Raw genomic sequence first — 55386 nt, forward strand, 5'->3', positions numbered from 1 at the left:
TCTCTCCCCGATCATGGTGGACAAGATCTTCGAGGTGGTGCAGACCATCCACGCGCAGGGCACGACGATGCTGCTGGTCGAGCAGAACGCCAGCCGGGCGCTGGCCCTGGCCGACCGGGGCTATGTGCTGGACTCTGGCGAGGTCAGCATGACCGGCCCGGCGCAGGAGCTGCTGAGCGACCCCAAGGTGCGCGCCGCTTATCTGGGCGAGTGAGCGGTACCCCGCGATTTTTTTCCTGCAGGCCGTGTTCCCAGCGGAGAAGCGGTGTCCGCCTGCACACCCTGGCTGCCATCCCGGCGGCTTCCCGCGTGCCTTTCTCAACCCTCGGAGAACTGAGTTCATGAAGATTCAAATGAATCTGGTCGCGGCCGCTGCGGTGGCTCTGCTGGCGGGTGCTGTGCACGCTGAAGACCTGGTGGTCAAGATTGGTCACGTCGGGCCGACCAGCGGCGGCATTGCGCACCTGGGCAAGGACAACGAGAACGGTGCGCGCATGGCCATCGACGAGTTGAACGCCAAGGGCGTGATGATCGGCGGCAAGAAGGCCAAGTTTGAACTGCTGGCCGAAGACGACGCGGCGGACCCCAAGCAAGGCACGGCGGCGGCGCAGAAGCTGGTGGACGAGAAGGTCAACGGCGTGATCGGGCACCTGAACTCGGGCACGACGATTCCGGCCTCGAAGATCTACTCGGACGCGGGCATCCCGCAGATCTCGCCGTCGGCGACCAACCCGAAGTACACCCGTCAGGGCTTCAAGACCACCTTCCGCGTGGTGGCTGACGACGTGCACCTGGGCGGCACGCTGGGCAAGTACGCGGTGACCACGCTCAAGGGCAAGACCATTGCCGTGATCGACGACCGCACGGCCTATGGCCAGGGCGTGGCCGACGAGTTCGAGAAGGGCGTGAAGGCCGCGGGCGGCAAGGTGGTCAAGCGCGAATTCACCAACGACAAGGCCACGGACTTCACCGCTATCCTGACCTCCATCAAGGGCACGAAGCCGGACCTGGTCTTCTACGGCGGCATGGACGCGGTGGCCGGCCCGATGCTGCGCCAGATGAAGCAACTGGGCCTGAGCGCCAAGTTCATGGGCGGCGACGGCATCTGCACGGGCGAGCTGCCCAAGCTGGCCGCGGGCACGATGGCCGACGACCAAGTGGTGTGCGCCGAGGCCGGTGGTATCGACGACAAGGACAAGGCCGCGGTCAAGGCGATGGAAGACTTCCGCGCCAAGTTCAAGAAGAAGTTCGGCGCGGACGTGCAGATCTACGCACCGTACGTGTACGACGCGACCAACGTGATGGTGGCGGCGATGGAGAAGGCGGGCTCGGCGGATCCGGCCAAGTACCTGCCGGTGCTGGCCAAGACCACGGGCTACAAGGGCGTGACGGGTGTGATCAGCTTCGACGAGAAGGGTGACATCAAGAATGGCGCCCTGACGCTGTACACCTACAAGGCCGGTCAGAAGACTGCCCTGGGCGTGGTGCACTGACCCACCGCCCTGCGCCAGAGACCTGGCGTCGACAGACCCTTTCCCAAGGGCCGCCTTCGGGCGGCCCTTTTTCATGGCCGAGCTTCACCTCGATCAGGGTGAATCCTTTGGCGAGGCGTTAAGCTTTTGGCCCGCTCTGTGATCTGAGAACACCAAGATGAAAACTCCATTGACTTGCCTGGCCGCGGCTGCAGCGGCTGCCCTGTGGGCTGGCAATGCCCAAGCCGAAGACCTGCTGATCAAGATCGGCACCGTCAACGCCACCAGCGGTGGCGCCGCCCACCTGGGCAAGGACAACGAGAACGGTGCCCGCCTGGCCGTGGAAGAGCTCAACGCCAAGGGGCTGACCATCGGTGGCAAGAAGGCCAAGTTCGAACTGCTGGCCGAAGACGACGCTGGTGACCCCAAGCAGGGCACGACCGCCGCGCAGAAGTTCGCCGACGACAAGGTCAATGGCGTGATCGGCCACCTGAACTCGGGCACCTCCATCCCGGCCTCGCGCATCTACGCCGGTGCTGGCATTCCGCAGATCGCGGCCAGCGTCACCAACCCCAAGTACACCCGCCAGGGCTTCAAGACCACCTTCCGCGTGGTGGCCGATGACGTGCACCTCGGGGCCACGCTGGGCAAGTATGCGGTGCAGACCCTGCATGCCCAGAGCATTGTCGTGATCGACGACCGCACCGCCTACGGCCAGGGCGTGGCCGACGAGTTCGACAAGGGCGTGAAGGCCGCGGGCGGCAAGGTGGTCAAGCGCGAATTCACCAGCGACAAGGCCACCGATCTGATGGGCATCCTGACCGCGGCCAAGGCGGCCAAGCCGGACGTGATCTTCTACGGCGGCATGGACGCCGTGGGCGGTCCGCTGGCCCGCCAGATGAAGCAACTGGGTATCCAGGCCAAGCTGATGGGCGGCGACGGCCTGTGCACCAGCGAGATGCCCAAGCTGGCCGCGGGCGCCCTGGCCGATGGCCAGCTCATCTGCGCCGAGGCCGGTGGCATCGACCCCAACGACAAGGCCGCCGTCAAGGGCATGGACGACTTCAAGGCGCGCTTCAAGAAGCGCTTCGGCACCGAGGTTCAGCTGTATTCGCCCTACACCTACGACGCCACGATGGTGATGGCCCAGGCCATGGTTAAGGCCAACTCGGCCGACCCGGCCAAGTACCTGCCCGTGCTGGCCAAGACCAGCGGCTACAAGGGCGTGACCGGCGCCATCAGCTTCGACGACAAGGGCGACATCCAGAACGGTGCCCTGACCCTGTCCACGTTCAAGGCAGGCCAGAAGGCCACGATCGGCGTGGTGCGCTGATCCCGGGCCGAAGCGCCAGAAGCGAGAAAGCCGCCCGAGGGCGGCTTTTTTTCAGCACTCCACGATGTTGACCGCCAGGCCGCCGCGGGCGGTTTCCTTGTACTTGGTCTTCATGTCGGCGCCGGTCTCGCGCATGGTCTTGATGACCTTGTCCAGACTGACATGGTGGGTGCCGTCGCCGCGCAGGGCCATGCGGGCGGCGTTGAGGGCCTTGACCGAGGCGATGGCGTTGCGCTCGATGCAGGGGATCTGCACCAGCCCGCCCACCGGGTCACAGGTCAGGCCCAGGTGATGCTCCATGCCGATCTCGGCGGCGTTCTCCACCTGCTCTGGCGTGCCGCCCAGCACGGCGGCCAGGGCACCGGCGGCCATGGAGCAGGCCACGCCCACTTCACCCTGGCAGCCCACCTCGGCGCCGCTGATGCTGGCGTTCTCCTTGTAGAGGATGCCGATGGCCGCGGCGGTGAGCAGAAAGTCCATCACCCCCTGCGTGCTCGCTCCGGGCACGAAGCGGTGGTAGTAGTGCAGCACCGCCGGCACAATGCCGGCCGCGCCGTTGGTCGGCGCGGTCACGACGCGGCCGCCCGCGGCGTTCTCCTCGTTGACGGCCAGGGCGTAGAGGTTCACCCAGTCCAGCACCTGCAGGGGGTCCTTCAGCGCCGCTTCGGGGTGTTCCGTCAGCGCGCGATAGAGTGCGGCGGCGCGGCGCTTGACCTTGAAGCCGCCGGGCAGGGTGCCTTCGGTCTGGCAGCCGCGGCGCACGCAGGCCTGCATCACCTGCCAGATGTTCTGCAGGCCGGCGTCGATCTCGGCATCGCTGCGCCAGTGGCGCTCGTTGGCGCGCATCACCTGAGCGATGCTCAGGCCCTGTGCGCGGCACTGGGCCAGCAGCTGGGCGCCGGTGGTGAAGGGCAGGGGCAGCACGGTGGCATCGGGCGCGATGACCTTCTGCCGGCTGCCGTCGGCCGCCACCTCGTCGCTGACCACGAAGCCGCCACCCACCGAGTAGTAGACGCGGCTGCACAGCTCGGCGCCCGCGGCATCGAAGGCCGTCAGCCGCATGCCGTTGGCATGGAAAGGCAGGGTCTCGCGCTTGAGGAACTGCAGGTCCTCGGCCTCGACGAAGTGCAGGGGCTGTTCGCCCAGCAGGGGCAGTTCCTGGCGGGTGCGCCAGTCCAGCAACAGGGCAGGGACCTGGTCCACGTCCACCGTGTCGGGCTCAAGCCCGGCCAGGCCCAGCAGCACGGCCTTGTCGCTGCCGTGGCCCTTGCCGGTGGCGCCCAATGAGCCGTAGAGCCCGCAGTGGATGCGTGCCACCTGCGGCAGCAGGCTCTCGCTGCGCAGGCGCAGGCCGAAGAGGCGCGCCGCGCGCATCGGCCCCACGGTGTGGGAGCTGCTGGGGCCGATGCCGACCTTGAACAGGTCGAAGACGGAGACCGCCACGGTGGCGCTGCCTCAGGCCGGGGTGTCGCCGTAGGCGCTCACCGGCAGGCAGCTGCAGAACAGGTTGCGGTCGCCGTAGACGTTGTCCACGCGGCCCACCGGCGACCAGTACTTCACCTGCTTGAGGCTGGCCACCGGGTAGGCGGCCACCTCGCGGCTGTACGGGTGCGTCCACTCGCCGCTGAGCAGGCTGGCGGCGGTGTGCGGCGCGTTGTGCAGCGGGTTGTCCTCGCGGGGCCAGACCCCGGCCTCGACCTGGCGGATCTCTTCTCGGATGGCGATCATCGCGTCGCAGAAGCGGTCCAGCTCAAACAGGGGCTCGCTTTCGGTGGGTTCCACCATCAGCGTGCCGGCCACCGGGAAGCTCAGCGTCGGGGCGTGGAAGCCATAGTCCACCAGCCGCTTGGCCACGTCCTCGGCACTCACGCCGCTGCTGTCCTTCAGCGGGCGCAGGTCCAGGATGCACTCGTGGGCCACGCCGCCGCCCTTCACGCCGGCCACGTTGCCGCTGAAGTGGATGTCGTAGTGGTCGGCCAGGCGGGCGGCCACGTAGTTGGCGTTCAGGATGGCGGTCTCGGTGGCGGCGGTCAGGCCGGCCGTACCCATCATGCGCACATACATCCAACTGATCGGCAGCACGGCAGCATTGCCGTAGGGCGCGGCGCTGACCGCACCAACGCCGCCCGCGCGTACCTGGCCCGCCGTGGCATGGCCGGGCAGGAAGGGCACCAGGTCCTCCACCACGCAGACGGGGCCGACGCCCGGGCCACCACCGCCGTGCGGGATGCAGAAGGTCTTGTGCAGGTTCAGGTGGCTCACGTCACCACCGAACTGGCCAGGGGCGGCAATGCCGACCAGGGCGTTCATGTTGGCGCCGTCCACGTAGACCCGGCCACCGTACTGATGGACCATGGCGCAGAGTTCCTTCACCTGCAGGTCGTAGACACCGTAGGTGGAGGGGTAGGTGATCATGATGCAGGCCAGGTTGGCGGCATGTTGCTCGCACTTGGCCTTCAGGTCGCCCAGGTCCACGCTGCCGTTGGCATCGCACTTGACGACGACGACCTGCAAGCCGGCCATCATCGCGCTGGCCGGGTTGGTGCCGTGGGCGCTTTCCGGGATCAGGCAGATGTTGCGATGGCCCTCGCCGCGGCTGGCGTGCCAGGCGCAGATGGCCAGCAGGCCAGAGTACTCGCCCTGCGAGCCGGCGTTGGGCTGCAGGCTGACGCCGGCGTAGCCGGTGGCCTGCTCCAGCCAGCCGCAGAGCTGGTCGTTGAGTTCGGCATAGCCGGCCAGCTGATCGGCGGGTGCGAAGGGGTGCACCTCGGCAAACTCGGGCCAGGTGATGGGGATCATCTCGCTGGTCGCGTTGAGCTTCATGGTGCAGGAACCCAGCGGGATCATGCTGCGGTCCAGCGCCAGGTCCTTGTCCGAGAGCTTGCGGATGTAGCGCAGCATCTCGGTTTCGCTGTGGTGGCTGTTGAAGACCGGGTGGGTCAGGAAGGCGCTGGTGCGGCGCAGGGCCGGCGGGATCAGGTCGCCGGTCAGGCTCAGCTCGTCCACGCTGGGCAGGGCCTGGTCTTCGGCCGCGAAGATGCGCCACAGCAGGGCCAGGTCCTCGCGGGTGGTGGTCTCGTCCAGCGTGATGCTGAGGTAGCCAGGCCAGGGGCTGCGCAGGTTGGCGCCCAGGCTGACGGCGCGGGCCATCAGGCCAGCGGTGCGCTCGCCGGTGTGCAGGCAGACGGTGTCGAAGGCGCCGGCGTCCAGGTGGTGGGTCTGGCTGAGGTCCACGCCCAACTGCTTCAGGCCGGCCACCAGGATGCCCAGGTAGCGCGCCACGCGCAGGGCGATGCGGGCGAGGCCCTGCGGGCCGTGGTAGACGGCGTACATGCTGGCCACGACGGCCGGTAGCACCTGGGCCGTGCAGATGTTGGAGGTGGCCTTCTCGCGGCGGATGTGCTGCTCGCGGGTCTGCAGGGCCAGGCGGTAGGCCGGGTTGCCGTGGCTGTCCACGCTGACACCCACCAGGCGGCCGGGCAGGCTGCGCTTGAACTCGTCGCGGCAGGCCATGTAGGCAGCGTGCGGGCCGCCAGCGCCCATGGGCATGCCGAAGCGCTGGGTGCTGCCCAGCACGATGTCGGCGCCCATCTCACCGGGGGTCTTCAGCACGGTCAGGGCCAGCAGGTCGGCGGCCAGGATGAAGGCGGCCTGCTTGCCCTTGACGGTGGCGGCGTCGGCCGACCAATCGTGCAGCCAGCCGCTGCTGGCCGGGTACTGGGCCAGGGCGGCGAAGTAGTCGTCGCCGGCCAGGGCGGCGGTCCATTCCTCGGCCGAGTTGGCCAGCTGGATCGTCAGGCCCAGCGGCTTGGCGCGGGTCTGCAGCACCTCGATGATCTGCGGATGCGTGTCACCCGAGACGATCAGGGTGTGGCCCTTGGCCTTGACGCTGCGGCGCGCCAGGGTCATGGCTTCGGCCGCGGCGGTGGCCTCGTCCAGCATGGAGGCGTTGGCGATGGCCATGCCGGTGAGGTCGGTCACCATGGTCTGGAAGTTGACCAGCGCTTCCATGCGGCCCTGCGAGATCTCGGCCTGGTAGGGCGTGTAGGCGGTGTACCAGGCGGGGTTCTCCAGGATGTTGCGCAGGATGACGCCCGGGATGAAGGTGCCGTGGTAGCCCTGGCCGATGAAGCTGCGCAGCCGCTGGTTCTTGCCGGCGATGGCCTTGAGCTCGGCCAGGGCCTGCTCCTCGGTGACCGGGGCGGGCAGGTCCATCGCCGCGGTGCGGGCGATGGCGGCCGGCACGATGGCCTCGATCAGCGCGCGGCGCGAGGCCGGGCCGATGGCCGCCAGCATGGTGGCTTCGTCGTCGGCCCCCGGCCCGATGTGGCGGGAGGCGAAGGCCGTGGCGTTCTCAAGCTCGGCCAGGGGGGCGTGGGAGGAAGTCAGCATGGTGGCAGTCTCGGCAGGAACGGGATCGGTCAGCGGATCAGAGGGTCTTGAGCAGGGCGTCGTAGGCGGTGGAATCCATCAGGCCGTCCAGCTCGGCCGGGGCGGACAGCTTGACCTTGAAGAACCAGCCGGCGCCCAGCGGGTCGCTGTTGGCCAGGGCGGGGTCATTGCGCAGGTCCTCGTTGACCTCGACGATCTCGCCCGAGACGGGCATGTACACGTCGGCCGCGGCCTTGACCGACTCGACCACGCCGGCGATCTCGCCCTTGGCGATGGTCTTGCCGACTTCGGGCAGGTCCACGAAGACCACGTCACCCAGGGCGTCCTGGGCATGCACGGTGATGCCGACGATGGCGGCGGCGGTGTCGGCGATGTTGATCCACTCGTGGTCGTGGGTGAACTTGACGGTCATGGCAGGCTCCTGCGAAGCGTTGAGGGGCGAGTTGAAGGAAAGGGACAACGGATGGCGGCTGCCTGCGACGGCACCCGCGTGGGCATCAGCCGCGGATCACCCGCGGTAATAGCGGTTGGGGGTGAAGGGCATGGTGGCCACCGTCATCGGCAGGCGCTTGCCACGCACTTCGGCAAAGACTTCGGTGCCCACTGTGGCATGGGTCATCGGCAGATAGGCCATGGCCACCGGGGTGTTGATGGTGGGGCCCAGGGTGCCGCTGGTGACGGTGCCCAGCGGCGTGCCGTCGGCGGCCACCAGCGCGGTGCCCTCACGCACCGGGGCGCGCTCCTTGCCCACCAGGCCCACGCGCTTGCGCACCGGGCCGTTGGCGAACTGGGCGTCGATCACGGTGGCACCGGGGTAGCCACCGGCCCGCGCGCCACCGGCGCGGCGCACCTTCTGGATGGCCCAGGTCAGCGCCGCTTCCACCGGGTTGGTGGTGGTGTCGATGTCGTGGCCGTACAGGCACAGGCCGGCCTCCAGGCGCAGGGTGTCGCGCGCGCCCAGGCCGGCGGGCTTCACTTCGGGTTCGGCCAGCAGGGCGCGGGCCAGGGCCTCGGCCTGGCTTTCATGCACCGAGATCTCGAAGCCGTCCTCGCCGGTGTAGCCGGAGCGGGTGACGAAGCACTCGGCGCCGGCCAGCGTGAACAGGCCGCCGGTCATGAAGGTGAGGGTGGCCACGCGCGGGTTCAGGCGCGACAGGGCGGTGACGGCCTGCGGCCCCTGCAGGGCCAGCAGGGCGCGCTCGGGCAGGGGCTGCACGGTGCAGCGGCTGCCGATGTGGGCCTGCAGGTGGGCGATGTCGGCGGCCTTGCAGCCGGCGTTGACCACCACAAACAGGTCGCCAAACGCGGCCGCAGCGTCACCGGCCGGGCGGGTGATCATCAGGTCGTCGAGCAGCGTGCCTTCGTCGTTGGTGAAGAAGGCATAGCGCTGCTTGCCGGCGGGCAGGTCGATCACGTCGACCGGCACCAGGGTTTCCAGCGCGGCGGCGGCGTCGGCGCCGATCAGGCGCAACTGGCCCATGTGAGAGACGTCGAACAGGGCGGCGGCCTCGCGGCACTGGCGGTGCTCGGCCATCAGGCCGGAGGGGTACTGCACCGGCATGGCGTAGCCGGCAAAGGGCACCATGCGGGCGCCAAGTTCGAGGTGCAGGGCGTGCAGCGGGGTCTGGAGCAGGTCGGCAGCGTCACTCATGGGCAGGAGTCTCTCGTGGGAAAGTGGGCGGGGCGTCTGGCTGAAAAGATCATCCAAGGGCCCCCGCTGTCCGCTTTACCTGAGAGATTGGCAGCGCCGCGTGTTGCGCGGGAGGCTGCTTGCCCCTTCGGTGGGCTGGTTCATGGCACTGTTGCCATCGCCAGCCTCTCTCCAGTGAGGAACGTGTCGGTGTTGCCACCGGCACGGCTGCCAGTCCTTTTGCCTGAGCGTTCGAGGGGAGACCCTCTGCGCCTTCGGCGGCCCCGGGTGGGGCTCTCTCCTGACATCTAGTCAGTGTAACCGCGCGCCGCCGGTTTTGGTCAGTTTGCGTTCATGTCCGCCGCATAGAGTCACCGGTGTACATTTTTGGAACAACCCTATAAGCCAGAGGAGACAGGCCATGAGCGGCAACCCCAGCGTTACCACGCCCGGCATCTACGACCAGCACCTGGACAAGAACCCTGCCAACTACGTGCCCTTGTCGCCCACCAGCTATGTGGAGCGCACGGCCGAAGTGTTCGGTGACCTGCCTGCCGTGATCCATGGCCAGCGTCGCTACACCTGGGCTCAGACGCGTGAGCGCAGTGCCCGTCTGGCGGCGGCCCTGAAGGCGCTGGGCGTGGGGCGCGGCACGACGGTCAGCGTGATGCTGCCCAACACGCCGGAGATGGTGGAAGCCCATTACGGCGTGCCCGCCACCGGCGCGGTGCTCAACACCCTGAATACCCGGCTGGACGCGCCGCTGCTGGCCTGGCAGATGAACCACTGCGAAACGCAGGTCTTGATCACCGACACCGAGTTCGGCCCCCTGATGTTCGAGGCCCTGCGCCGCCTGCGCGAGGACCATGGCCGCGACCCCATCGTGATCGACGTGGCCGACAGCGAATACACCGGCCGCGCCGAACGTGTGGGCACGCATGAATACGAGGCTCTGCTGGCCGCGCATGCACCGGTGGCCCAGCTGGACGGCCCGGCCGACGAATGGGACGCCATCGCGGTGAGCTACACCAGCGGCACCACCGGTGACCCCAAGGGCGTGGTCACCCACCACCGTGGCGCCTACCTGAACGCCGTTTGCAACGCCGCCACCTGGACCATGCCGCAGTTCCCGGTCTACCTGTGGACGCTGCCGATGTTCCACTGCAACGGCTGGTGCTTCCCCTGGACGATCGCGATGCTGGCGGGCACCCATGTGTGCCTGCGCAAGGTCGACGCCAAGTCCATCCTGGAGGCCATGCGCGAGCACAAGGCCGATCACTACTGCGCCGCGCCCATCGTGCACAACCTGCTGATCTCGGCCGATCCGTCGCTGCGCGACGGCATCACCCAGCGGGTGCGCGGCATGGTGGCGGGGGCTGCACCGCCGGCCGCCATGATCGAGGGCATGGCCAAGATGGGCTTCGACATCACCCACGTCTACGGCCTGACCGAGGTCTACGGCCCGGCCGCGGTGGCGGCCAAGCGGACGTCCTGGGCCAGCGAAAGCCTCTCCGAGCAGACCCGCCTGAATGGCCGCCAGGGTGTGCGCCACACCATGGAAGAGGGCATGACGGTGATGGATCCGGAGACCATGACCGAGGTGCCGGCCGACGGTGCCACCATGGGCGAGATCATGTTCCGTGGCAACGTGGCGATGAAGGGCTACCTGAAGAACCCCAGCGCCACCGACAAGGCCTTTGCCGGCGGCTGGTTCCACACCGGGGACCTGGCCGTGCTGGAGCCCGACCGCTACGTCAAGATCAAGGACCGCAGCAAGGACATCATCATCTCCGGCGGCGAGAACATCAGCTCCATCGAGGTGGAAGACGCGCTGTACCGCCACCCCGCGGTGGCGGCTGCGGCCGTGGTGGCCAAGCCCGACCCGAAGTGGGGCGAGACGCCGGTGGCTTTCGTCGAACTGGCCCTGGGCGCCCAGGTGACGGCCGAGGAGCTGATCGCCCACTGCAAGAGCCTGCTGGCGGGCTACAAGGTGCCGCGCGAGATCCGCTTCGAACCCATCCCCAAGACCTCGACCGGCAAGATCCAGAAGTTCATGCTGCGTGAGAAGGCCAAGTCCAACGCGGCCTTCGACTGACACCGGGCGCACCCGGCTTGCCAGCCGCGGCGCGCTGACCTACGCTGAACGGGGGACGCAGGGCGTCCCCCTTTTTTTCGCGGAGAGACCATGCTCACCACCGAGGATCCCCTTCTGCTGCGCAGCCAGGACGCGCGCGGCGTCGTCACGCTGACGCTGAACCGGCCGCAGGCCTTCAACGCGCTGTCCGAAGCCATGCTGGCCGCGCTGCGCACCGAGCTGGCGGCCATCGCCCGCGACGACACCGTCCGCGTGGTGGTGCTGGCCGCGGCCGGCCGGGCCTTCTGCGCCGGCCATGATCTGGTGGAGATGCGGGCCCAGCCCTCGGCCGAGTACTACCGCGCCCTGTTCAGCGAATGCGGCAAGGTGATGATGGCCCTGCAGAAGCTGCCGGTGCCGGTGGTGGCCAAGGTGCAGGGCGTGGCCACGGCCGCGGGTTGCCAGCTGGTGGCCATGTGCGATCTGGCGGTGGCCGCCTCCAGCGCGCGCTTCGCGGTCAGCGGTGTCAACCTGGGCCTGTTCTGTTCCACGCCGGCGGTGGCCCTGTCGCGCAACATCGGCCGCAAGGCGGCTTTCGAGATGCTGGTGACCGGCGAGTTCATCAGCGCCGAGCAGGCCCTGGCCAAGGGCCTCGTCAACCGCGTGGCCACGCCCGAGACGCTGGACGAGGAGGTCGAGCGGGTGGTGGCCAGCATCGTGGCCAAGCCGCGCACCGCGGTGGCCCTGGGCAAGGAGCTGTTCTACCGTCAGCTGGAGTCGGGCATCGAAGCCGCCTACACCGATGCCGCGCAGACCATGGCCTGCAACATGATGGACGAGGCTGCGCTTGAGGGCGTGCAGGCCTTCATCGACAAGCGTCCACCGGCCTGGGCCCGCAAGGACCCGGCATGAGCGGGGGCAGGGTGCGGCGCCGGCTGTTCACCGGCACCCTGCTGGGCTGGGCCATGGGCTGTGCCACCCTGAGCGCGGCGCACGCCAGCGAGTTGCCGCGCGTGATGCTGATGACCACCGAGGGCCCCATCGTCATCGTGCTGGACACCCGCCACGCGCCGCGGTCGGCGGGGGACTTTCTGCAGTACGTTCAGCGCGGCCTGTACGACCAGGGCGCTGGCTTCTACCGCGTGGTGCGGCGCGACAACGACCATGGCACGCCACCCATCGAAGTGATCCAGGGCGGCCTGTTGGACGAGAACGACCCGCGCGCGCTGCCGCCGGTGGCTCATGAAAGCACCCGTCAGACCGGGCTGCGGCACCTGGATGGCACGGTGTCCCTGGCCCGCGGCGCGCCAGGCACCGGCGGTGGCGCGGCCTTCTTCATCTGCGTGGGGCCGCAGCCGGGGCTGGATGCGGGTGCCCTGCGCAACCCCGATGGCCAGGGTTTCGCCGCGCTGGGGCAGGTGGTCTTCGGCATGGACACGGTGCGCCGCATCTACGCTGGCGCGACCGACCCGGCACAGGGCGAGGCCTATGTGCAAGGACAGATGCTCAGGCAGCCGGTGCGGCTGCTGTGGGCCCGGGAGGTGAAATGAGCCAGGCGGCTGTGGTGTTGGTGACCGGTGGCTCGCGTGGCATCGGTGCGGCGGTGGTGCGCCAACTGGCGGCCCAGGGCGTGGCGGTGATGTTCAGTTACCGGCGCGAGGCCGCGGCCGCCCAGGCCCTGGTGGCCGAGGTGCAGGCCGCTGGCGGCCTGGCCCGCGCGGTGCCGGCCGACGTGGCCGACGAGACCCAGGTGCTGGCGATGTTCGCCGCACTGGATGCCTGGTGCGCGGAACTGGGCCGTCCTTTCACCGGCCTGGTCAACAACGCGGGCGTGCTGGAGACCCAGCGCAAGTTGGTGGACATGGACACCGGGCGCTGGGAACGGGTGCTGCGCGCCAATGTCATTGGCAGCTTCCTGTGCGCCCGCGAGGCGGTGCGCCGCATGGCGCGCTCGGCCGGCGGGGCTGGTGGGGCCATCGTCAACCTGTCCTCCCGCGCGGCCAGGCTGGGCGCGGCCTTCGAGTACGTGGACTACGCCGCCTCCAAGGCCGCGGTGGATGCGATGACGCTGGGCCTCTCGCGCGAGGTGGCCGCCGAAGGCATCCGCGTCAACGCGGTGGCGCCGGGCCTGATCCGCACCGACATCCATGCCAGCGGCGGCGAACCCGGCCGGGTGGAACGGCTGTCGTCGGCCGTGCCGATGGGGCGAGGCGGTGAGCCCGAAGAGGTGGCACAGGCGGTGCTGTGGCTGCTGTCCGATGCCTCCTCGTACACCACTGGCACGGTGCTGGACGTGTCCGGCGGGCGCTGAGCCGCTGTGAGCGGTCACCCCTGGCGCCATGGGGTTGGGCCTGGCCGGATAAGCTGGCCGGAGTCTTCAACTCTGGCCGGCCTCGCCGGTTCACCACCATGACCACGTCCGCGATCTACGACATTCCCCTGCAACGCCTGAACGGCACCCCGGCCACGCTGGGCGAATACAAGGGCAAGGTGCTGCTGATCGTGAACGTGGCGTCCAAGTGCGGTCTGACCCCGCAGTACGAGGCGCTGGAAGCCCTCTACGAGGCTCAGAGCGCCAAGGGCCTGGAAGTGCTGGGTTTCCCCTGCAACGACTTCCTGGGACAGGAGCCCGGCACGGCCGAGGAGATCCAGAGCTTCTGCACCGCCAACTTCGGCGTGAAGTTCCCGATGTTCGAGAAGGTCAACATCAACAGCAGCCCGCGCCACCCGCTGTACGCCGCGCTGATCGCGGCCCAGCCCAAGGCCGACGCGGCCAATGGCACCGCCTTCCGCGAGCGCCTGGGCTCCAAGAACCTGCTGCCGGCGAACGACACCGACGTGATGTGGAACTTCGAGAAGTTCCTGGTCGGCCGTGACGGCACCGTGGTGGCCCGCTTCTCGCCGGACGTGACGCCCGATCATCCGGTCCTGAAGGCGGCCATCGAGAAGGCCCTGGGCTGATCGTTCAGGCGAACTCTTCGCCGAACATCAGCCGCCACGCATTGCGGTAGGCCACCTGCTCCTGGACCGGTTTGGGCAGCTGGGCCAGGAAGTGGCGGTGCTTGGTGTCGTAGCTGGCGATGCGGTCGAGCCGGTCGCCACCCAGGTCCAGCGCGGACAGGAAGCGCTGGGGGTGGGCGGCGATCAGATCGCGCCACTCGTCCTTGAGCCCACCCAGGGCCGTCCACACCCGCGCATGGTGCTGGCCGCTGGCCGGGTAGATGGACGAGGCGTCTCCGAAGGCCGTGTCGAAGGACAGCTGCGGAAAACGCTGGATCAGCGAGGCCACGTAGTCCGCGGTGTAGTGCGGTGCGCGCTCCTCATAGCGGATCTGGGCCAGATGGCACCACACCACCCGGGCTTTCGGGTACTGGGCCAGCATCTTCTCCAGCGGCGGGAAGTTGGCGTCCTCCAACTCATAGTGCAACTGGAAGGCCAGGCCCGTGCGACTGGCCAGGCCGAACACCGCGTGGCCGGTCGGACCGTCGATCGGCAGCTTGGCCTCGCGCTCGAACTCGCCACGCTTGACCTGCCGTGGCGAAGGGTAGTGGTGGAACTCGTATTCACCCAGCAGCAGCAACTGCCCCTGGCGGGCCGCTGCCTCCTGCGCCGCGACGAAGCCGGTGGGGTCCTCGTTCAGACAGGGGCCCTGGCCGCCATTGCCCACGGGAATGAAACGGTCCGGGTAGGCAGCGAGCAGCCGCTGGTTGAGCGGGTCGTAGCGCACGCCGCGTTCGTACTGGCCTTTGCCGATGTCGGCCGACAGCGCCATCAGGCCGGTGTGCTGGCTGTCCAGCGCCTTGGCGATGTCGTCCAGATCCAGCTTCTGCGAATGGCAGGAGCTCTCGATGTCGATGTAAGGCAGGTGACCGTCGGCGAGCAGCGCCTTGAGCCGCTTGGCATAGCCCTGGCGCAGGGCAGCCACATCCAGAGCAGGGGGGGCCGGCGACGCGGTCGAGGCGGCTGCCATGGGCTCTGCAGGCGTGGCTTCTGCGGCCGGCGCGATGGCCGGGCAGGCCGCCGCACCCATCCAGCCCAGGATGTGCCGACGCTTCAATGCACAGGGGCGGGCGTTCATCCGCCCAGCATACTGCGCCCCACGGCTTCGGCCACCTCGATGCCATCCACCCCGGCAGACATGATGCCGCCGGCGTAGCCCGCGCCTTCACCGGCCGGGTACAGGCCGCGGGTGTTGAGGCTCTGGTAGTCTTTGCCGCGGTTGACGCGCAGCGGCGAGGAGGTGCGGGTCTCCACGCCGGTCAGCACCGCGTCGCGCATCGAGAAGCCCTTGATCTGGCGCTCGAAGGCGGGCAGGGCTTCGCGGATGGCATCCAGCACGTACTCGGGCAGCACGGTGCGGCCGGGCTGGTCCAGGTGCACCAGCTGCACACCGGGCTTGTACGAGGGTTGCACGCTGCCCAGCGCGCTGCTGCGCTGGCGCTTGAGGAAGTCGCCCACCAGCGAGGCGGGGGCGATGTAGCCGCCGCCGCCCAGTTCGTAGGCGCGTGATTCCCAGAAGCGCTGGAAGGCCATGCCGTCCAGCGGGTTGACCGGGCCGCTGCCGCCCTTGTCCTGCCGGTAGTCGGCGGGGTTGATGCCCACGACGATGCCGGCATTGGCATTGCGCTCGTTGCGCGAGTACTGGCTCATGCCGTTGGTGACGACGCGCTCCACCTCGGAGGTGGCCGCCACCACCGTGCCGCCCGGGCACATGCAGAAACTGTAGACGCCGCGACCGTTGCTGGCGTGGTGCACCAGCTTGTAGTCGGCCGCGCCCAGGATGGCGTTGCCCGCGTTGGGGCCGAAGCGGGCCTGGTCGATCAGGCTCTGCGGGTGCTCGATGCGGAAGCCCACCGAGAAGGGCTTGGCCTCCATCTGCACGCCGCGGCCATGCAGCATCGTGAAGGTGTCGCGTGCGCTGTGGCCCAGGGCCAGCACCACGTGGTCGGTGCGGATCTCCTCACCGGATTCCAGCACCACGCCGCGGACCTGGCGCTCACCGTCGCGGGTCTCCACCAGCAGGTCGGTCACCTTCTGCTGGAAGCGGATCTCGCCGCCCAGCTCGATGATCTCGGCGCGGATCTTCTCGACCATGCTGACCAGGCGGAAGGTGCCGATGTGCGGCTTGGAAACGTAGAGGATCTCCTCCGGCGCACCGGCCTTGACGAACTCGGTCAGCACCTTGCGGGTGAGGTGGCGCGGGTCGCTGATCTGGCTCCAGAGCTTGCCGTCGGAGAAGGTGCCGGCGCCGCCTTCGCCGAACTGCACGTTCGACTCGGGGTTGAGCTGCTTCTGGCGCCACAGGCCCCAGGTGTCCTGGGTGCGCTCGCGCACCGCCTTGCCGCGCTCCAGCACGATGGGCCGCAGGCCCATCTGGGCCAGGATCAGGGCGCTGAAGATGCCGCAGGGCCCGAAGCCGACCACCACCGGCCGCGGCCGCTCGGTGGCATAGAAGTCGGCCGGCGCATGGCCGACGAACTGGTAGCGGGTGTCCGGGGTGGGGCGGATGTGCGGGTCATCGGCCAGGCGACGGGCCACGGCGGCCTCGTCGGCCAGCTCGCAGTCCAGGGTGTAGATCAGCACGATGGCCGCCTTCTTGCGGGCATCGTAGCCGCGGCGGAAGACGCTGAAGCCGCGCAACTCCTCGTCGCGGATGCCCAGCCGCGCCACGATGGCGGGGCGCAGGGCGTCCTCGGGATGGTCCAGCGGCAGGCGCAGTTCGGTGATGCGGAGCATGGGCTGTGGGGGCGGGCAGGGCCCCAAAAGCACAAGACCGCCTGGCAGCCAGGCTGCGGCGGTCTTGAAGAAGAGGGGTGACGAGCCTGGACTCGGCACTGGTCACAACGGTTAGGGCTGCTTGGTTCCCCACCTGACCCGGTTGGCCGTGCTTCCATGCGAGGAGGCCCGTCACCAACCATTGTATGCGAAAGGCGCGAGGCCTTTCGCGCAGCGGTTCAGCGCAGTTGCAGATCCTCGGTGCCGAAGGTCACGCCGATGGGCTCGATGACGACCTGCTTGGGGCCTTCCTCGACCTGGCCGGCCACCCAGGCGTCCACGCCCTGGGCCTTGGAAATCTCCACCACGCGCTGCGCATCGGCGGCGTCGACGAACAGCGCGAAGCCGGCGCCCATGTTCAGCGTGGAGTAGGCCTCGCGGTCGTCCTGCTGGGCATGCTGCTGGATGAACTTCAGCACCGGGGTGACCGGGGGCACGGTGTGGATGCGGTAGGTCTGGGCGCTGGCGTGGCGCAGCAGCTTGCGCCAGCCGTGGCCGGTGATGTTGGCGCTGTAGTTCACCGCGATGCCGGCGGCAGCCAGGGCCTCGGTGACCGGGCTGTAGAGGATGGTCGGGGCCAGCAGGGCCTCGCCGTAGCTCAGGCCGGGGCTCACCTCGGTCAGGTAGCCCTGGGGCAGGCGCTCCACCAGCTTGCGGGCCAGGCTCAGGCCGTTGGCGTGGATGCCGCTGGAGGCCAGCAGCACGATGGCATTGCCCGGGGCCAGGTTGTCGCCCACGCTCAGGCGGCTCTTGGGGTTGATGATGCCGGTGCAGGAGGCGGCCAGGTCGATGCGGCCGGCTTCGACGATGCCAGCCAGCGCCGGGGTTTCGCCGCCACCCCAGGCCACCTTGCAGGTGTCGCAGGCCTTCTTCCAGCCTTCCACCAGGGCCTGGGCGCGCTGGGCGTCGCCGAACCAGTCGCTGCCGCCGGCGGCCCAGTAGGCCTGCACCACCAGGGGCGTCGCGCCCACGGTGATCAGGTCGTTGACCGCCATCGCGATGGTGTCCTGGGCGATGCTGTCGTAGTAGCTCTTGCCGGTCAGGGCCTTCATCTCGTCGGCCACCAGGGCCTTGGAGCCCAGGCACTCGACGATGCTGGCCAGGTAGAACGGGCCCACGTCCACCACATAGGCGGATTCGCCGCGCGAGGCCTTCACCTCGGAGAAGCCATGGCCGGCCAGGTGGCCGGCCGTGGCGGCAGCCGCGCGCTGGGCCGCCACCTTGAGCGGGTCGATCAGGTCGTAGTTGACGCCAGCCTGTTCGTAGCTCAGGGTGGACGGGTTGGAAGAGGCGGAGGAACTCATGGGGCGGGATTATCCGACACCGCCCGGTCTGCAGGCCATGTGCGTGTCGGCGGGTTCCTTAGAATGGCTGGATGAGTTACGTCGTCCTGGCCCGCAAGTACCGGCCCCGCAGCTTCGAGGAAATGGTGGGGCAGGACCATGTCGTGCGTGCGCTCACCCATGCGCTCGAGCAGGGGCGTCTGCACCATGCCTACCTGTTCACCGGCACGCGCGGCATCGGCAAGACGACCGTCTCGCGCATCCTGGCCAAGAGCCTGAACTGCACCGGCCCGGACGGGCAGGGCGGCATCACGGCCCGGCCCTGCGGCGTGTGTTCTGCCTGCCGGGAGATCGATGCCGACCGCTACATCGACTACGTGGAGCTGGACGCGGCCTCCAACCGCAGCATCGACGAGATCCGCGAGCTGATCGAGCGGGCGGCCTACAAGCCCACGGTCGGCCGCTTCAAGGTCTTCATGATCGACGAGGCGCACCAGCTCACCAAGGACGCCTTCAACGCCCTGCTCAAGACGCTGGAGGAGCCGCCCGAGTACCTGAAGTTCGTGCTGGCCACGACCGACCCCGAGAAGATGCTGCCCACGGTGCTGAGCCGCTGCTTGCAGTTCAACCTGCGGCCGATGGCGCCGCAGACCGTGGGCGAGCACCTCACGCGGGTGCTCGAGGCCGAGCAGGTGCCGGTGGAGCCCGGCGCCTTGCGCCTGCTCTCGCGGGCGGCCCGTGGCTCCATGCGCGACGCGCTGTCGCTCACCGATCAGGCCATCGCCTATGGTGGCGGCCAGTTGCAGGAGGCCAGCGTGCGTGCCATGCTGGGCACGGTGGACCGGCGCCACGCCGAGCGTCTGGTGCAGGCCCTGGCGGCCCGCGATGGGCGCTCGGTGCTGGCCGAGGTGGACGGCCTGCGCGACCGTGGCCTGTCCGCCGCCGGTACGCTGGAGGAATTGGCGCGGCTGCTGCAGCAGATGGCGGTGGAACAGGCCGTGCCGGGGGCACTGGACGAGACTGACCCGGACACCGAGGCCGGGCGGCGCCTGGCCGCGGCCCTGGCCTCTGACGAAACCCAGCTGCTCTACAGCATGGCGGTGCACGGCCGGGCCGAGCTGCCCTTGGCGCCGGATGAATACGCCGGTCTGGCCATGGTGCTGCTGCGCTTCCTGGCCTTTCCCTCGACCGAGGGTGGCACCGCACGCAGCGCGGCACCGGCGAGCCGGTCCAGCGCCCCTCTGGTGGCGCCGGCTGCGGCGGCCTCCGTGGCCGTGCCCGTGGCCGCGCCACGCGCGGCACAGCCACTGACACCCACGCCACCTTCTGCTGTCCCTGCCAAGGCTCCTGCGGCTCCGACCTCTCCTGGGGCCTCTGCGCCGGTGCAAGCTGCCGCGCGTCCTGCCGCCGAGGCGGCGACCGCCGCACCCGCGGCTGTGGCTGCCCCCGCGCCGGCAGCGCGGACACCCGTGGTGGCCGCGCCTCAGCCCGTCCCTCAGGCGGCTTCCGTGCCTGCGCGCGCCGCGGCAGTGCGCCCGGTGGCCGCCGACGAGCCTCCGCCCTGGATGGACGAGGCGCCGTTCGAAGGCGAGGTGGTGGCCCGGCCCACGGCCCGCAGCCCCCGCAGCGCGGACCCGGAACCCGAGCCTGCACCAGACGACGTCCCGGACGATCCGCAAGACGCTGCTCCCTGGCCTGAGGAGGTGGCCGCCGCACCGGCGCCCGCCATGCCGGCGCGCCGGGCGCTGCCCGAGGTGGCACGCACGCCGCTGGGAGATCGCTGGGCCGAGGCCGTGGCCGGCATGCAGGCCACTGGCAGCCTGGTGGCCCTGGTGCGTGAGCTGGCCCTGCAGTCCGAGCTGGTGGCCATCGCGCCGGGTGCCGACGGGCAGGGCGAGCAGTGGCAGTTGCGTGTGGAGCGCGAGCCGTTGCGTGCGCCGCCCCTGGTGGACAAGCTGCAGAAGGCTCTGCAGGCCTGGGCTGCACAGCCCATCCGTCTGCAGACCGTGGCCGGGGTGGCCCAGGACTCACCGGCCCTGCGCGAGACCGAGCGCCTGGCCCGCCGCCAGCGCGAGGCCGAAGAAGTGATCCAATCCGATCCCCTGGTGCAGTCGCTGCTGGCCCAGTTCAGCACGGCGCGCATCGTTCCCGGCTCGATCAGGCCGGTCTGATCTGAATACGTTCGAAAGGAAACTCCCCATGATGAAGGGTCAACTCGCCGGCCTGATGAAGCAGGCCCAGGCCATGCAAGACAACCTCAAGAAGGCCCAGGAAGAGCTGGCGCTGATCGAGGTGGAAGGTCAGTCCGGTGCCGGGCTGGTCAAGGTCCTGATGACCTGCAAGAACGACGTCAAGCGCGTGACCATCGACCCCAGCCTGCTGGCCGATGACAAGGACATGCTGGAGGATCTGGTGGCCGCTGCCTTCAACGACGCGGTGCGCCGTGCCGAGCAGACCAGCCAGGAGAAGATGAGCAAGCTGACCGCCGGTATGCCGCTGCCTCCGGGCATGAAGATGCCGTTCTGACCCGGCCCCTGTGTCCCAGACCGCCCTCGAGACCCTGATCGACGCCCTGCACCGGCTGCCGGGCGTTGGCGTGAAGTCGGCGCAGCGCATGGCGTTCCATTTGCTGCAGCATGACCGGCAGGTCGCGGCCGAATTGGCCCGGGCGCTCGACGGCGCGTTGGCCGCGGTGCGCCATTGCGCCCGCTGCTACACCTTCACCGAAGGCGAGATATGCCCGGTGTGCAGCGACGACGCGCGGGATGCGCGGCTGCTGTGCGTGGTGGAGACGCCGGCCGACCAGGCGGCGCTGGAGCGCACCGGCAGCTACAACGGCCTGTACTACGTGCTGATGGGGCGCATGAGCCCGCTGGACGGCGTGGCCTTGTCTGACCTGGGCAGCCAAGGCCTGGTGCAGCGCGCGCTGGACGGCGTGGTGGAGGAGGTGATCCTGGCCACCAGTTTCACGGCCGAGGGCGAGGCCACGGCCCATGTGTTGGCCCAGGGCCTCAAGAGCCGAGGCCTGAAAGTCACCCGGCTGGCCCGGGGCGTGCCGGCCGGCAGTGAGCTGGAGTACGTGGACCTGTCCACGATCGCCCACGCCTTGAACGACCGCCGCTGAGCGCGGTCGGTGTCGGATGGGGCCGCCGGTGGCCGCCCCGTGCCTTCCGTCGATCAGCGCTGGGCGACGCGCACGCCCGACTTGGCCGAAGGCTTGTTGCTGGCCGCGTTGGCCGTCTTGCTCGAGCGCGGCTCCACGGTGCGGCTGGTCTTGCGCGACGACGCCTTGCTGTCCTTCTTGGTCGGGGTGGCGTCGGCCACCACCTTGGTGGCGCGTGCGGCGGTGCGGGAACTGCCCTTGCGTGAGGAACTGGCCGAGGCCTTGCTGCGGCTGGCCTCTTCGCGGTCGTCGTCGGCACGGGCCACGGCCACGGCAGCCGCCTTGGTCGGCAGGTAGACCATGTAGCTGCTGCCCGACTTGAAGCGACCCGAAGCCGAGGTCTTGTTCCACTGGGCCACCTGGCTGGCACTGAGCTTGTAGCGGCGGGCCACATCGGCCACGGAATCACCCTTGCGTCCCGCCTTGAGGGCCACCTTGCGCAGCGGCGGCACGTCCGGGGCCAGGGCGATCATGCCGCCATCGGCCACCTCGGCCGAGACATCGGCGGTGCGGGTGGCAGAGCGGGGCACGAGCAGCGTGGAGCCCGTCTTGACCAGCATCTTGGCGGGGATCCGGTTGACGCGGCGCAGGTCATCCTCGTCCATGCCCACCAGCTTGGCCGCATCGGCCGGACGCAGGGTGCGCGGGGCCACCCAGGCGGTCCAGCTCGCCAGCTGGCCCTGGTATTGCTGGATGCGCGAGACGAACTTGGCGGCGGCGTCATAGGGCAGCAGGACCTGATCCGTGCCGGCCGCCAGCATCACCGGCTTGTTGACCTGGGGGTTGAGCTGGCGGAACTCCTCCATCGACACGCCGGCCAGCTTGGCGGCCAGGTCCACGTCGATGTCGCGGTCCAGCGGCACGCTCAGGAAGTAGGGGTGGTTCTGCAGCGGAGGCAGGGCCACGGCAAACTGCTCGGGATGGGCCACGATGTTCTTGATGGCCTGCAGCTTGGGCACGTAGTTGCGCGTCTCCACGGGCATGCGCAGGCTGTCGTAGTCGGTGGGCAGGCCGGCCGCCTCGTTGCGCTTGATGGCCTTCTGCACACTGCCCTCGCCCCAGTTGTAGGCGGCCAGGGCGAGTTGCCAGTCGTTGAACATGCCGTAGAGCTTCTGCAGGTAGTCCAGCGCGGCACGGGTGGACGCCAGCACATCGCGCCGGTCATCGCGGAACACGTTCTGCTTGAGCGCGAAGGTCTTGCCCGTGGCTGGCACGAACTGCCACATGCCGGAGGCCTGGGCGGTGGAGACGGCGTGCGGGTTGAAGGCGCTTTCGACGAAAGGCAGCAACGCCAGCTCGGTGGGCATGTGGCGCTTCTGGATCTCCGAGACCACGTGGTAGAGGTAGCGGCTGCCGCGGTCCACCATGCGCTGGATGTACTCCGGCTTGCTCGCGTAGAACTGCTCTTGCTTGTGGACCAGGTCGTTGTCCAGGTCGGGCATGCCAAAGCCGGCGCGGATGCGCAACCAGAGGTCTTCCTGAGCGGTGGCGGACTGGGTGTCAACGGGTTGGTCGGCATCCAGCGGGTCCACCGGCACCGGGGCCGATGCCGGCCGGGCGCTGGCCAGTGCCGCCAGCGGGGCGCCCTTGCGGTCCGGCGCGGGGGCCGGGCTGAGGTCAGCCAGCGGTGGCGGCATCCCGGCGCTGCTGTTCACGCCGGCCGATGGGGTGTTGCTCTCGAGGTTCGAGGTCGTTGTCGCGCATCCGGATAGAAGGGCGGCCAGCACGGCCACGAAACTGAGGGCTTGTCTCATCGGTAGGTGTTCTTCCAGCCGCGCAAGGCGGCAAAGACGGAAATCTCGTCGTGGACGGAAGGATCCTGCGAGCGGACGCTCGCAACGACCCCGGGCTGCGTGCAGCGGAGGAAAGGGTTGATCGCCCGTTCCACCGACAGCGAGCCGGGCAGGGTGGGAAGACCCTGCTCGCGCAGCGATTGACAGTGTCTGGCGAAGCGCTGAAGTTCCCCATTGTCCGGCTCGACCTGCAAGGCAAACTTGAGGTTGCTCAGCGTGTACTCGTGAGCACAGCAAACCCGGGTGGCCCCGGGCAGCGCGGCGATGCGGGTGAGGGAATCCAGCATCTGGGCAGGCGTGCCTTCGAAGAGGCGGCCACATCCCGCAGAGAAGAGGGTGTCGCCACAGAAGAGCAGGGGCGCCTCGGCAGGCGTGCCCGGCAGGAAGTAGGCCACGTGGCCTGCGGTGTGGCCCGGAACATCCAGGACCTCGAAACCCAGGCTGTTCCACACCAGCGACTGCCCGCCCGAGCAGGGCGTGACGGCCACGGGCATGGCTTCGCCCGCGGGCCCCCACGCCGGGCCCTGCAGCTGGGGCAGCAAGGCTTGCAGACCACCCACATGATCGGCATGGTGGTGGGTCACTAGAATGCCAGTCAGCGTCAAGTCGCGGGCCGCCAGGGCCTGGCGTACCGGCGTGGCATCACCCGGATCCACCACGAGGGCTTCGCGGCCGTCGTGCAGCATCCAGATGTAGTTGTCGGCAAAGGCGGGAAGTGCGACGAGATCCATGACGACAGGTGAAGCCCCGATTATAGGGTTGGCCCCTTGGCTGGAGACGCCGCCCGGGCAGTACCTGCTGGCATGGGAGCAGGCCCAACTGGACGAGGCGGTGGCCGACCTGTTCGGTTTTCATGCCTTGCAGATGGGGTTGCCCCAGTTGCAGGGCTTGCGGGCCAACCGCATGCCCAACCGCTGGCTGGCCTGCGGTGCCTTTGGTGCCGAGGACGTCGAGGCCGGCGTCGCGCACGCGCTGTGCTGTGAGCCGGAGTACCTGCCCTTTGCCGATCAGAGTCTGGATCTGGTCGTGCTGCCGCACACGCTGGAGCGTGCCGAAGACCCGCACCGCAGTCTGGCCGAGGTGGAGCGGGTGCTGCGACCCGAGGGCCGGGTGGTGATCGCTGGGCTCAATCCGGTGAGTTTGTGGGGCTTGCGCCAGCGCGGTGGCCGGCTGGCCCGCTGGGCGGGGATGTGGCGCCACCAGCCCTGCTATCTGCCGGCCGCTGAGGAATGGATCGGGTACTGGCGCCTGCGGGACTGGCTGCGCCTGCTGAACTTTGAACTGGAGGTGGGGCGCATGGGCTGTTATCGTCCGCCCCTTTCGACGCAACGCTGGTTGGACCGCTGTGCGTGGATGGAGCGGCTGGGTGCCCACTGGTGGCCCGTGCTGGGGGCCGCCTATTTCATCGTGGCGGTCAAGCGGGTGCGCGGCATGCGCCTGGTGGGGCTGAGCCGCAGTCCACGCGCCGCGGGGGCCGTGGCCGCACCGGCCTCGGTCATCGGGCGCTGGCCGCCATCCCGCAGCCGGGAGGCACCGTCCGGCAGCCCGTCGACGCGAACACACACGGAAGACACATGAGCGAGGTCACGATCTACACCGATGGCGCCTGCAAGGGCAACCCGGGCCCGGGCGGCTGGGGCGCCTGGATGCGCTGGGGCGAGCATGAGAAGGAGCTCTGGGGCGGCGAGCCCCAGACCACCAACAACCGCATGGAGCTGACAGCGGTCATCCAGGCGCTCTCGCTGCTCAAGCGGCGCTGCACGGTGGCCATTTACACCGACAGCGAGTATGTGCGCAACGGCATCACGAGCTGGATCCACGGCTGGAAGCGGCGCGGCTGGCGCACGGCCGACAACAAGCCCGTGAAGAACGTGGAGCTGTGGCAGCAGTTGGACAGCCTGGCGGTGCAGCACGACGTGGCGTGGCACTGGGTCAAGGGCCATGCCGGCGACCCGGGCAACGAGCGGGCGGATGCCCTGGCCAACCGGGGGGTCGAGTCCGTGGGCCGGCGCTGAGGCGCCTGGCGGCTCACCCGCCGATGTAGTGCATCTCGACCCGGGGCGCGGCCAAGGTTGGGGCCTGCTGCGTGCCCCGGAGTTCGGAGTAGCGGTCGTCACGGGAGCGCCAGATCTGGCGGATGCGGCGCGCCAGGTCTTCGTCGCGCGCGCCACCGCGGATCAGATCCCGCAGATCGTGTCCCTGGCTACCGAACAGGCAGGTGAACAGCCGGCCTTCGGTGGACAGGCGCATGCGGTTGCAGTCACCGCAGAAGGCGTGGGTCACGCTGGAGATGAAGCCCACCTCGCCGCGCCCGTCGGCATAGCGCCAGCGCTGGGCGGTTTCGCCGGCGGGCCCGTCCTGCAGGGGCTGTAGCGGCCAATGGGCCTGGATGCGCGCCCGTGCCTCGCTTGAAGGCACGACCTCGTCCATGCGCCAGCCGTTGGTGGCACCCACGTCCATGAACTCGATGAAGCGAAGGCGCACCTGGTCACCGTAGCGATCACGCATGTAGCGGGCCATCGGCACGATCTCGTGGTCGTTGGTGCCACGCTTGACCACCATGTTGAGCTTGACGGGCGCCAAGCCCGCGGCCAGCGCGGCGTCAACGCCGGCCAGCACCTCGGCCACCGGGAACCCGACGTCGTTCATGCGTTGGAAGATGGCATCGTCCAAGGCGTCCAGGCTGACCGTGACGCGCCGCAGGCCGCCTGCCCGAAGGGCCTGGGCCTTGCGGGCGAGGATGGAGCCGTTGGTGGTCAACGCAATGTCCACCGGTGCCCCCTCCGGGGTGCGCAGGGCCGACAACTGCGCGATGAGTTGCTCGACTTGGCGGCGCAGCAGGGGCTCGCCACCGGTCAAGCGCAGCTTGCGAACGCCCAGGCGGACGAAGACGGCTGCGGTCCGTGTGATTTCCTCGAAGCTCAGCAGCGAGGCATGGGGCAGGAAGTGGTGCTGGTCATCAAACACCTCTTTGGGCATGCAGTAGCTGCAGCGGAAGTTGCAGCGATCCGTGACCGAGATGCGCAGGTCGCGCAACGGGCGACCTCGCGTGTCCAGCAAAGGCGTGTCGAACAAATCCGCCGATGATTCGGCCGTGCCGGGTGCCTGCTCGGGAAAGGGAGGCTGTGCGGCGGTCGGCAGTGAGGACGCATCGCGCAGCAAGATGACCTTGCGTTTCATGACGCATCTATTGTCAGGCAGGGGGCGCGCCGAGGCGCCGTGGAGCCCCTTCAGGGCGCCGGGTTGTTGTTCAACTCGTTGCCGTTGACCTGCGGCACGCGGCGGGCGCCGGTGAAGCGCTTGACCCAGTAGGACTCCCGCATATCCTCGATGCGCACCTCGCTGCCAGTGCGGGGCGCATGGATGAATTTGCCGTCACCGATGTAGATGCCGACATGGGAGAAAGTGGCGCGCAGGGTGTTGAAGAACACCAAGTCACCCGGGCGCAGGTCCGAGGCGTTGATCTTCAGCAGGCCGGGTGCCTTGGCCTGTTCCTCGGCACGTCGGGGCAGCACCAATCCGATGCTGTTCTCGAATACGTGCCGGGTGAAGCCCGAGCAGTCGAAACCCTCAGTCGCGTCGTTGCCGCCGCGACGGTAGCGCACGCCGATGAAGTTCATCGCGGAGACGACCAAATCGGACGCCGTGCTTCGCACCTGACCCAACAGGGACTTGTCGGTACTGTCCGTGCCCGGCAGGGCCGCGGTGGAGGGGGTGCTGTTGACGGGCAGCAGACCGCGCTGTTCAAGCAGGCGCATCACCGGGTCACCTGCACCGCCCGCATCCGGGGCGGCGTGAGAGGCCACGCCAGCCAGAGCCAGCGCAGACAGGAAGGTGGATCGATGAACCCAGCGACGAGCCTGATGCAGTGCCTTTCGGTGAAGGGATACGGCCAGCGCAGTCGGGTGTTTCTTCATTCGGTGATGCACCTTTTGAGGATAGGCCACAAGCCAGAGGGGTGTCAAGCCTCGAAAAGCTCGAAAAACCAATCCGGACAGGCACTTGTGCCGGATCAAAGCAACAAGCTGAAAACAAAGGCCGCGCATGCGGCGCGGCCTTTGCGATGGGGGAATGGGCTGATCAGAGCACGTCGGAGGCGAAATCCGCCAGGCGTGAGCGCTCTCCACGTGCCAAGGTGACATGCCCGGAATGAGGCCAGCCCTTGAAACGGTCCACCACATAGGTCAGGCCGGAACTGCCTTCGGTCAGGTAGGGCGTGTCGATCTGGGCCAGATTGCCCAGGCAGACGATCTTGGTGCCCGGGCCGGCGCGGGTGATCAGGGTCTTCATCTGCTTGGGGGTGAGGTTCTGGGCCTCGTCAATCAGCACGAACTTGTTCATGAAGGTGCGGCCCCGCATGAAGTTCAGGCTCTTGATCTTGATCTTGCTGCGCACCAGGTCGTTGGTGGCGGCACGGCCCCACTCGCCAGCACTGGTGTCGCTGCGGGCCAGCACCTCCAGGTTGTCATCCAGGGCCCCCATCCAGGGGCTCATCTTCTCTTCCTCGTTGCCGGGCAGGAAACCGATGTCCTCGCCCACGGGCACGGTCACGCGGGTGACGATGACCTCGCTGTAGCGACGGTCCTCCATCACCTGGGACAGGGCGGCCGCCAGGGTCATCAACGTCTTGCCGGTGCCGGCGGTGCCGGTCAAGGTGATGAAGTCCACCTCGGGGTCCATCAGCAGGTTCAGGGCGAAGTTCTGCTCGCGGTTGCGGGCCGTAACCCCCCAGACGGCGTTCTTGGCGCTGGCGTAATCGCGCAGGGTCTTGAGCACGGCGGTCTTGCCGGTGATCTCGGTCACGCGGGCGTACAGCGGCGCTTCGCCAGGCGCTTCCAGGTAGACGAACTGGTTGACCATCAGCGCCGGCACCAGCGGGCCGGTGATGCGGTAGTAGGTGTAGCCCGCCTGGCTCCAGCTTTCCATGGTCTTGCCATGGCGCTCCCAGAAATCGGCGGGCAGTTGCAGCACGCCGGTGTACAGCAGGTCGCCGTCTTCCAGTGTCTTGTCGTTGAAGTAGTCCTCGGCGGCCAGACCCAAGGCGCGGGCCTTGACCCGCATGTTGATGTCCTTGGACACCAGCACGACTTCACGCTTGGGATGTTGTTCGCGCAACGACTGGACCACGCCCAGGATCTGGTTGTCGGCCTTGCCCTGGGGCAGGCCGGCAGGCAGCGAGACGTCGAGGAAGGTGGTCTGGAAGAACAGCTTGCCGCCGGCCTCCTTGTGGCCGGTCTTGGCCAGCGGCACGCCTTCCTGGCTGTCCGGTCCGCCTTCGGATGCCAGCGCATCGAGCTCGCGGCTGACCTGGCGCACGTTGCGCGCCACCTCGCTCATGCCTTTCTTGTGCCCGTCGAGTTCCTCGAGGGTGATCATGGGCAGGTAGATGTCGTGCTCGTCAAAGCGGAAGATCGACATCGGGTCGTGCATCAGCACATTGGTGTCGAGCACGAAGAGCTTGGCCGGCCCGCTGCCGCGGGGCTTGCGCACCTTGGGTTGCGGTGCGGGGGCGGCGGGCGCCGCTTTGGCGCGGCTCGGGGCCTTGACCGGCAAGCCGCCGCTGCCGCGGGCAGCAGGCAGGTCAGCCGATTCGGTGCGCAGTTCCAGCGCGGGATGCGGCTCTTCCGCCTGGGCAGGAGCTGCCTTGGCGGCGGCCCGGCGGGTCTTGGGTGCAGCCTGGGTGTCGTAGGCGGTGGTTGGCAGGATCGCGGCGCGGGTGGCGGGGGGCTTGGGCAGGGGCATGGACGTCGGAACCTGGGCTGAAGCGGGTGGATTCAGAAACAAAAAAGCCGCACAGACGACTGTGCGGCTTTTGGGCGGATGCGCGACGGAGATTGCTCGGGCATGAGCCCATTATGCACAACTCGCGCAGTGTGTCAGGCCCGGTGAATCAGGCGGCCACCTTCAGTTCCTGAACGGCCTTCAGGACTTCATCGACATGGCCTGCGACTTTGATGCCGCGCCACTCGGCGCGCAGCACGCCGCCCGCGTCGATCAGGAAGGTGGAGCGTTCGATGCCCTTGACCTTCTTGCCGTACATGATCTTGTTCTTGACCACGCCGAACATGTGGCAGAGCTTCTCTTCGGTGTCGGCGATCAATTGGAAGGGCAGGCCCAGGTTCTGTTTGAACTTGTCATGCGAGGCCATGTTGTCGCGGGACACGCCGAAGACGACTGCACCGGCCTTCACGAACTCCTCGTGATGATCCCGGAACTGCATCGCCTCGGTCGTGCAACCGGGCGTGTTGTCCTTCGGGTAGAAGTACAGCACCACAGTTTGACCATGAAACGATTGGGGTGTGAACTTCACACCACCCGTCGCTTGCGCTTCAATGTCCGGAAGGGGTTTGTTGAGGGCTGGCGTCATGAGAATGGGGTTCGGCTGGGGCCTGGAAAAGGCTCAGCTGGGCATTATAAGTTGAACCGGCCCGCTTCCCGGGCAACACCCCCAGAACGGGCAATTGTTCCGAAGATCTGTCGGCGTGACGGGCAAAAGCGATCCTGACTCGCCGGTCAGATCAGCAGGGCGGCCACCACCTTGCGGCCTTCGCTGACCAGCACGTTGTAGGTGCGGCAGGCTGCAGCGGTGTCCATGGTCTCGATGCCGATCCGGTGCTCGATCAGGGCGCGATAGAGGGCCGGCGAGACGAAGGTGTGCTTGGCTCCGCTGCCAAAGATGACCAGCTCCGGGGCCAGTTCCACCAGCGGCGCAAAGTGGCTGACGGTCAGATCACCCGGCTGCGAGGCATTCCAGGCCTGCACGGCGCCCTGCCATGGCACCAGCACGCTGTGTTCGTAAGAGGCCTGTCGCACCCACACCCGGCCCGGCTCGATCCGAGCAATGGCATTGAGGCCGTCCAGCGAGTCGGGTTGGAATTTCACGAATGCTCCTGCGCGATAAAGGCCAACAGCCTATGTTTTAATTATAGGTTTCCCCGACCTGTGGGCATGTCGGCTCAGGGCCATTGCAGGAGATTGCGGTTTGAAACCGATTGCGAAGTCCAGCAAGCTTGAAAACGTGGGTTATGACATCCGGGGGCCAGTGCTGGACAAGGCCCGCCAGATGGAGGATGAAGGTCAGAAGATCATCAAGCTGAACATCGGCAATGTCGCCGCGTTCGGCCTGATGCCGCCTGACGAGATCATCCAGGACATGATCCGCAACCTGCCCGAGGCCGCCGGCTACACCGACAGCAAGGGCCTGTTCGCGCCGCGCAAGGCGGTGGTGCACTATTGCCAGGAAAAGGGCATCAAGGGCGTCATGGTGGACGACGTCTACCTGGGCAACGGCGCCTCCGAGCTGATCGCCTTCAGCATGAATGCCTTGCTGGATGCGGGCGACGAAGTGCTCATTCCCTCGCCCGACTACCCGCTCTACACCGCCGTGGTGTCGCTGTCCGGGGGCACGCCGGTGCACTACCGCTGCGATGAGGGCAGTGGCTGGCTGCCCGATCTGGACGATATGCGGGCCAAGATCACGCCCCACACCAAGGCGCTGGTCATCATCAACCCGAACAACCCGACCGGGGCCCTCTACCCGGACGAGGTGTTGCGCGGGATCGTCGAACTCGCACGCGAGCATGGGCTGATCGTCTTTGCCGACGAGATCTACGACAAGACGCTGTACGACGGTGTCACGCACACCAGCATCGCCTCGCTGGCCGAGGACGTGCTGTTCCTGACCTTCAACGGCCTGTCCAAGAACTACCGCTCCTGCGGCTACCGTTCGGGCTGGATGGTGGTGTCGGGCGACAAGAAGCGCGCCAAGGACTACATCGAAGGTCTGAACATGCTGGCCTCGATGCGGCTGTGCGCCAACACGCCGGGGCAGTTGGCCATCCAGACCGCCCTGGGCGGCTACCAGAGCATCAAGGACCTGGTGGCCCCGGGCGGCCGCCTGGCCCGACAGCGCGACCTGGCCCACGACCTGCTGACCCAGATCCCGGGCGTCAGCGTGGTCAAGCCCAAGGCGGCGCTGTACATGTTCCCGCGGCTGGACCCGAAGATGTACCCCATTGCCGATGACCAGCAGTTCGCTTACGACCTGCTGGCCCAGGAGAAGGTGCTGATCGTGCAGGGGACCGGTTTCAACTGGCCCGACCACGACCACTTCCGGGTCGTCTTTCTGCCCAACACCGATGACCTGACCGAGGCCATCGGCCGGATCGCCCGCTTCCTGGACGGCTATCGCAAGCGCCACAGCAGCTGAGCCACCGTCCGCGGACAATCGCCTTTCCCCAGCCTTCACAAGACTGAGCATCCCCATGAAACCCATCCAGGTCGGCCTTCTCGGCATCGGCACCGTCGGTTCCGGCACCTTCCACGTGCTGCAGCGCAACCAGCAGGAAATTCGGCGTCGCGCCGGCCGGGGCATCGAGGTCACCATGGTGGCCGATCTCGATGTCGAGCGTGCCCGCTCGATCGTGGGCGATGGCGTGCGCGTTGTGGGCGACGCCCGCGAGGTGATCGCCAACCCGGACATCGACATCGTCGTCGAGCTGATCGGCGGCTATGGTGTGGCCAAGACCTTGGTGCTGGAGGCCATCGCAGCCGGCAAGCATGTCGTGACCGCCAACAAGGCCCTGCTGGCCGTGCATGGCAGCGAGATCTTCGCCGCCGCGCACGCCAAGGGTGTCACGGTGGCCTTCGAGGCCGCGGTGGCCGGTGGCATTCCCATCATCAAGGCGCTGCGCGAGGGCCTGACCGCCAACCGCATCGAGTGGATCGCCGGCATCATCAACGGCACCACCAATTTCATCCTCTCCGAGATGCGCGAGAAGGGCCTGGACTTCAGCGTCGTGCTGAAGGAAGCCCAGCGCCTGGGCTATGCCGAGGCCGATCCGACCTTCGACATCGAAGGCGTCGATGCCGCCCACAAGGCCACGCTGATGAGCGCGCTGGCCTTCGGCATCCCGGTCCAGTTCGACAAGGCCCACATCGAGGGCATCACCAAGCTGCAGGCGCTGGACATCCGCTACGCCGAGCAACTGGGCTACCGCATCAAGCTGCTGGGCATCACTAAGCGGCGCGAGGAGGGCATCGAGCTGCGGGTGCACCCGACGCTGATCCCGGCCAAGCGCCTGATCGCCAACGTCGAAGGCGCGATGAACGCGGTGGTGGTGCAGGGCGATGCCGTGGGCACCACGTTGTACTACGGCAAGGGCGCGGGTTCCGAGCCCACCGCTTCGGCTGTGATCGCCGACCTGGTGGACATCACCCGCCTGGCCACGGCCGACCCGGACCATCGCGTGCCCTCGCTGGCCTTCCAGCCCGACGCGCTGGCCGACACCCCCATCCTGCCGATCAGCCAGGTGCAGACCTCGTTCTACCTGCGCTTGCAGGTGGCCGACGAGGCCGGCGTGCTGGCCGAGATCACCGGCATCCTGGCCGACAACGGCATCTCGATCGACGCGGTGCTGCAGCGCGAATCCGCCGAGGGCGAGAAACAGACCGACCTGATCATCCTGACCCATGAGACCCAGGAAGGCCGTCTGCGTGCCGCCGAGGCCAAGATGCAGGCCCTGCCCACGGTGCTGGCGCCCATCGTCAGCCTGCGCAAGGAAGAGCTGGCCTGAGGGCCGCGGGAAGCGACCATGAAGTACATCAGCACCCGCGGCGACAAGACCGAGCGCCGCTTCTGCGAGATCCTGCTGGAAGGCCTGGCGCCGGACGGCGGCCTGTACCTGCCCGTGGCCTACCCGCAGGTGGACGGCGCCACGCTGGCCCGCTGGCGTGGTCTGGCCTATGCCGACCTGGCCTTCGAGATCCTCTCGCTCTACATCGACGACATCCCCGCCGCTGACCTGAAGGCGCTGGTCCGCAAGACCTACACCGCCGAGGTCTTCGGCAGCGAGGCCATCGTGCCGGTGCGCCGCCTGGGCGATTCGGGTCTGATGATCGAGGCGCTGTCCAACGGGCCGACCCTGGCCTTCAAGGACATGGCCATGCAGCTGCTGGGCAATCTGTTCGAGTACGAACTGGCCCGGCGCGGGGAGCAGCTCAACATCCTGGGGGCCACCTCGGGCGACACCGGCAGCGCGGCCGAATACGCCATGCGCGGCAAGCAGGGCGTGCGCGTCTTCATGCTCAGCCCGAACGGTCGCATGAGCCCCTTCCAGCAGGCCCAGATGTTCAGCCTGCAGGACGCCAACATCCACAACCTGGCGGTCGAAGGCGTGTTCGACGACGCGCAGGACATCGTCAAGGCTGTGTCCAACGATCTGGCCTTCAAGCGCCAGTACAAGATCGGCACCGTCAACTCGATCAACTGGGCCCGTCTGCTGGCCCAGGTCGTCTATTACTTCGCCGGTTACTTCCAGGCGACGAAGGGCAACAGCGAGCAGGTCAGCTTCTGCGTGCCCTCGGGCAACTTCGGCAACGTCTGCGCTGGCCATGTGGCCCGCCAGATGGGCCTGCCGGTCAAGCATCTGGTGGTGGCCACCAACGAGAACGACGTGCTCGACGAGTTCTTCCGCACCGGCACCTACCGGGTGCGCGGCAGTGCCGAGACGCACGAGACCTCCAGCCCGTCGATGGACATCTCCAAGGCCTCGAACTTCGAGCGCTTCGTCTACGACTTGGTGGGCCGCGACGGCGCCCGCACCAAGGCCCTGTTCGGCGAGGCCATCGCCCGTGACGGTGCCTTCACCGTCACGCCGGCGGAGTTCGCGGCCATCGATCGCTACGGCTTCCAGTCGGGCCGCAGCACCCATGCCGACCGCCTGGCCACCATCCGCAGCACCTTCGACCGCTTCGGCGACCTGATCGACACCCACACCGCCGATGGCGTGAAGGTGGCGGTCGAGCGCGTGGAAGCCGGCGTGCCGATGATCGTGCTGGAAACCGCGCTGCCCGCCAAGTTCGCCGAGACCATCGTCGAGGCCACCGGCCGCCAGCCGGGTCGTCCCGCCAAGCTCGAAGGCATCGAGGCGCTGCCCAAGCGCTTCACCGTGGTGCCGGCCAGCGTGGACGTGATCAAGGCCTTCGTGGCCGAGCACTGCCAGGACTGAGCGCGTCCACGGCATGCGGGTGATCGGTGTCTGCGGCAACTCCGGGGCCGGCAAGACGACGTTCCTGGAGGGCGTGATCGCCGGCCTGCGCGCGGTCGGCCAGACCGTCTCGGTCATCAAGCACGCCCACCACCGCTTCGACATCGACCATCCCGGCAAGGACAGCTGGCGTCACCGGCAGGCCGGTGCCGGCGAGGTGCTGATCGCCAACAGCCACCGTCTGGCGTTGATGCGCGAGTACCCCGAGCCCCGGGAGCTGGACCCGCATGCGCTGATCGCCGAGCTGAGCCCCTGCGACTGGGTGCTGGTGGAGGGCTTCAAGCACGGTGACCTGCCCAAGTTGGAGGTCTGGCGTGCCGCGCCGGACGGCCCGGGCCGGGTGCCGCTGTATCCGCAGGACCCGCGGGTGGTGGCCGTGGCCACCGATGCACCCAACCAGTTGCCCGAATCGCCGACCGTGCCGGTGCTCGACCTGAATGACCCCGCGGCCCTCGTGCAGCATCTCCTCGCCAGCGGCGAGCGCTACCTCTACCATCCGCCTCACCATGGCTGATCCCGTCGCATCCTCCCGCCCTCCGCTGCTGGCCCTTGAAGAGGTACTGGGGCAGCTGGCCGATCTGGCGGCCACCCACCCGCTAACCCTGACCGAGGAGGTGTCCACCTTCGACGGCCTGGGCCGGGTGCTGGCCGCGCCGGTGGTTGCGCGGGTGGACGTGCCGCCGCTGGACAACAGCGCGATGGACGGCTACGCCCTGCGCAGCGCCGACGTGGCCGCGCCGGGCAGCGTGCTGCCGGTCAGCCAACGCATTGCCGCGGGTCACCCCGGCGGTCCGCTGGCCGCGGGCACGGCGGCGCGCATCTTCACCGGCGCGCCGCTGCCGGCCGGCGCCGACACCGTGGTGATGCAGGAAGCCTGCGTGGCCATGCCCGGCGAGGCCGGTGGCCTGGGCCAGGACTTTGGCCTGGTGCGGGTGCAGGAAGCAGTGCCCGCTGGCCAGTGGGTGCGCCGCCAGGGCGAGGATGTGGCCTGCGGCGCCGAGGTGCTGTCCGCGGGCACCCGTTTGACGCCCCAGGCCCTGGGCCTGGCTGCGGCGGTAGGCGCGCCCACGCTGACGGTGCGCCGCCGGCCCCGGGTGGCCCTGCTGTGCAGTGGCGATGAGCTGGCCCTGCCGGGCGAGCCGCTCAAGCCGGGCGCCATCTACAACAGCAACCGCTTCATGCTGCGTGGCCTGCTGCAGCAGCTGGGCTGCGAACTGACCGACCTGGGCGCCGTGGCCGACCGGCGCGAGCTGGTGCAGGCCGCGCTGCGCGAGGCCGCGGCGGCCCACGACCTGATCGTCACCTCCGGCGGGGCTTCGGTGGGCGAGGAAGACCATCTGCGCCCCGCCGTGCAGGCCGAGGGCTGGTTGCACCACTGGCAGCTGTCCGCCAAGCCGGGCAAGCCGCTGGCCGTGGGCGCGGTGCGCCGCCCGGGTGGGGGTGAAACCCTGCTGATGGGCCTGCCGGGCAACCCGGTGTCCAGCTTCGTCACCTTCTGGCTGACCGTGGCGCCCCTGCTGGCCGCCTTGCAGGGCGGGCGTTGTGCCTTGCCGGCGCCGCTGCGGGTGACGGCCGGCTTCGACTGGCCCCGACCGGACCGCCGGCGCGAGTTCCTGCGCGTGCGGGTGGGGGCCGATGGCCGCCTGCAGCCGCACCCCAACCAGGGCTCCGCGATGCTGAGCTCGGCCGTCTGGGCCGATGGCCTGCTGGACAATCCCGCCGGTCAGGCCTTTGCCGCCGGGGACACCGTGAACTACTTTCCGCTGCCGGTGCTGGCCGCGGGCGCTTGATGACCGAGACACCGATGAAGATCCAGCTGCTGTTCTTTGCCTCGCTGCGCGAGACGCTGGGTGGGCCCCGGACCCTGGAACTGCCCGCGGGCGCCACGGTGGCCCAGGTGCGCGCGCTGCTGGCGGCCGAGGGCGAGGCTCCCGCCGAGGCGCTGGCGCCGGCCCGGCCGGTGCGGGCCGCCGTCAACCAGGTGCTGGCCTCGGGCGAGGCGGTGTTGGCCGATGGCGATGAACTCGCCTTCTTCCCGCCGGTGACCGGAGGCTGAACCCGTGTCCGTGACCCTTCCCGCCGTGCCGCCCCGCGTGCGCATCCAGACCGCCGACTTCGACCTCGGTCAGGAGGTGGCCTCCCTGCGCGCCGACGATGGCGGCGTCGGGGCCGTGGTGAGCTTCCTGGGCACGGTGCGCGACCGCCACGGCGCCCAGGCCGGCGAAGTCTCGGCCATGGAACTGGAACACTACCCCGGCATGACCGAGAAGGCCATCGAGGCCATGATCGACGCGGCACACGCCCGCTTCGACATCCGCGCGGCCCGGGTCATCCACCGCGTGGGGCCGCTCAAGCCCTGCGACCAGATCGTGCTGGTGGCGGTCAGTTCGGCCCACCGCGGCGAGGCCTTCCAGGCCTGCGAGTTTCTGATGGACTACCTCAAGACCCAGGCCCCGTTCTGGAAGAAGGAAACCACCGCCGAAGGCGCGCGTTGGGTGGACGCCCGGGTGGCGGACGACCAGGCCCTGGCCCGCTGGGGCATCGCCTCGGCCAATGCCGGCCTGGCCGCGGAAGGCGGCCGATGAGCCTGGACGTCAAGCAGTTGCGGGGCGCGCTGGGGCGCTTTGCCACCGGCATCACCGTGGTCACCTGCCGGGACGCCGCCGGCCAGCGGGTGGGGCTGACGGTCAACTCCTTCAACGCGCTGTCGCTGGATCCGGCGCTCATTCTCTGGTCGCTGCGCAATGCCAGCCCCAGCGTGGCAGCCTTCGAGCGGGCCAGCCATTTCGCGGTCAATGTGCTGGGCCAGGCGCAGATGCCGGTGTCCCAGTCCTTTGCCAGCTCCGTGCCGGACCGCTTTGCGGTGGGCGACTGGGCCGAGGGGGAGGGCGGTGTGCCGGTGCTGCGCGACGCCCTGGCCTGTTTCGAGTGCGCGCTGGACAGCGTGCAGCAGATGGGTGACCACCGCCTGTTCATCGGCCGGGTGCTGGCCGCGCGGCAGGCCGAGGGCGAGCCGCTGATCTACCACGCGGGTTGCTACCGCGCCCTGGGCGACGTGCTCTGAGGGGGCGGCGTTAGCGGCTTGAAGCCGCTTGATGTGAGTCAATGTTTTGGCGGGGCTGGCGGTTCAGTCTCTTGAAAACGCATGGGCAGCGCCCATGTGTCTACGCAATCGGAGGAAACATCCATGCGTCTTGACAAGCTCACCACCGCCTTTCAGCAAGCCCTGGCCGAGGCCCAGAGCCTGGCCGTGGCCCGCGACAACCCCTACATCGAACCCAGCCATGTGCTGGCGGCGATGCTGGCCCAGCCTGAGGGCCCCAAGGCCTTGCTGGACCGCGCCGGCGCCAACACCGCGGCCCTGAAGACCGCGATGGAGACCGCCATGGGCGGCCTGCCGCAGGTGCAGGGCGGCGGCCAGGTGCAGGCCGGGCGCGATCTGGTGCAACTGCTGCAGCAGGCCGACAAGGAGGCCATGCAGCGCGGCGACAGCTTCATTGCCAGCGAGATGTTTTTGCTGGCCCTGGCGGATGCCCGCAGCGACCTGGGTGGCGTGGTCCGTGGCCATGGCCTGACCCGCAAGGCCCTGGAAGCCGCCATCGACGCGGTGCGTGGCGGCCAGAAGGTCGATTCGGCCGAGGCCGAAGGCCAGCGCGAGGCGCTGAAGAAGTACACCCTGGACCTGACCGACCGTGCCCGCCAGGGCAAGCTCGACCCGGTGATCGGCCGTGACGACGAGATCCGCCGTGCCATCCAGGTGCTGCAGCGTCGCAGCAAGAACAACCCGGTGCTGATCGGCGAACCCGGCGTGGGCAAGACCGCCATCGTCGAGGGCCTGGCCCAGCGCATCGTCAACGGCGAGGTGCCCGACACCCTGCGCGACAAGAAGGTGCTGGTGCTGGACATGGCCGGCCTGCTGGCCGGGGCCAAGTACCGCGGCGAGTTCGAGGAACGGCTGAAGGCCGTGCTCAAGGAGGTGGCCCAGGAAGAGGGCCGTGTGATCCTGTTCATTGACGAACTGCACACCATGGTGGGCGCCGGCAAGGCCGAGGGCGCCATGGACGCGGGCAACATGCTCAAGCCGGCGCTGGCCCGCGGCGAGTTGCACTGCATCGGCGCCACCACGTTGGACGAATACCGCAAGTACGTCGAGAAGGACGCTGCGCTGGAGCGCCGTTTCCAGAAGGTGCTGGTGGGCGAGCCCAGCGTGGAGGCGACGATCGCCATCCTGCGTGGTCTGCAGGAGAAGTACGAGGTGCACCACGGCGTGGAGATCACAGACCCGGCCATCGTCGCCGCGGCCGAGCTGAGCCACCGCTATATCACCGACCGCTTCCTGCCGGACAAGGCCATCGACCTGATCGACGAGGCCGCGGCCAAGATCAAGATCGAGATCGACTCCAAGCCGGAGGCGATGGACAAGCTCGACCGCCGGCTGATCCAGCTGAAGATCGAGCGCGAGGCCGTCAAGAAGGAGACCGACGAGGCCTCCCAAAAGCGGCTGGGCCTGATCGAGGAAGAGATCGGCAAGCTCGAGCGCGAATACGCCGACCTCGAAGAGATCTGGAAGGCCGAGAAGGCCACCGCCCAGGGCAGCGCCCAGGTCAAGGAAGAGATCGACAAGATCAAGTTCCAGATCGAGGAGCTCAAGCGCAAGGGCGACTTCAACAAGGTGGCTGAACTGCAATACGGCAAGCTGCCGGAGCTGGACAAGCGCCTGAAGGAAGCCCAGGCCAAGGAAGCGGGCAAGAAGGGCGGCTCCGCGCCGCAGCTGCTGCGCACCATGGTCGGCGCCGAGGAGATCGCCGAGGTGGTCAGCCGCGCCACGGGCATCCCCGTCAGCAAGCTGATGCAGGGCGAGCGCGACAAGCTGCTGCAGATGGAGACCAAGCTGCACGAGCGCGTGGTGGGGCAGGACGAGGCCATCGTGGCCGTGTCCGATGCCATCCGCCGCAGCCGGGCCGGGCTGAGCGACCCGAACCGGCCGCTGGGCAGTTTCCTGTTCCTGGGCCCCACCGGTGTGGGCAAGACCGAGCTGTGCAAGGCACTCGCGGGCTTCCTGTTCGACAGCGAGGACCACATGATCCGCATCGACATGAGCGAGTTCATGGAGAAGCACTCCGTGAGCCGCCTGATCGGTGCGCCTCCGGGCTATGTGGGCTATGACGAGGGCGGCTACCTGACCGAGGCCGTGCGCCGCAAGCCCTACAGCGTGATCCTGCTCGACGAGGTGGAGAAGGCCCACCCGGACGTCTTCAACGTGCTGCTGCAGGTGCTGGACGATGGCCGCCTGACCGATGGCCAGGGCCGCACGGTGGACTTCAAGAACGCCGTGATCGTGATGACCAGCAACCTGGGCTCGCACCTGATCATGTCCATGGCCGGCCAGCCGGGCGAGGCGATCAAGGCCGCGGTGTGGGACGAGGTCAAGCAGCACTTCCGTCCGGAGTTCCTGAACCGGATCGACGAGACGGTGGTCTTCCACGCGCTGGACCAGGCCAACATCGAATCCATCGCCAGGATCCAGCTCAAGGCCCTGGAGGCGCGGCTGGCCAAGATGGACATGCAGCTGGAGGTGTCTCCGGCGGCCCTGGCCGAGATCGCCAAGGCCGGCTTCGACCCGGTGTTCGGGGCGCGTCCGCTCAAACGGGCCATCCAGCACCGCATCGAGAACCCGGTGGCCAAGCTGATCCTGCAAGGCAAGTTCGGTCCGAAGGACGTCATCCCGATCGATGTCGAGGGGGGCGAGTTCTCCTTCGGTCGCGTGGTGCACTGACGCGCCGCATGCCCTTCGGGGTGGCTCGGATGGCGTGCGTCCTTAGAATGGGCGCACGCCATTTTTCTGTCATGTGCGGCCGGCCCTCCGGTCGCCCTGTCCTTGATCATGTCTGAACCGTCGCTGTCCACGGGCGCTCCCGTGTCGTCCTCCTCTCGTTCCGGTGGGGACGATGCCTTGCCGGTGGTCATCATCGGGGCCGGTCTGGGCGGGTTGACCGTGGCCCTGAACCTGGCCGAACAAGGCCAGAAGGTGGTGGTGCTGGCCAAGCGCGACCTGGGCGAGGCGGCCACCGCCTGGGCCCAGGGCGGCATCGTCGGCGTACTGGGCTCGGACGACAGCGTCGAGAGCCATGTGCGTGACACCCAGGAGGCCGGTGCCGGCCTGGTGGACGAACACACTGCCCGCTACATCGCCCAGAACAGCGCCCAGGCCATCGAATGGCTGGTGGCGCAGGGCGTGCCTTTTTCGCCCGATCCGAGCGGCCCGCTGGGCCTGCACCTGACCCGCGAAGGTGGCCATGCGGTGCGACGCATCGCCCATGCGGCCGATGCCACCGGCAAGGCCATCCACGAGGCCCTGCTGGCCCGGGCCCGTGCCCACCCGAAGGTGGAGCTGCGGGCACGCTGGATGGCGGTGGACCTGATCACCAACCGCCACGTCAAGAAGTCCGACGGCAGCCCGCAGTGCCACGGCGTCTATGCGCTGGACATCGACAGCGGCAAGGTGGAGACCCTGCCGGCCCGTGCCGTGGTGCTGGCCACCGGCGGCGTGGGCAAGGTCTACCGCTACACCAGCAACCCCGAGACTTCGACGGGTGACGGCATCGCCATGGCCTGGCGGGCCGGCTGCCGGGTGGCCAACATGGAGTTCATTCAGTTCCACCCGACCTGCCTGTACCACCCGCAGGAGCGTAGCTTCCTGATCACCGAGGCGCTGCGCGGCGAGGGCGGCCTGCTGCGCCTGCCCGGGGTCAAGCTGGAAGGCGACACGGATGACTCGCCGTGGGGTAGCCGCTTCATGCCTGCCCACGACGCCCGCGGCGAGCTGGCGCCGCGCGACATCGTGGCCCGCGCCATCGACTTCGAGATGAAGAAGCACGGCCTGGACCATGTGTGGCTGGACGCCACCCACCTGGGCGAGGCCTTCCTGAAGGAGCACTTCCCGACTATCCACGCCCGCTGCCTGGAGCTGGGCATCGACATCGCGCGCCAGCCCATTCCGGTGGTGCCGGCGGCCCACTACACCTGCGGTGGTGTGGTGACCGACCTGGCCGGCCGCAGCGACCTGCCGGGCCTGTATGCGGTGGGCGAAGCCACCTACACCGGCCTGCACGGCGCCAACCGCCTGGCCAGCAACTCGCTGCTGGAATGCGTGGTGCTGGGCCACAGCTGCGTGGACGCCATCCTGCAGGCGCCGCTGCCGCAGCCGCCCAAGCTGCCGGCCTGGGACGAGAGCCTGGTGGAGAACGCCGACGAGCAGGTGGTGATCGCCCACAACTGGGACGAGCTGCGCCTCTTGATGTGGAACTACGTGGGCATCGTGCGCACCACGCGCCGGCTGGAGCGGGCGCTGCACCGCATCAAGCTGCTCAAGGACGAGATCGACGACTACTACGCCAACTTTCGGGTCAACCGTGACCTGCTGGAGCTGCGCAACCTGGTGGTCTGCGCGGAACTGATCGTGCGCTCGGCCCTGATGCGCCACGAGAGCCGCGGCCTGCACTACAGCCGCGACTTCCCGCACACGCTGCCGGTCAGCTTCCCGACCGTGCTGACGCGCAAGGCCAAAAGCCGCTAGGCCAAGGGCCGCTAGGTTCCGCCTGGATCAGCGGCGCGCACGCATCGCGTTGCGGGCCTGGACGAAGCCGATCGCGAACTCCACGGCTTCCTCCACCGAGCGTTCGGACTCGGTGCGCTCCCGTTCGGTCTGGAAGAAGGCCAGGTCCACCTCGTGCCGGATGTAGCGGGGTGGCAGGCGGTTCAGCGCCACGCAGGCGATGTCGGCCAGCGCGTCCTCGTTGTCCAGCAGGTGCGGGAAGTCCTGCGCCTGACGCATCACCGTCGCGAAGACGGCCTTTTCGTACCAGTTGTGGATCGAGCTGATGTCCATGACCGGAGTCTGCCCGCATCCGGCCCGGCGCAGGCGTGAAAAAGGCCCGCCAAGGCGGGCCTTCATCGCTGGGGACGGCGCTTGGATGTTCAGCCCAGCCGGTCCAGCACCCGCATCGAGTAGTCGGTGGCCACCACGTCCTTGGTGAGCTTGCCGATGGAGATGCGGTCCACGCCGGTGGTGGCGATGGCACGCAGGCCGTCCAGCGTGACGCCGCCGGAGGCTTCCAGCAGGGCCCGGCCGGCGGTCAGGGCCACGGCCTCGCGCATCATGTCCAGGCTGAAGTTGTCCAGCAGCACGCTGGTGGCGCCATGGTCCAGCGCCTCCTGCAACTGGGCCAGGCTCTCCACCTCGATCTGGATCTCCACCCCGGCGTTCAGCTCGGCGGCGGCCTGCAGCACCTGCGGGATGCCGCCGGCTGCGGCGATGTGGTTTTCCTTGATCAGGATGCCGTGCCACAGCGCCAGGCGCTGGTTCTGGCCGCCGCCCACCCGCACCGCGTACTTCTGCGCCTGGCGCAGGCCGGGCAGGGTCTTGCGGGTGTCCAGCACCGCGCAGCCGCGGGGGTTGGGCGAGGCGCCTTCGATGGCATCCACATGCCGGCGGGTGATGCTGGCGGTGCCCGAGAGCAGTTGCAGGAAGTTCAGCGCCGGCCGCTCGGCCGAGAGCAGGGCGCGGGCGTCGGCCTGGATCTCGCACACCGGGGTGTTGGCGGCCATGCGCTGGCCTTCGGCGTAATGCCACTGCACCGTGGCGGCCGTGTCCAGGGCGTGCAGGCAGGCCTCGAACCAGTCGCGGCCGCAGAGCACGGCGTCCTCGCGCACGGTGACGCGGGCAGCCACCCGGCGGCCAGCCGGCACCAGCAGGCCCGTCCAGTCGGCGCGGCCGATGTCTTCGAACAGCGCGTCACGCACATTGCGCGCGCGCGCCTCGTCCAGGGTTTCGTCGTGGTCGTACATCGGGACAGCAGATTCAGGCGGCACCGATGCCGCGGACCATGCCCTGCACCTTGGGTGCCAGGGCCGAGGGGTGGGCGGCGACGAAGTCCAGCATGCGGGTGATGCAGTGCACCGCCTTCTCGCCGGTGGCCGCGTCGACATGGATCTCGCCCACGCCACGCTCCAGGCAGTCCACCACGCCCTGCAAACCGTTCATGGCCATCCAGGGGCAGTGTGCGCAGCTCTTGCAGGTGGCGCTGTTGCCGGCGGTGGGGGCCTCGATCAGCACCTTGCCCGGCGCCAGCTGGCGCATGCGGTGCATGATCAGGTTGTCGGTGGCGACGATGTATTCCTTGGCGCTGCCGTGGATCACGGCGTTGAGCATCTGCGAGGTGGAGCCCACCACATCGGCCAGTTGCACCACGCTGCGGGGCGACTCGGGGTGCACCAGCACCATGGCCTCGGGGTGCTGGGCCTTGAGCAGCTCCAGCTCCACGCCCTTGAACTCGTCGTGCACGATGCAGGCGCCGTTCCACAGCAGCATGTCGGCGCCGGTCTCTTCCTGGATGTAGCGGCCCAGGTGGCGGTCCGGGGCCCAGAGGATCTTCTGGCCCTGTTCCTTCAGGTGCCGCACGATGGCCAGCGCGCAGGAGCTGGTCACCATCCAGTCGGCGCGGGCCTTCACCGCGGCGCTGGTGTTGGCATAGACGACGACCTGGCGGTCCGGGTGGGCGTCGCAGAAGGCGGCGAAGTCGTCGGGCGGGCAGCCCAGGTCCAGCGAGCAGGTGGCGTCCAGGTCGGGCATCAGCACCGTCTTGCCGGGCGAGAGGATCTTGGCCGATTCGCCCATGAAGCGCACGCCGGCCACCACCAGGGTCTGGGCGGCGTGGTCGCGGCCGAAGCGGGCCATCTCCAGCGAGTCGGCCACGCAGCCGCCGGTTTCCAGGGCCAGATCCTGCAGGTCGCCGTCCACGTAGTAGTGGGCCACCAGCACCGCGTTGCGGGCCTTCAGCAGGGCGGCGGCGCGCTGCTTGAGGTCGTCCCGCTGTGCGGGCGTCAGCGGGGCAGGCACCTTGGCCCAGGCGTGGGCGGTGCAGCTGGCGCCGCTGGCGTCCTGGCGGGTGTAGTCGAACTGAACTTCGCTCATGGCGGGATTTTAGGTTCCTTGAACAGAGGTGCTGGCCCGTGGGGCCGCTCGGGGCGTTCAGGCGCTGGCCAGGAACTGCCCGGGTGAGACGCCCACCGCCCGCTTGACCATGGCGCCAAAGGCGCTGGGGCTGCGGTAGCCCAGCTCGGTGGCGATCAGGTGCACGGGGCGGCCGCGGGCGGCCAGGGTCAGGGCCTGGGCCAGCAGCAGCTGCTGGCGCCATTGGCCGAAGGTGGTGCCGAGGTGCTCCCGAAACAAGCGGGCCAGGGTGCGCGGGCTGGCGGCCACCTCGGCGGCCCAGCCCTCCAGGTCGGCATGGCGTCCCGGCTGGGCCAGCATCTGCTCGCACAGGCGCCGCAGCCGCCGCTCGCCCGGCAGGGCCAGGCCCAGCAGCACGGGGCGGGCCCTCAGCAGCTCGTCGCGCACCAGCAGGGCCAGGGCCTGTTCGCGGGCCAGCGCCTCGGCCGTCAGCGTGGCTTGCTCGGACAGCCCAGCCAGGGCCTGCACCAGCTCGCGCAACAAGGGGCTGACGGCCATGACCCGGCCTTCGGGCCAGTCCGGCTGCCGAGTCGCCTGCGGCGCAGCCAGGTAGACGGTGCGCAGCTCCACCCGCTCCACCGCGGTGACGCTGTGGGTGCGCCCCGGCGGGATCCAGACGGCCTGGGCCGGAGGCACGAGGTAGCTGGTGCCGCTGCCATCGGGGCGCAGGGTGCTGACTCGCAGCGTGCCTTCCAGCGAGAACACCAGCTGCGCCCAGGCGTGGTGGTGAGGCTGGATGTCGGCCTGGCGGGCCAGCGGCCGGGCCTTGGCCCGCACCGGCCGGTCGGCGCTGGGGGCGAAGCGGCCCGGGTCCAGCGGGGGCAGGCTGCTGCGGCGCGCGGGCTCTGGGCGGCTGGACATGGGGGTGAGGTGGGTGGAGTGGCTGGAATTCGACAGAAGTTGGCCAAGTATCGCCACTTTGCCGGAAGTACGCTGCCACCATGGCGGGCATGAGCACAGCGACCCTGACCCCCGACACCGCGCCAGGCAGCCCCGGCGCCTCGAAGGACGTCCGCATCATCGGCCTGATCGGCCTGGCCCACGGCACTTCGCACTTCTTCCATCTGCTCTTGCCGCCGCTGTTCCCGGCCTTCATCCGGGAGTTCGGCTTCAGCTATTCGGAGCTGGGCCTGTTGGTGACCACCTTCTTCGTGGTCTCGGGCATCGGCCAGGCGCTGTCGGGCTTTCTGGTGGACCGGGTGGGGGCTCGTCCGGTGCTGTGGGCCGCGCTGGCCAGCTTTGTCGCGGCCTCTCTGGCGGCGGCCAACGCCCATGGCATGGCGGGCCTGGCCCTGGCTGCGGCGCTGGCCGGCCTGGGCAATGCGCCGTTTCATCCGGTGGACTTCACCATCCTGAACAAGCGGGTGTCGGCGCGCAACCTGGGGCACGCCTTCTCGGTCCACGGCATCACCGGCAACCTGGGCTGGGCCGCGGCGCCGGTGTTCAGCATCGGCCTGGCCAGTGCCTTCGGCAACTGGCGGGCGGCCTACTGGGGCACGGCCGTGGTCACCCTGGCCGTGCTGGCGCTGGTGATCTGGCAGCGGGACCTGCTGGACGACCGGCAGGGCAGTTGGACGCCGAAGAAGGGCGCGGCCCCGGCACCGGCCGAGCACCCGATGGCCTTCCTGCGTCTGCCCTCGGTGTGGCTGTGCTTCTCGTTCTTCTTCTTCACCACGGCCGCGCTGGCGGCGGTGCAGAGCTTTGCCAGCCCGGCGCTGACGGCGCTCTACGGCCTGCCATTGGCGCGTACGGCCTTCGTGGTGACCGGCTACATGCTGTGCGGTGCGGCGGGCATGGTGGTGGGCGGCTTTCTGCTGACCCGCACCGAGCGCCTGGAGCGCAACATCGCGCTGGCCATGGTGCTGGCCGCGGCCTTGCTGGCCTTGGCTGGCAGCGGCTGGCTGCCTCCGCTGGCGGCGGCGGCCGTCACCGCGGTGGCCGGTTTCGGCACGGGGCTGGCCGGTCCGTCACGCGACATGCTGATCAAGCAGGCCGCGCCGCCGGGGGCGACCGGCCGTGTCTACGGCACCGTGTACTCGGGTCTGGACCTGGGCTTTGCCACGGCCGCTCCGATGTTCGGCATGCTGATGGACCACCACTGGCCGGCGGCCGTGTTCTTCGGCGCCGCGCTGATGCTGCTGGCCGGCGTGCTGGCCGCCAGCAGCGTGGGGGCAGGGGTGGCGCGCCGGCGGGAGCAGGCGGCCTGACGGCGGGAATGGTGCGGCGCGAGCGCTCAGCGCCGCCCGGACACCAGCAGCACCACGCCCAGCAGCACCACGCCCACGGCCGACCACTCGAAGCCGCTGACCTGCTCGCCCCCGATGGCCACGCCCAGCAGCATGGCGATCACCGGGTTGACGAAGGTGTAGCTGGAGGCCAGGCCCGACGGGGCGCGGGCCAGCAGCACCATGTAGGCGTTGAAGGCGATCAGCGAGCCGAAGACCACCAGGTAGGCCCAGGCGGCCACCGCCACCGGCTGCGGGGGCCACTGGGGCGCTTCGCCCGAGACCCAGGACAGGCCCAGCAGCACGGCCCCGCCGCACAGCATCTCGCTGGCAAAGCCCGTGGCACCGGGGGCCAGCGGCAGGCGGAACTGGCTCAGAACGCTGCCGATGGACCAGGTGACGCAGGCCACGGTGATGGCCACGAGGCCGCGGGTGGACGCCTGGAAGCCCGCGCCCTGGGTCAGCATCAGCACGCCGATCAGGCCCACGCCGATGCCGACCAGTTCCATGCGCCCCGGCTTGAGGCCGAAGGTCAGGTTGGCCAGGGCGATCATCATCGGCACCACGGCGATGAAGGCGACGATGAGGCCGGAGCCGACGGTTTCCTCGGCCACCGCCGTGCCGCCCATGCCGCCGCCCAGCATCAGGGCGCCCACCACCAGCGCATGCAGCCACTCGCGGCGGGTGGGCCAGGGCTGGCCACGCCAGCGGGTCCAGGCCATCAGCAGGGCGCCCGCCGCCAGGAAGCGGCTGCCCATCTGGAAGAAGGGCGGAAAGCTGATCAGCGCGAACTTGATCACCAGGTAGGTGGAGCCCCAGACCAGCCAGGTGGCGGCCAGGCAGGCCAGGATGAGCGGGCCCAGGCGGCTGTCGCGGGACGGGGTGAGAGAGGCCGTGGTCATGCTGGCATGTTAGGTGGGGGCAGGGCGGCCGGCGATGGGAATCTGAAGGTCATCAGTCCCCGTGGCCTGTAAATCCATGGTCTTGTGCGTGCTAGGCTTTGAGCCATGAGCACTTCCCTGGCGCTGGACAATTACGACACCCGCATCCTGGCCGAGCTGCAGGCCGATGCCCGGCTGAGCATGGCGGAGCTGGGCCGGCGGGTCCACCTGTCCCAACCGGCGGTGACCGAACGGGTGCGCAAGCTGGAGGCGGCCGGTGTCATCTCCGGCTACCGGGCCACGGTGGACCTGCGGGCCCTGGGCTATGGCATCCGCGCCGTCATCCGCGTGGGGCGGGCCGAGTACGCCCGGATCGTGAAGCTGATCCAGCAGACGCCGGAGGTGGTCAACGCCTACAACGTGACCGGCGAGGACAGCTGGGTGCTGGAGATCGCGGTCATCGACGTGGCCCATCTGGATGCGGTGGTCACCCGCTTCTGCCTGCTGGCCGAGACCAGCACCAGCATCATCCTGAACGCGGCGCGCGAGCACCAGGCCATGCTGCCGGCCCGCGCCGAGGATGTGAAACCGCCGATCCGCAAGATTCACAATGCCTGATCTGCTTTTGGAAACCAGGAGACGAATGACATGAGTACCTCGGTCACGGACTTTTCCACCTGCGACCTGTGCGACGCCCACAAGGGCGACAGCGATGGCGGCTTCCGCGTGCTGCCGCCGCTGTTCCGCGATTTTGGCGGGCTGACCCGCTTTGCCGGCCCGGTGAGCACCGTGCAGTGCCTGGACGACAACTCCCGGGTGCGCGAGGCCGTCAACTCGCCCGGCCAGGGTCGGGTGCTGGTGGTGGATGGTGCGGGCTCGCTGCGCCGCTCGCTGGTGGGCGGCAACCTGGGCAAGGCGGCGCAGGACAACGGCTGGGCCGGCGTGCTGGTCTATGGTGCGGTGCGGGACGCGGCCGAGCTGCGCGCCTGCCAGGTGGGCATCCGCGCCATGGCCCTGATGCCGCTGCCCACCGACCGGCGCGACCAGGGCCTGCGCGATGTGCCGGTGCAGATCGAAGGTGTCTGGGTGCGGCCGGGTGACTGGCTCTATGCGGACGAGGACGGCATCGTCGTGATGACGCAGCCGGCCTGAACGCCCCGGAACACAGGCGACTTGCGGCTACAATGGCCGGCTTCGTCGGGGTGTAGCGCAGTCTGGTAGCGCATCTGCTTTGGGAGCAGAGGGTCGGAGGTTCGAATCCTCTCGCCCCGACCAATTGAATCAACGGCTTGGCGCCTCTGGCGGCCAGGCCGTTTGTCTTTGGGGTAAGGCCGGGGCTGCAACCGGATCGGGCAGGTCGCCTGATCTGGCTGCAGAGCTGCTGCGCTCAATTCTTCTTGATCCGGCTGATCTTGGTGCCCTCGATGCTGAGGCTGACCATCAGTCCCTGCTGGTCGGTGATGAAGGCGTAGGCGTCGTCCTTCAGGGTGGACGTGGACAGGTTCTTTGCCCGGCCCGCATCCACCACCACCACGGACGGTCCGACACCGATCTCCCAGCCCTTGGAGTCATCCAGGTACTTGAGCGCCTTGTTGCTGGTCAGGAAGACGACGTAGGCATAGGACTCGGCGCCGGCCTGCCAGCCCCACGAGCCAGAGACGGAGTTGAAGTACCCGTCGATCTGGTTTCCCTTCATCAGAACGCCCTCGCCATAGCTGCCGCCGAACACCAGCCCGGCCTTGATGATCTTGGGAAAGATCAGGATGCCCTTGGCCTTCTTGGAGATGGCCTCGGCCACCGGGTTCGCCTTGTACAGGGCTTGCAATGTCTCGGCCGAGTCCCTCTCGAGTTCCGCGGTCGTTGCCGCACTCGCCGGCAGGCTGAAAGCTCCTGTGACGATGAGCGCAGCGGAGAGCAGCACGGCCCTGCGAAGGGGATGAGAAACGGAGGTGGTCATGTTGATGTCCTGGTTCAATCTCAATCGTCGAAAGCAGGCTGCCGCGGCGGCGTGGCCGATCGCGTCAGCGCAGCCATGTCCGCAGGGCCCAAGAAGAGGTCCCCCAAAGGATCTCCCGGAAAACATAGTCTTCGCGTGCCCCAATCTCTGTGCGTCATCGCACAGAGCGTGCGCGAGAGGGCGGGCAGCCCAGGCGACGCCCTCAGATGCGCCCCAGCAGCATCAGGATGATGAGCACGATCACCACCACCCCCAGGGCGCCGCTGGGCCCGTAACCCCAGCTTCTGCTGTGCGGCCAGGTCGGTACGACACCGACCAACATGAGGATCAACACGATCAACAAGAGAAGTCCCAGGCTCATCATCGTCTCCCAAGGTCCGTCACGGATGCCATGCAGGGCAAACCCGACGGAGTCTGCGCGGATAGGATGCTGCTCGACTGTCTGCCAGCGCACACAAGGCCGTGCAAACCAGCCGACTTGCACCTGTGACACAGGCTGTCGCACAGTCTTTGCCGTCCCGTGTCACCAGACATCGCCAAGCGCGGGAACAGTGGTTAAGCTGAGCCCCGACCGATCGTCGTCCTGATGGCTGAGCAGTGCGGCGTGGCCAGCCAGGAGCCTCACCGGCCGAGGCTCGAAGGCGCCGTCATGGCGAACGCGGCCGGGTCCATTCAGGACGAGGAAAGGATCTACCTATGCGCCTCATCTTCCTCGAACACAGCAGGACGGCCTACTGGGTCGACATGCTGTTGTACTGCTTGGTCATCGTTGCGCTCGGCGGCTTCGTGAGCTTGTCCGGGTCGGCCATGCGGCACTCGCAGAGCCTGGCCTGGATTGGCCTGGGCCTGTGCGCCTGGACGCTCCTCGAGTACGTCCTGCACCGCTTCGTGCTCCATGGCATGCCTCCATTTCGGGGATGGCATGCGCTGCACCATGCTCGGCCCACTGCGCTGATTTGCACGCCCACCTTTGTGAGCGGCGCTCTCTTCGCGGGGCTGGTATTCGCACCCGCGTGGGCACTGGGCGGCCTGGAAGCGGCTTGCCCCCTGACACTGGGGGTTCTGATGGGCTACCAGCTCTATTCCTTCACCCATCACGCCATCCACCACTGGCGCTCGGACAATGCCTGGCTGCTCAGGCGCAAGCGCCAGCATTCGCTTCACCACGGTGAGCAGCCAGGCTTCTACGGAGTCACGAGCGCGCTGTGGGACCACGTTTTCAGGACGGCTCGCCCGATCCGAACGCAGAAGCCTTCCTGGCCAGCTCAATCAGTGAGCCCACCGCCATCTTGAGCGAGATGGACGCATGGCAGGCCTCCAGCATCTTGACCGATGGCGCCAGCTCGAAGGCGATTGGGGGACGGCGTCTTCAGTCTCCCAGGGGGGCTGCAACGGCTTGGCCCGCTCAACCAGGCCGCTGTCACCAGGGTGCGCGTTGCATCTGCTCCAGCTCGGCGCGCAGTTGGGCAAGGCGTGCTTGATCAGCGTCGTTGAGAGCCTGGTACTTCGAGGCTACGGCCTGCATCTCGGTGCTGAGGCTTTGCTCCCAGGTCGCGCCAGCCAGATTGTTCTTGGCCTGGGCTTTGCGGCTCTGGATGGCGGTCATCTCATCCTGCATCCGGCGGTTTCTGCCATCGATGGCGGCCTCCACATCGGAGATGCGCTGCTGCTGCTCCTTCAGCTTGCGTTCGTGTTCCATCTTGCGCACCCACTGCATTTCAGCGGCCACGCCGGTGACCGACGCCGCGGGTGCAGGGGCCGCGGCAGGGCTCGCGCCCGCTGCGGGCCTGAGCTCCAGCCTCTGACCCGTGGTGGCGCCAGGGCAGGGCATCTGCTGGAAGCTCACCTTGCCATCGGCTCCGACACACTTGTACTGGGCCCATCCTGAGCCGCTCAGCAGGGCCAGCGCCGCACAGGTCGCGATCTTGTAACGCCACATGATCATCCTCGGATCTGAATTTGCTGAATCATGACAATTTCGGCCTGGGCGGTCCACCATCGGGCCGGTCTGCACGTTGGGCATCAGAACGCTGGGGGTTGCCATGGACCTGACTTTGGAGGCCGCGATTGCGGCACACCGCTTTGGCCTGGGTGAGCCGGATTGGACCCTGGTCGGCCCGGACCCTCGGCGCTGGCTTTTGGGGCAGTTGGGTCCGGCAGATCCGGCCTGGGGCGATGGACTGCTGGACTCCGAGGGAACACTGGAAGTCCTGAAGCAACGGGGCCAGCGACTGTCCCAACTCAAGAGGATGCGCGGGCAGGCTGACGACGAGGCCGCTGCGCAGGACCTGCGCACCGAGGCCAAGGCCTTTCGCGAGCAGCAACGCCTGCTGGTGGAGGCCAACCTGCGTTCCAGCCTGGGCACGGCCACTCGCTCTGCACGCCCCTGGAATGAGCGGCTGGTGATGTTCTGGGCCAATCACTTCACCGTCTCGGAGGCATCCGGCAAATTGCATGGCCTGGCCGGGGCCTTCGAGCGCGAGGCCATCCGGCCGCACCTGGCCGGCCGTTTCAAGGACATGCTGCGGGCCACCACCCTGCACCCGGCCATGCTGCGCTTTCTGGACAACCAGCGCTCGGTGGGGCCGCAGTCGTTGGCCGCAGAGCGCCGCCCCCAGGTCCGGCTCGGGCTCAACGAGAACCTGGCCCGCGAGGTGCTTGAGTTGCACACGCTGGGTGCCGAGGTCAGCCGGGACCCAAGCCGTCCCGGTGGCTACACGCAGGCCGATGTCACGGCCTTTGCCCAGGTGCTGACGGGCTGGACCAGCGTGGATGACCCGCAGAGCCAGAGCCCGACCCGCTTTGAGCCCCGTCGGCACCAGCCCGGGCCCAAGACGGTGCTGGGGCGCGTTTACCCGCAGGGGCCGCAGGCCCTGGATCAGGTGCTGGAGGATCTGGCCTTGCATCCGGCCACGGCCCAGCATCTGGCCCAGAAGCTGGCTCGCCATGTGGTGGCCGACGAGCCGCCGCCTTCCCTGGTGGAGCGGCTGCGGCGGGCCTACCTGGACAGCGGGGGTGATCTGCGGGCTCTTCACGGTGCGCTGGTCCAGGCGCCCGAAGCCTGGGCGCTTCCCCAGCGCAAGCTCAAGACGCCTCAGGAGCATGCGCTGTCCTGTGCCCGATTGCTGGGGGCGGACGTGCGCTGGCTCAAGCCCTCCGCCGACGGCGGCATCGGGCTGACGGGACAGTTGCTGATGCGGGCGCCCTCTCCAGCAGGCTGGCCCGATCGGGCAGAGGATTGGCTGGCACCCGACGGGGTGTGGAAGCGCATCGAATGGACTCAGCGCTTTGCTGACCGTTTCGGCGACGGCCGGGACGCACGGGTGCTGGCGACCCGGTCCCTGGGACCTTTGCTGTCGGAGAACACCCGGCAGCAGATCGATCGCGCGGCGGACGGCACGCAGGCCCTGGTGCTGCTGATGATGTCGCCGGAATTCCAGCGCCGCTGATGGGTGGCGCGCCTTGCCGCAACAGGAGTGACCATGACAAGAATGGCTGAAGTGAACCGGCGGCAGTGGCTGGGCGCCATGGCTGCAGCGGCGGCGACCGCCACCACGCGGCTCAGTTGGGCCGGCAGTGCCGGCCAACAGCAGGGCCGCGTCGTCTTCATCATCCTGCGGGGCGGGCTCGATGGCCTCTTCGCCGTGCCGGCCACGGGCGATCCCGCCTTTGCCCCGGCACGCGACCACTTCACCGAGCAGGCCGGTGCGGCCTTGCCGCTGGATGCCACCTTTGGCCTGCACCCGGCACTGGCGCAGATGCACGCCCTGTACCGAGGCGGCGAGCTGCTGGTGGTGCACGCCACGGGCCTGGCCTATCACCAGCGCTCGCACTTCGATGCCCAGCAGGTGCTGGAATCCGGCGGTGAGCAACCTGGCCAGCTGCATGACGGCTGGCTGGGCCGGGCGCTGGCAGCCACCCGCCGCAGCGGCCTGGCCATGACCACGGCTGTGCCCCTGGTGTTGCGTGGCTGGTCAGGGGTGGACACCTGGGCCCCATCGCGCCTGCCGTCCCCGACAGATGACCTTCTGGCACGACTGCAGCACCTCTATGCCGAGGATGCCGCCCTGGGGCATGCGCTGGGCCGCGCCAGAGGGCTGCAGACGGAGGTGACGGCCGCCGCTTCGTCGTCGGGGGATGGGGCCATGGGCATGGCACCAGGGAAGGGCCCCGCGGGAGACTTTGTCTCGCTGTGCCAGGCCGCCGGTGCACTGATGGCGCGACCCGAAGGACCGCAGGTGGTGGTGCTGGATGTCTCCGGCTGGGACAGCCACGCCGACCAGGCCGCCCCCAACGGCCTGCTCACCCGGCGCCTGGGCGAGTTGGACCAGGGGGTGGCCGCGTTGCGTTCGGCCCTGATGGCGCCGGGCGCCGGGGACGCGTGGCAGCGCAGCGCCGTGGTGGTGGCCACCGAGTTTGGCCGCACCGTGGACATCAACGGCACACGGGGCACCGACCATGGCACCGGTGGCGCCGCCTGGGTGCTGGGTGGACGGGTGCAGGGCGGCCGGGTGCTGGCCGACTGGCCCGGGCTGGCGCCGGCCCAGCGCTTTGAAGGCCGTGACCTGCACATCACGCTGGACATTCGGGCGGTGCTCAAAGGCGTGCTGGGCCCGCAGCTGGGGTTGGGCGACCGCCTGCTGGCCGAACAGGTCTTCCCAGGAAGCGCGGCCCTCAAGCCAGCCCCACTGTGGCGGGCCTGAGCGCCCGCCACAGGCTCAGAACAGGTGGCCGACGTTGAGCAGCGTCAGCACGCCCAGCACCGCGAAGATCAGCGCGGCGATGCCGTGTACCAGGGGCATGGACAGCTTGCGGGCCAGCTTGTCACCCAGGAACACGGCGGGCACGTCGGCCAGCATCATGCCCAGCGTGGTGCCGGCTACCACCGGCACCAGCTGGTCGTAGCGGGCGGCCAGCGCGACAGTCGCGATCTGGGTCTTGTCGCCCATTTCGGCCAGGAAGAAGGCGAGGACGGTGGTGCCGAAGACGCCGAAACGCTGGCGGCCCTCGGCGGCGTCATCGTCGGCCTTGTCGGGGATCAGCATCCAGCCGGCCATGGCGATGAAACCGATGCCGATGACCCAGCGCAGCAGCGAAGGGCCCAGTTGGGCGGCAATCCAGGTGCCAACCGCGCCAGCGGCCGCATGGTTCAAGACCGTGGCGGTGAAGATGCCCAGGATGATGGGCAGAGGACGCTTGAATTTGGCCGCCAGCAGAAAGGCCAGCAACTGGGTCTTGTCACCCATTTCACCCAGGGTGACGACCCCGGTCGAGATCAGAAAAGCTTCCATGAAAGATCCTGGGGCCGGCAGACATGCAATGACCGCGCGACATCTCCGGCCCTCCAGAGGTCACGCAGTCAAAGGTCTTGCCAGGCGGATGGGCTGCCGACGCCATGGCCATCGCGGCCAAGTGTGTTGACGTCGACCCCTGCGGGTGATGCAGGGCGGCTACTCCCCAATGACGAGGCGCGACTATAGCCGAAGCGGCTGCCGGCACTGAGGGGCTGCGGCGCGCTGGCGCAGACCAGGCTGCAGCGCGGAGGCGCCGATCACGTGACCTCAGGGCGCGCGAGGTCCCAAGCGGCCAGGACTTGCCGCGACATGTGCCGGCGCAGTGATTCATTGATTTGGAGGATGCATTCCGATCTTGCTCGTCCGCGCCCTGTTTCTGCGGGGGGCTCGGTGATACTGTGGGTGGCATTGCAAGCCAGACCTTTTGAAGTATCCCGTCGTGGCTGCTCCGTCGCCTGCGGGGGGGACTTGATTGCAAGGAAGCCAAAAAATTGGTGCGCCAGCCATGAAGAGGTTTCATGGCCTGGATCTGCTGCGTGGCCTGGCAGCATTGACCGTGGTGTTTTGGCATTGGGTCCATTTCTTCTTCAATGGAACTCAATACGGAGGTCGGTCGCCTCACAGCTATCCCCTTTACCAGATCCTGTTTCCCTTCTATGAGAAGGGGTTCAAGGCGGTCGACCTGTTCTTCACCATCTCGGGGTTTGTTTTCTTCTTCATGTACATGGACATGATCAGGGGAAGAAGGATCACCGCCCCGACGTTTTTTGTCCTGCGATTCTCCCGGCTTTACCCATTGCATTTGCTATCCTTGATGCTGGTGATCATTCTGCAGCAGTGGTATGAGTCCATCCATTCGACGAGTCTTGTTTACAGATTCAATGATCTGAAGCATTTCATCCTGAACCTGCTGCTCTTGAATTCATGGGGGCTGGAGAGCGGCGAGTCCTTCAACGGTCCGTCCTGGTCCATTTCCGTTGAGGCCTTTCTCTACTGCGTGTTCTTCGTCTTTGCGCTCAAGACGAGGATCGGGCTCCTCGGCACCTGGCTGATG

General features: G+C 68.4%; 53 protein-coding genes, 1 tRNA gene, 1 other RNA gene and 3 riboswitches (1 of these 58 only partly in view). Of the genes, 31 read left to right on the top strand and 24 right to left on the bottom strand.

Annotation, left to right across the window (positions count from 1 at the left end; genetic code table 11):
• The 3 genes from M0L44_RS14225 to M0L44_RS14235 all read left to right on the top strand — a co-directional run.
• A partial coding sequence (locus M0L44_RS14225) for an ABC transporter ATP-binding protein C-terminal domain-containing protein (protein WP_494337297.1) occupies positions 1–214 on the top strand: 214 nt, incomplete at its 5' end.
• 127 nt (positions 215–341) lie between these two features.
• The gene (locus M0L44_RS14230) at positions 342–1493 is read left to right on the top strand and encodes a branched-chain amino acid ABC transporter substrate-binding protein (RefSeq protein WP_252770441.1); all 1152 of its coding nucleotides are present in this window, start codon (positions 342–344) and stop codon (positions 1491–1493) included.
• Between the two features lie 157 nt (positions 1494–1650).
• Complete coding sequence (locus tag M0L44_RS14235; RefSeq protein WP_252770442.1) at positions 1651–2805, top strand: branched-chain amino acid ABC transporter substrate-binding protein; 1155 nt, start codon at positions 1651–1653, stop codon at positions 2803–2805.
• Positions 2806–2856: 51 nt separating this feature from the next.
• On the opposite strand, the gene M0L44_RS14240 is transcribed toward M0L44_RS14235, so the two are convergent.
• From M0L44_RS14240 to gcvT, 4 genes are all read right to left on the bottom strand, one after another.
• Positions 2857–4248, bottom strand: coding sequence for an L-serine ammonia-lyase (locus tag M0L44_RS14240; protein ID WP_252770443.1), 1392 nt, complete (start codon positions 4246–4248; stop codon positions 2857–2859).
• Positions 4249–4260: 12 nt separating this feature from the next.
• Complete coding sequence (gene gcvP, locus M0L44_RS14245) at positions 4261–7197, bottom strand: aminomethyl-transferring glycine dehydrogenase (protein ID WP_252770444.1); 2937 nt, start codon at positions 7195–7197, stop codon at positions 4261–4263.
• Between the two features lie 37 nt (positions 7198–7234).
• A complete protein-coding gene (gene gcvH / locus M0L44_RS14250; RefSeq protein ID WP_022981720.1) occupies positions 7235–7609 on the bottom strand; it encodes a glycine cleavage system protein GcvH in 375 nt (124 codons plus the stop codon).
• A 96-nt stretch (positions 7610–7705) separates the two neighbouring features.
• Entirely contained in the window at positions 7706–8848 is a 1143-nt protein-coding gene (gcvT, locus tag M0L44_RS14255) for a glycine cleavage system aminomethyltransferase GcvT (protein ID WP_252770446.1), read from the bottom strand.
• Between the two features lie 56 nt (positions 8849–8904).
• A riboswitch (glycine riboswitch) is annotated at positions 8905–9033 on the bottom strand.
• Positions 9034–9049: 16 nt separating this feature from the next.
• Positions 9050–9141, bottom strand: a riboswitch (glycine riboswitch).
• 107 nt (positions 9142–9248) lie between these two features.
• Between gcvT and M0L44_RS14260 the strand changes: the two genes are divergently transcribed.
• The 5 genes from M0L44_RS14260 (at position 9249) to M0L44_RS14280 (ending at position 13862) form a co-directional block, all read left to right on the top strand.
• Entirely contained in the window at positions 9249–10922 is a 1674-nt protein-coding gene (locus M0L44_RS14260; RefSeq protein WP_252770448.1) for an acyl-CoA synthetase, read from the top strand.
• A 90-nt stretch (positions 10923–11012) separates the two neighbouring features.
• A complete protein-coding gene (locus tag M0L44_RS14265) occupies positions 11013–11813 on the top strand; it encodes an enoyl-CoA hydratase (protein ID WP_252770449.1) in 801 nt (266 codons plus the stop codon).
• Positions 11810–12451, top strand: a complete 642-nt coding sequence (locus M0L44_RS14270; protein WP_252770450.1) for a peptidylprolyl isomerase — start codon at positions 11810–11812, stop codon at positions 12449–12451. Before M0L44_RS14265 ends, M0L44_RS14270 begins: the two co-directional genes overlap by 4 nt.
• On the top strand, positions 12448–13212 hold the full coding sequence (locus tag M0L44_RS14275; protein ID WP_252770451.1) for an SDR family oxidoreductase: 765 nt from the start codon (positions 12448–12450) through the stop codon (positions 13210–13212). Before M0L44_RS14270 ends, M0L44_RS14275 begins: the two co-directional genes overlap by 4 nt.
• 98 nt (positions 13213–13310) lie before the next feature.
• A complete protein-coding gene (locus M0L44_RS14280) occupies positions 13311–13862 on the top strand; it encodes a glutathione peroxidase (RefSeq protein WP_252770452.1) in 552 nt (183 codons plus the stop codon).
• A gap of 4 nt (positions 13863–13866) precedes the next feature.
• Here M0L44_RS14280 and M0L44_RS14285 read toward each other — a convergent pair whose 3' ends face one another.
• The 4 genes from M0L44_RS14285 to M0L44_RS14300 form a co-directional block, all read right to left on the bottom strand.
• Positions 13867–14979 (bottom strand): amidohydrolase family protein, encoded by a 1113-nt coding sequence (locus M0L44_RS14285; RefSeq protein WP_252770454.1) that lies wholly within the window; start codon positions 14977–14979, stop codon positions 13867–13869.
• Entirely contained in the window at positions 14976–16637 is a 1662-nt protein-coding gene (locus M0L44_RS14290) for an NAD(P)/FAD-dependent oxidoreductase (protein ID WP_252770456.1), read from the bottom strand. Before M0L44_RS14290 ends, M0L44_RS14285 begins: the two co-directional genes overlap by 4 nt.
• Positions 16638–16713: 76 nt before the next feature.
• An RNA gene (gene ffs / locus M0L44_RS14295) (signal recognition particle sRNA small type) lies at positions 16714–16810 on the bottom strand.
• 45 nt (positions 16811–16855) lie between these two features.
• Positions 16856–17980, bottom strand: a complete 1125-nt coding sequence (locus M0L44_RS14300; RefSeq protein ID WP_252770457.1) for an AIR synthase-related protein — start codon at positions 17978–17980, stop codon at positions 16856–16858.
• Positions 17981–18051: 71 nt separating this feature from the next.
• On the opposite strand from M0L44_RS14300, the gene dnaX reads away from it, so the two are divergent.
• The 3 genes from dnaX to recR are packed head-to-tail and all read left to right on the top strand — an operon-like array spanning position 18052 to position 21083.
• A complete protein-coding gene (gene dnaX, locus M0L44_RS14305) occupies positions 18052–20130 on the top strand; it encodes a DNA polymerase III subunit gamma/tau (protein ID WP_252770458.1) in 2079 nt (692 codons plus the stop codon).
• A gap of 28 nt (positions 20131–20158) precedes the next feature.
• Positions 20159–20485, top strand: a complete 327-nt coding sequence (locus tag M0L44_RS14310) for a YbaB/EbfC family nucleoid-associated protein (protein ID WP_252770460.1) — start codon at positions 20159–20161, stop codon at positions 20483–20485.
• A gap of 10 nt (positions 20486–20495) precedes the next feature.
• A complete protein-coding gene (gene recR / locus M0L44_RS14315; protein WP_252770462.1) occupies positions 20496–21083 on the top strand; it encodes a recombination mediator RecR in 588 nt (195 codons plus the stop codon).
• 53 nt (positions 21084–21136) lie between these two features.
• Here recR and M0L44_RS14320 read toward each other — a convergent pair whose 3' ends face one another.
• A complete protein-coding gene (locus M0L44_RS14320; RefSeq protein ID WP_252770463.1) occupies positions 21137–22876 on the bottom strand; it encodes a transglycosylase SLT domain-containing protein in 1740 nt (579 codons plus the stop codon).
• A complete protein-coding gene (gloB, locus tag M0L44_RS14325) occupies positions 22873–23646 on the bottom strand; it encodes a hydroxyacylglutathione hydrolase (RefSeq protein WP_252770465.1) in 774 nt (257 codons plus the stop codon). Before gloB ends, M0L44_RS14320 begins: the two co-directional genes overlap by 4 nt.
• 28 nt (positions 23647–23674) lie before the next feature.
• On the opposite strand from gloB, the gene M0L44_RS14330 reads away from it, so the two are divergent.
• Positions 23675–24493, top strand: coding sequence for a class I SAM-dependent methyltransferase (locus tag M0L44_RS14330; RefSeq protein WP_252770466.1), 819 nt, complete (start codon positions 23675–23677; stop codon positions 24491–24493).
• Positions 24490–24930 (top strand): ribonuclease HI, encoded by a 441-nt coding sequence (gene rnhA / locus M0L44_RS14335; RefSeq protein WP_252770467.1) that lies wholly within the window; start codon positions 24490–24492, stop codon positions 24928–24930. The genes M0L44_RS14330 and rnhA overlap by 4 nt, the downstream gene beginning before the upstream one ends.
• 13 nt (positions 24931–24943) lie before the next feature.
• Here the strand turns inward: rnhA and moaA are convergent, their stop codons facing one another.
• The 5 genes from moaA to M0L44_RS14360 all read right to left on the bottom strand — a co-directional run bounded on the left by moaA (position 24944) and on the right by M0L44_RS14360 (position 29797).
• Positions 24944–26095 (bottom strand): GTP 3',8-cyclase MoaA, encoded by a 1152-nt coding sequence (gene moaA / locus M0L44_RS14340; protein WP_252770469.1) that lies wholly within the window; start codon positions 26093–26095, stop codon positions 24944–24946.
• A gap of 50 nt (positions 26096–26145) precedes the next feature.
• Positions 26146–26961 carry a C40 family peptidase gene (locus tag M0L44_RS22275; protein ID WP_435526423.1) on the bottom strand — a complete coding sequence of 272 codons (816 nt, stop codon included), beginning with the start codon at positions 26959–26961 and terminating at the stop codon, positions 26146–26148.
• A 34-nt stretch (positions 26962–26995) separates the two neighbouring features.
• A complete protein-coding gene (locus M0L44_RS14350; protein WP_252770470.1) occupies positions 26996–28657 on the bottom strand; it encodes a PhoH family protein in 1662 nt (553 codons plus the stop codon).
• Between the two features lie 148 nt (positions 28658–28805).
• Positions 28806–29282 (bottom strand): peroxiredoxin, encoded by a 477-nt coding sequence (locus M0L44_RS14355; protein ID WP_252770471.1) that lies wholly within the window; start codon positions 29280–29282, stop codon positions 28806–28808.
• 146 nt (positions 29283–29428) lie between these two features.
• Entirely contained in the window at positions 29429–29797 is a 369-nt protein-coding gene (locus M0L44_RS14360) for an Mth938-like domain-containing protein (protein WP_252770472.1), read from the bottom strand.
• Positions 29798–29897: 100 nt separating this feature from the next.
• Between M0L44_RS14360 and M0L44_RS14365 the strand changes: the two genes are divergently transcribed.
• From M0L44_RS14365 to nadB, 10 genes are all read left to right on the top strand, one after another.
• A complete protein-coding gene (locus tag M0L44_RS14365; RefSeq protein ID WP_252770474.1) occupies positions 29898–31124 on the top strand; it encodes a pyridoxal phosphate-dependent aminotransferase in 1227 nt (408 codons plus the stop codon).
• Positions 31125–31179: 55 nt separating this feature from the next.
• Positions 31180–32490: a homoserine dehydrogenase gene (locus M0L44_RS14370; RefSeq protein ID WP_252770475.1), complete on the top strand. Its 1311-nt coding sequence runs from the start codon at positions 31180–31182 to the stop codon at positions 32488–32490.
• Between the two features lie 18 nt (positions 32491–32508).
• A complete protein-coding gene (gene thrC / locus M0L44_RS14375; protein ID WP_252770477.1) occupies positions 32509–33924 on the top strand; it encodes a threonine synthase in 1416 nt (471 codons plus the stop codon).
• Positions 33925–33937: 13 nt separating this feature from the next.
• A complete protein-coding gene (gene mobB / locus M0L44_RS14380) occupies positions 33938–34477 on the top strand; it encodes a molybdopterin-guanine dinucleotide biosynthesis protein B (RefSeq protein WP_252770478.1) in 540 nt (179 codons plus the stop codon).
• On the top strand, positions 34470–35753 hold the full coding sequence (locus tag M0L44_RS14385; protein WP_252770479.1) for a molybdopterin molybdotransferase MoeA: 1284 nt from the start codon (positions 34470–34472) through the stop codon (positions 35751–35753). The genes mobB and M0L44_RS14385 overlap by 8 nt, the downstream gene beginning before the upstream one ends.
• Before the next feature lie 14 nt (positions 35754–35767).
• Positions 35768–36019, top strand: coding sequence for a molybdopterin converting factor subunit 1 (moaD, locus tag M0L44_RS14390; RefSeq protein WP_252770481.1), 252 nt, complete (start codon positions 35768–35770; stop codon positions 36017–36019).
• A 4-nt stretch (positions 36020–36023) separates the two neighbouring features.
• On the top strand, positions 36024–36548 hold the full coding sequence (locus tag M0L44_RS14395; protein WP_252770482.1) for a molybdenum cofactor biosynthesis protein MoaE: 525 nt from the start codon (positions 36024–36026) through the stop codon (positions 36546–36548).
• Entirely contained in the window at positions 36545–37027 is a 483-nt protein-coding gene (locus M0L44_RS14400; protein ID WP_252770484.1) for a flavin reductase family protein, read from the top strand. Before M0L44_RS14395 ends, M0L44_RS14400 begins: the two co-directional genes overlap by 4 nt.
• A gap of 123 nt (positions 37028–37150) precedes the next feature.
• Positions 37151–39739 carry an ATP-dependent chaperone ClpB gene (gene clpB / locus M0L44_RS14405; RefSeq protein ID WP_252770485.1) on the top strand — a complete coding sequence of 863 codons (2589 nt, stop codon included), beginning with the start codon at positions 37151–37153 and terminating at the stop codon, positions 39737–39739.
• 108 nt (positions 39740–39847) lie between these two features.
• The gene (gene nadB / locus M0L44_RS14410; RefSeq protein WP_252770487.1) at positions 39848–41539 is read left to right on the top strand and encodes an L-aspartate oxidase; all 1692 of its coding nucleotides are present in this window, start codon (positions 39848–39850) and stop codon (positions 41537–41539) included.
• Between the two features lie 27 nt (positions 41540–41566).
• Here the strand turns inward: nadB and M0L44_RS14415 are convergent, their stop codons facing one another.
• The 4 genes from M0L44_RS14415 to M0L44_RS14430 form a co-directional block, all read right to left on the bottom strand.
• Positions 41567–41851, bottom strand: coding sequence for a late competence development ComFB family protein (locus tag M0L44_RS14415; RefSeq protein ID WP_022978890.1), 285 nt, complete (start codon positions 41849–41851; stop codon positions 41567–41569).
• An 89-nt stretch (positions 41852–41940) separates the two neighbouring features.
• On the bottom strand, positions 41941–42810 hold the full coding sequence (gene nadC / locus M0L44_RS14420) for a carboxylating nicotinate-nucleotide diphosphorylase (protein WP_252770489.1): 870 nt from the start codon (positions 42808–42810) through the stop codon (positions 41941–41943).
• A 13-nt stretch (positions 42811–42823) separates the two neighbouring features.
• On the bottom strand, positions 42824–43936 hold the full coding sequence (nadA, locus tag M0L44_RS14425) for a quinolinate synthase NadA (RefSeq protein WP_252770491.1): 1113 nt from the start codon (positions 43934–43936) through the stop codon (positions 42824–42826).
• A gap of 57 nt (positions 43937–43993) precedes the next feature.
• On the bottom strand, positions 43994–44836 hold the full coding sequence (locus tag M0L44_RS14430; RefSeq protein WP_252770493.1) for a helix-turn-helix domain-containing protein: 843 nt from the start codon (positions 44834–44836) through the stop codon (positions 43994–43996).
• Between the two features lie 89 nt (positions 44837–44925).
• On the opposite strand from M0L44_RS14430, the gene M0L44_RS14435 reads away from it, so the two are divergent.
• On the top strand, positions 44926–46182 hold the full coding sequence (locus M0L44_RS14435) for an MFS transporter (RefSeq protein ID WP_252770495.1): 1257 nt from the start codon (positions 44926–44928) through the stop codon (positions 46180–46182).
• 26 nt (positions 46183–46208) lie between these two features.
• Here M0L44_RS14435 and M0L44_RS14440 read toward each other — a convergent pair whose 3' ends face one another.
• A complete protein-coding gene (locus M0L44_RS14440) occupies positions 46209–47102 on the bottom strand; it encodes an EamA family transporter (protein WP_252770497.1) in 894 nt (297 codons plus the stop codon).
• A gap of 105 nt (positions 47103–47207) precedes the next feature.
• Here M0L44_RS14440 and M0L44_RS14445 point away from each other — a divergent pair, with 105 nt between their 5' ends.
• The 3 genes from M0L44_RS14445 to M0L44_RS14455 all read left to right on the top strand — a co-directional run bounded on the left by M0L44_RS14445 (position 47208) and on the right by M0L44_RS14455 (position 48356).
• Positions 47208–47699 (top strand): Lrp/AsnC family transcriptional regulator, encoded by a 492-nt coding sequence (locus tag M0L44_RS14445; RefSeq protein ID WP_252770498.1) that lies wholly within the window; start codon positions 47208–47210, stop codon positions 47697–47699.
• A gap of 30 nt (positions 47700–47729) precedes the next feature.
• Positions 47730–48233, top strand: coding sequence for a ribonuclease E activity regulator RraA (gene rraA, locus M0L44_RS14450; RefSeq protein WP_252770500.1), 504 nt, complete (start codon positions 47730–47732; stop codon positions 48231–48233).
• A 46-nt stretch (positions 48234–48279) separates the two neighbouring features.
• A tRNA-Pro gene (locus M0L44_RS14455) sits at positions 48280–48356 on the top strand.
• Between the two features lie 112 nt (positions 48357–48468).
• Here the strand turns inward: M0L44_RS14455 and M0L44_RS14460 are convergent.
• Both M0L44_RS14460 and M0L44_RS14465 read right to left on the bottom strand, forming a co-directional pair.
• Positions 48469–49038 (bottom strand): lipid-binding SYLF domain-containing protein, encoded by a 570-nt coding sequence (locus M0L44_RS14460; RefSeq protein ID WP_252770502.1) that lies wholly within the window; start codon positions 49036–49038, stop codon positions 48469–48471.
• Between the two features lie 202 nt (positions 49039–49240).
• Positions 49241–49399: a DUF3309 domain-containing protein gene (locus M0L44_RS14465; protein ID WP_252770504.1), complete on the bottom strand. Its 159-nt coding sequence runs from the start codon at positions 49397–49399 to the stop codon at positions 49241–49243.
• Positions 49400–49734: 335 nt separating this feature from the next.
• Here M0L44_RS14465 and M0L44_RS14470 point away from each other — a divergent pair, with 335 nt between their 5' ends.
• A complete protein-coding gene (locus M0L44_RS14470) occupies positions 49735–50331 on the top strand; it encodes a sterol desaturase family protein (RefSeq protein ID WP_252770510.1) in 597 nt (198 codons plus the stop codon).
• Between the two features lie 127 nt (positions 50332–50458).
• On the opposite strand, the gene M0L44_RS14475 is transcribed toward M0L44_RS14470, so the two are convergent.
• A complete protein-coding gene (locus M0L44_RS14475; RefSeq protein ID WP_252770511.1) occupies positions 50459–51082 on the bottom strand; it encodes a DUF4124 domain-containing protein in 624 nt (207 codons plus the stop codon).
• Here M0L44_RS14475 and M0L44_RS14480 point away from each other — a divergent pair.
• Both M0L44_RS14480 and M0L44_RS14485 read left to right on the top strand, forming a co-directional pair.
• The gene (locus M0L44_RS14480) at positions 51081–52487 is read left to right on the top strand and encodes a DUF1800 domain-containing protein (RefSeq protein WP_252770513.1); all 1407 of its coding nucleotides are present in this window, start codon (positions 51081–51083) and stop codon (positions 52485–52487) included. The genes M0L44_RS14475 and M0L44_RS14480 overlap by 2 nt on opposite strands.
• Before the next feature lie 33 nt (positions 52488–52520).
• Positions 52521–53741, top strand: a complete 1221-nt coding sequence (locus M0L44_RS14485) for a DUF1501 domain-containing protein (RefSeq protein WP_252770514.1) — start codon at positions 52521–52523, stop codon at positions 53739–53741.
• Between the two features lie 15 nt (positions 53742–53756).
• On the opposite strand, the gene M0L44_RS14490 is transcribed toward M0L44_RS14485, so the two are convergent.
• Entirely contained in the window at positions 53757–54329 is a 573-nt protein-coding gene (locus tag M0L44_RS14490; protein ID WP_252770516.1) for a TMEM165/GDT1 family protein, read from the bottom strand.
• Between the two features lie 10 nt (positions 54330–54339).
• Positions 54340–54509, bottom strand: a riboswitch (yybP-ykoY riboswitch).
• Between the two features lie 328 nt (positions 54510–54837).
• Between M0L44_RS14490 and M0L44_RS14495 the strand changes: the two genes are divergently transcribed.
• On the top strand, positions 54838–55386 hold the 5' portion of the coding sequence (locus tag M0L44_RS14495; protein ID WP_252770517.1) for an acyltransferase family protein. It continues 606 nt past the right edge of the window; only the first 549 of its 1155 coding nucleotides appear in the window; its start codon is at positions 54838–54840; its stop codon lies off the right edge, out of view.

Origin of the sequence: Ideonella oryzae (assembly GCF_024055665.1) — a bacterium.
GTDB classification, from domain to species: Bacteria; Pseudomonadota; Gammaproteobacteria; order Burkholderiales; family Burkholderiaceae_C; genus Ideonella; species Ideonella oryzae.

Coding starts and splice junctions, on each gene's coding strand:
- M0L44_RS22275 (WP_435526423.1), bottom strand. CDS start 26,961: ATGCGCGGCCTTTGTTTTCAGCTTGTTGCTTTGATCCGGCACAAGTGC.
- M0L44_RS14285 (WP_252770454.1), bottom strand. CDS start 14,979: ATGAACGCCCGCCCCTGTGCATTGAAGCGTCGGCACATCCTGGGCTGG.
- rraA (WP_252770500.1), top strand. CDS start 47,730: ATGAGTACCTCGGTCACGGACTTTTCCACCTGCGACCTGTGCGACGCC.
- M0L44_RS14290 (WP_252770456.1), bottom strand. CDS start 16,637: ATGCTCCGCATCACCGAACTGCGCCTGCCGCTGGACCATCCCGAGGAC.
- M0L44_RS14490 (WP_252770516.1), bottom strand. CDS start 54,329: ATGGAAGCTTTTCTGATCTCGACCGGGGTCGTCACCCTGGGTGAAATG.
- nadA (WP_252770491.1), bottom strand. CDS start 43,936: ATGAGCGAAGTTCAGTTCGACTACACCCGCCAGGACGCCAGCGGCGCC.
- gcvP (WP_252770444.1), bottom strand. CDS start 7,197: ATGCTGACTTCCTCCCACGCCCCCCTGGCCGAGCTTGAGAACGCCACG.
- M0L44_RS14400 (WP_252770484.1), top strand. CDS start 36,545: ATGAGCCTGGACGTCAAGCAGTTGCGGGGCGCGCTGGGGCGCTTTGCC.
- M0L44_RS14275 (WP_252770451.1), top strand. CDS start 12,448: ATGAGCCAGGCGGCTGTGGTGTTGGTGACCGGTGGCTCGCGTGGCATC.
- clpB (WP_252770485.1), top strand. CDS start 37,151: ATGCGTCTTGACAAGCTCACCACCGCCTTTCAGCAAGCCCTGGCCGAG.
- M0L44_RS14355 (WP_252770471.1), bottom strand. CDS start 29,282: ATGACGCCAGCCCTCAACAAACCCCTTCCGGACATTGAAGCGCAAGCG.
- M0L44_RS14445 (WP_252770498.1), top strand. CDS start 47,208: ATGAGCACTTCCCTGGCGCTGGACAATTACGACACCCGCATCCTGGCC.
- M0L44_RS14370 (WP_252770475.1), top strand. CDS start 31,180: ATGAAACCCATCCAGGTCGGCCTTCTCGGCATCGGCACCGTCGGTTCC.
- M0L44_RS14465 (WP_252770504.1), bottom strand. CDS start 49,399: ATGAGCCTGGGACTTCTCTTGTTGATCGTGTTGATCCTCATGTTGGTC.
- M0L44_RS14310 (WP_252770460.1), top strand. CDS start 20,159: ATGATGAAGGGTCAACTCGCCGGCCTGATGAAGCAGGCCCAGGCCATG.
- M0L44_RS14260 (WP_252770448.1), top strand. CDS start 9,249: ATGAGCGGCAACCCCAGCGTTACCACGCCCGGCATCTACGACCAGCAC.
- mobB (WP_252770478.1), top strand. CDS start 33,938: ATGCGGGTGATCGGTGTCTGCGGCAACTCCGGGGCCGGCAAGACGACG.
- M0L44_RS14415 (WP_022978890.1), bottom strand. CDS start 41,851: ATGGACATCAGCTCGATCCACAACTGGTACGAAAAGGCCGTCTTCGCG.
- M0L44_RS14485 (WP_252770514.1), top strand. CDS start 52,521: ATGACAAGAATGGCTGAAGTGAACCGGCGGCAGTGGCTGGGCGCCATG.
- M0L44_RS14350 (WP_252770470.1), bottom strand. CDS start 28,657: ATGCCCCTGCCCAAGCCCCCCGCCACCCGCGCCGCGATCCTGCCAACC.
- nadC (WP_252770489.1), bottom strand. CDS start 42,810: ATGTACGACCACGACGAAACCCTGGACGAGGCGCGCGCGCGCAATGTG.
- M0L44_RS14320 (WP_252770463.1), bottom strand. CDS start 22,876: ATGAGACAAGCCCTCAGTTTCGTGGCCGTGCTGGCCGCCCTTCTATCC.
- M0L44_RS14475 (WP_252770511.1), bottom strand. CDS start 51,082: ATGGCAACCCCCAGCGTTCTGATGCCCAACGTGCAGACCGGCCCGATG.
- M0L44_RS14430 (WP_252770493.1), bottom strand. CDS start 44,836: ATGTCCAGCCGCCCAGAGCCCGCGCGCCGCAGCAGCCTGCCCCCGCTG.
- M0L44_RS14440 (WP_252770497.1), bottom strand. CDS start 47,102: ATGACCACGGCCTCTCTCACCCCGTCCCGCGACAGCCGCCTGGGCCCG.
- rnhA (WP_252770467.1), top strand. CDS start 24,490: ATGAGCGAGGTCACGATCTACACCGATGGCGCCTGCAAGGGCAACCCG.
- gloB (WP_252770465.1), bottom strand. CDS start 23,646: ATGGATCTCGTCGCACTTCCCGCCTTTGCCGACAACTACATCTGGATG.
- gcvH (WP_022981720.1), bottom strand. CDS start 7,609: ATGACCGTCAAGTTCACCCACGACCACGAGTGGATCAACATCGCCGAC.
- M0L44_RS14435 (WP_252770495.1), top strand. CDS start 44,926: ATGAGCACAGCGACCCTGACCCCCGACACCGCGCCAGGCAGCCCCGGC.
- M0L44_RS14230 (WP_252770441.1), top strand. CDS start 342: ATGAAGATTCAAATGAATCTGGTCGCGGCCGCTGCGGTGGCTCTGCTG.
- M0L44_RS14270 (WP_252770450.1), top strand. CDS start 11,810: ATGAGCGGGGGCAGGGTGCGGCGCCGGCTGTTCACCGGCACCCTGCTG.
- M0L44_RS14235 (WP_252770442.1), top strand. CDS start 1,651: ATGAAAACTCCATTGACTTGCCTGGCCGCGGCTGCAGCGGCTGCCCTG.
- M0L44_RS14265 (WP_252770449.1), top strand. CDS start 11,013: ATGCTCACCACCGAGGATCCCCTTCTGCTGCGCAGCCAGGACGCGCGC.
- thrC (WP_252770477.1), top strand. CDS start 32,509: ATGAAGTACATCAGCACCCGCGGCGACAAGACCGAGCGCCGCTTCTGC.
- M0L44_RS14280 (WP_252770452.1), top strand. CDS start 13,311: ATGACCACGTCCGCGATCTACGACATTCCCCTGCAACGCCTGAACGGC.
- nadB (WP_252770487.1), top strand. CDS start 39,848: ATGTCTGAACCGTCGCTGTCCACGGGCGCTCCCGTGTCGTCCTCCTCT.
- M0L44_RS14300 (WP_252770457.1), bottom strand. CDS start 17,980: ATGAGTTCCTCCGCCTCTTCCAACCCGTCCACCCTGAGCTACGAACAG.
- M0L44_RS14385 (WP_252770479.1), top strand. CDS start 34,470: ATGGCTGATCCCGTCGCATCCTCCCGCCCTCCGCTGCTGGCCCTTGAA.
- moaA (WP_252770469.1), bottom strand. CDS start 26,095: ATGAAACGCAAGGTCATCTTGCTGCGCGATGCGTCCTCACTGCCGACC.
- M0L44_RS14470 (WP_252770510.1), top strand. CDS start 49,735: ATGCGCCTCATCTTCCTCGAACACAGCAGGACGGCCTACTGGGTCGAC.
- M0L44_RS14480 (WP_252770513.1), top strand. CDS start 51,081: ATGGACCTGACTTTGGAGGCCGCGATTGCGGCACACCGCTTTGGCCTG.
- moaD (WP_252770481.1), top strand. CDS start 35,768: ATGAAGATCCAGCTGCTGTTCTTTGCCTCGCTGCGCGAGACGCTGGGT.
- gcvT (WP_252770446.1), bottom strand. CDS start 8,848: ATGAGTGACGCTGCCGACCTGCTCCAGACCCCGCTGCACGCCCTGCAC.
- dnaX (WP_252770458.1), top strand. CDS start 18,052: ATGAGTTACGTCGTCCTGGCCCGCAAGTACCGGCCCCGCAGCTTCGAG.
- M0L44_RS14460 (WP_252770502.1), bottom strand. CDS start 49,038: ATGACCACCTCCGTTTCTCATCCCCTTCGCAGGGCCGTGCTGCTCTCC.